This window comes from Faecalibacterium intestinale (assembly GCF_040096575.1).
Taxonomy (GTDB): Bacteria; Bacillota; Clostridia; order Oscillospirales; family Ruminococcaceae; genus Faecalibacterium; species Faecalibacterium intestinale.
In genome coordinates this window covers 1-50,121 of sequence record NZ_JBBMEN010000020.1, presented here as the reverse complement: position 1 = coordinate 50,121, position 50,121 = coordinate 1, and the positions used below count along the sequence as shown (strand labels likewise).

Genomic DNA, 50,121 nt, shown 5'->3' with positions numbered 1-50,121 from the left:
CCAGTCGGCGCTAGCGCTTTAACGCTTTTTTCGCTTCTCCATTTATAGCCCCTCAGTCGCTGCGCGACAGCTCCCCCCGGGGGAGCAGGCACGCCCGCAAGCTTTGCGGTTTAGTCGCAAACTTTCCCGCCATGCCAAAGGCTCCCTCCCCGAGGGAGCTGGCAAAACCGTCAGGTTTTGACTGAGGGAGTTCAGCCCCAAGGTAATTTGCATTTTAAATCATTGATTAGAGGAAACCCGAAAGTATATGAACCACTTAGGAGATTATGATGTCATTGTCATCGGCGCTGGCCATGCGGGCATCGAAGCCGCCCACGCAGCTGCTGTACTGGGCGCAAAAACGGCTGTCTTTACCATGAGTCTGGACGCCATCGGCAATATGCCCTGCAACCCCAGCATCGGCGGCACCGCCAAGGGCACGCTGGTGCGGGAGGTGGACGCGCTGGGCGGCGTGATGGGTCTGGCGGCAGACGCTACCTATCTGCAAAGCCGGATGCTGAACAAGGGCAAAGGCCCCGCCGTGCACGCACTGCGGGTGCAGACTGACCGCCGCCGCTACAACGAATACATGAAGCACGCGCTGGAACAGACCCCGGGGCTTGCCATCCATCAGGCCGAGGTGGTGGCGCTGGAAGTGGAAAACGGCCATGTGAAGGGCGTTGTCACCCAGCTGCACGGCGAGTACACCGCCAAGTGCGTGGTGCTTGCCACCGGTACGAACCTCGGCGGCAAAATATTCGTAGGCGATGCGTGGTATGCTTCCGGCCCGGACGGGATGCACGCCGCCAACGCCCTGACCGACAGCCTGAAAGCCGCCGGTCTGCCGCTGCGCCGGTTCAAGACCGGCACGCCCGCCCGGGTGCACCGCCGCAGCATTGATTTTTCCAAGCTGGAATGCCAGCCCGGCGACCCGGACAGCGAATTGCAGCCCTTCAGTTTTCTGACCGATGCCCCCATGCACAACAAGGTGGAGTGTTGGATCGCCTACACGAACCCCGAGACGCATAAAATCATTCTGGACAACATCCAGCGCAGCCCGCTGTACGGCGGCATGATCGAGGGTGTCGGCCCGCGCTACTGCCCCTCCATCGAGGACAAGGTGGTGCGCTTCTCCGGCAAGGACCGCCACCCGCTGTTCGTAGAGCCCTGCGGCGAAAACACCGAGGAAATGTATTTGCAGGGTGCGTCCAGCAGCCTGCCGGAGGACGTGCAGAACGCTTTCTACCACAGCATCAAGGGCTTTGAGCATCTGGAGATCATGCGGCCCGCCTACGCCATCGAGTACGACTGCGTAGACCCCACCAGTCTGGAAGCCACGCTGGAAAGCAAGGTGGTGCGGGGTCTGTACGGGGCAGGGCAGTTCAACGGCACCTCCGGCTACGAGGAAGCCGCCGCGCAGGGTCTGCTGGCGGGTCTGAACGCCGCCCGCAACGCGCTGGGCTTAGAGCAGCTGGTGCTGCCCCGGCACACCAGCTATCTGGGCACACTGGTGGACGACCTTGTGACCAAGGGCGTCATGGACCCCTACCGCATGATGACCAGCCGCAGCGAGTACCGGCTGACCCTGCGGCAGGACAACGCCGACCAGCGCCTGACCCCCATCGGCAGGGAATACGGCCTTGTGCAGGATGACCGCTGGGCAAAGTACCAGCACACCCAGAACATTTTGGAAGCCGAGCGCCGCCGCCTGCACGAGACGCATCTGCGCACCGCAGACCTGCGCGCCGCCATGGAAGCCGCCGGTCTTGCCCCCGCCGCCGAGGGCGGCATTGCCGAGGAGCTGCTGCGCCGTCCCGAGATCAGCTACCCGCTGGTGGCGGGCATCATCGGCTGGGGAGAGGAGATCACCCCCATGCTGGCGGAGCGGCTGGAGACGGAGATCAAGTACGCCGGTTACATCGCCCGACAGGACAGGATGATCCGGGAGGTGGCACGCCACGAAAAGACCCTCATCCCGGAGGATTTTGAGTATGCCGCCCTGACCGGCCTGACGCTGGAAGCCCGGGAAAAGCTGGCCCGCATCCGTCCCCGCAATCTGGGGCAGGCGGGGCGCATCCCCGGCGTTTCACCCTCCGATGTGGCGCAGCTGAGCATTGCACTGGCAGGGAAACAACAAAAATAATACGAAATTGCGATAAAATAAACGATTGTGCTACCCCAACCACCCGACAGAAAGGACAACACCAATGATCGACAAACAGCGTCTGGAAGCAAAATGTTCCACATGGAACATCACCCTTACCGGCACCCAGCTGGATCAGCTGGACGCCTTTGCCCAGATCCTTGTAGACTACAACCAGAAGGTCAACCTGACCGCCATCACCGACCCGGAGGGCATCGAGGACAAACACTTCCTCGACAGCCTGCTGTTTGCCAGCCAGCCGGAGGTAGCCGGGCGCATGGTGGACGTGGGTGCCGGGGCAGGTTTTCCGGGCATCGTGACCAAGATCTTCAAACCGGAGCTGGAATTAACCCTGATGGAGCCCACCGGCAAGCGGGTGGATTTTTTGAAGTACGCCTGCGCCCAGCTGGGTCTGACCGGGGTGGAGTTTGCCAAGGAGCGCGCCGAGGAAGCTGCCCGCAAGGTGTGGCGGGAACAGTTCGATCTGGCTTCTGCCCGCGCCGTGGCAGCCCTGCCCATGCTGGCAGAATACTGCCTGCCGCTGGTGAAGGTGGGCGGCAACTTCCTTGCCATGAAGGGTGCATCCGGGGAAGAGGAGCTGACCGCTGCCCGGGGTGCTATCAAAAAGCTGGGCGGCGAGTACCGCGAGACCCGCACTTTGCACCTGCCCGGCGGCGACACCCGCACGCTGATTTTGTGCAAAAAGATTTCGCAAACTCCGACAGCATACCCCAGAAACGGCGGTAAAATTGCAAAAAGCCCGCTGAAATAACGCATAACTTGACGCAACCTGTAAGACCCTGCCGAACGAAATTTCTGGCGGGGTCTTTCTTTGTGTGCTACACTGAAGCTGAACAGGTTTTCCACGATTTCCCGGAGAAATGTGGAAAAACCGAAGGTTTATTTCACAGGAAAGGGGCAGCATCATGTTTGAACGCAAGAAACCGTCCGGGAAATTACTCTCTCTGCCCATCGACCAGATCCACCCGTCGCCCTTTCAGGCGCGGAAAAGCTTTGACGAGCAGGAGCTGACCGCGCTGGCGCAGAGCATCCGGGAGAACGGTCTGCTCCAGCCGGTCACGGTGCGCAGGGCGGCAGAGGGCTACGAGCTGGTGGCAGGGGAGCGGCGGCTGCGCGCCTGTCAGCTGGCAAAGATGACCACCATCCCCGCCATCCTGTGCAGCTACGCCGACGACCGCACCGCCGCGCTGGGTCTGCTGGAAAACATCCAGCGCGCCGACCTGAATCCCTTTGAGCAGGCGCAGGGGCTGCGGGATGTGATGGTGCTGTGGGACTGCACCCAAGCGGAAGCCGCCAAGCGCTTGGGCATGGCACAGCCCACCTTTGCCAACAAGCTGCGGCTGTTGCAGCTGACGGCAGACCAGCGGCAGTTCGTGCTGGACAACAACCTCACCGAGCGCCACGCCCGCGCGGTGCTGCGCCTGCCGGAGAACCGCCGCAGCGAAGCGCTGATCACCATCGCCAAGCGCCGCCTGAACGCCCGCCAGACCGACAGCTACATTGAGAAGCTGCTGAACAGCCCGCCCAAGGCCGGGCACCGCATCTCCATGGTGCGGGACGTGCGCATCTTTGTCAACACCATCGACCACGCCATCCGGCTGATGACCGACAACGGCGTGCCCGCCACCGCCCACCGGGAAGAGAAGGACGGCTACATCGAGTACACCGTCCGCATCCCCACCGCCGCCGCGGAAAAATGAATTGTTCCATGTGGAACAGGGGAGGGAACGAACTCCCTCAGTCAAAACCTGACGGTTTTGCCAGCTCCCTCGGGGAGGGAGCCTCTGGCGCTCCCGGAAGCTTTGCACTTCAGCCAGAAACTCTTCCGCCATGCCAAAGGCCCCATCTCAGAGGGGGCTGTCTGCGCAGCAGACTGGGGGAGTTTTGGCAGATACCCCCTCAGTCACGGCTTACGCCGTGCCAGCTCTCCCAAAGGGAGAGCCAAGCCGTAAAGTTTGGCACTAAAGTATTAGGTACAAAGAGGAAGCTTCCTGGCGTGCTCTTGGCTCCCCCTTTGGGGGAGCTGTCACCGCAGGTGACTGAGAGGGCGCACGCCGTTAACTCTGTCGCTAAAGTATCAATAGCAATGAGAAACCTTCCCGCCATGCCAAAGGCCCCATCTCCGAGGGGGCTGGCATCGCGCAGCGATGACTGGGGGAGTATTCTTCTCGCTTTTTCCACTTTCCCACCCTCAAAAGTTAAAAATCCAGCCGAAAAACGCTCCAGATGGTTCAAAAAACAATTTGGATGTGTTATACTAGAAGCCAAGGTGTCTGCCGGACGGGGAAACCGGCGGGCACGACTGCGTGTTCCACGTGGAACAAATCTTTCCCCGGGAGGAAGAAAAGCGCGTGGCAAAAATTGTAGCGATCGCAAACCAGAAGGGCGGAGTGGGCAAAACCACCACCGCCGTCAACCTTTCGTCCTGCGTAGCGGCACTGGGCAAAAAGGTGCTTATCGTAGACCTTGACCCGCAGGGCAACACCACCACCGGCTATGGCATCCCAAAGCGCAGCGTGGAAGCGGGCACTTATGAGGTGCTCATCGGCAGGGCAACGGCGGCGCAGGCCATCCGGCACACCGAGTACCGCACCGATGTCATCGGCTCCAACACCCGGCTGGCCGGTGCCAGCTTGGAAATGATCGACCTGCCCGGCCGCGAGGGGCGTCTGCGCAAGGCGCTGGCTGAGGTGCAGAAGGACTACGACTTCATCTTTATCGACTGCCCGCCCAGTCTGGATCTGCTCACCCTCAACGGCCTGAGCGCCTGCGACAGTGTGCTCATCCCGGTGCAGTGCGAATACTATGCGCTGGAAGGATTGTCGGAGCTCATCAGCACCCTCAAGACCATCCGCAAAAAGTATAACCCGTATCTGGATATCGAGGGCGTGGTGTTCACCATGTTCTCGCTGCGGTACAACCTGACCGTGCAGGTGGTGGAGCAGGTGCAGAAATACTTTGGCTCCAAGGTGTACAAGACCACCATCCCGCGCTCCATCCGCATTTCGGAGGCGCCCAGCTACGGCCAGCCCATCAATTTCTACGAGCCGAAGGGCAAGGGCAGCGAAGCCTACATGGACTTGGCAATCGAATTTGTCAAGCACAACCGCCCGCAGGAACCTAAAAAGTCCCGCGCAAAGGCTGCACCCGCCGCAGAGCCGGCGAAAAATGCTCTGGAAGATTAAAACAGGGGGAACAAGGTAAACAATGGCAAGAGGAAAAGGAGGGCTCGGACGCGGGCTGGACAGTCTGTTTGAGGACGCAGCACCGGTCTTTGAGTCAGAGCACGCAGCGGTGGAAACGTTGCCGCTGCGCGAGATCGAGCCGGACCCCGACCAGCCCCGCAAGACCTTTGAGCAGGAGACCCTCAGCGAACTGGCTGCCAGCATCGCCGAGCACGGCTTATTGCAGCCCATCGCGGTGCGTCCAAGACCCATGGGCGGTTACAGCATCGTGGCAGGCGAGCGCCGCTGGCGAGCCTCCCGCATGGCGGGTCTTACCGAGGTGCCGGTGGTCATCAAGGATGTGTCCGATGAGCAGGCCATGGAGCTGGCGCTGGTGGAGAATTTGCAGCGCGAGGATCTGGACCCGGTGGAAGAAGCTGCCGGCATCCGGGAGCTGATGACCCGCTGCGATCTGACACAGGAACAGGCCGCCCGCAAGCTGGGCAAGAGCCGCAGCGCGCTGGCAAACAGCCTGCGTCTGCTCAACTTACCGGAAACGGTGCTGGAACTGCTGAAGAGCGGCTTTATCAATACCGGTCACGCCAAGGTGGTGCTGGGTCTGCCCACACCGGAACTGCAGGCCGAAGCCGCGCAGATCATCGCGGACAACCAGCTGAACGTCCGTCAGGCCGAGACGCTTTGCAAAAAGATGGCAAAGCCCGCCAAGGAGCCCCGCGAACCCGCACCCCGCGGCACTTTGCCGGTGGAGGTGGAGGAGAGCCTGAAACAGGTGCTGGGCAGCGAGGTGAACGTGGCCTACCACGGCGGCAAGGGCAAGCTGACGGTGCATTTTTACTCCGACGAGCAGCTGCGCGCCTTTGCAAACCTGCTGGGACAGTACCAGATGGAAACCGAATAATCATGCGATCCAAGGCGGGAACTGCCGCCTTTGAACGGCAGCGGAAAGCCGCAAGTGCACCGCTGCAAGCCCAATAGAGTTAAGGAGAGTCAATCATGCTGGATATCAAATTTGTCCGCGAGAACCCGGACGCCGTTAAGGAAAACATCAAAAAGAAGTTTCAGGACGCCAAGCTGCCGCTGGTGGACGAGGTCATCGAAAAGGATGCCAAGTACCGTGCAGCCCTGAAGGAAGTGGAGGCCCTGAAGGCCGCCCGCAACAAGCTGAGCAAGGCCAACGGCCCGCTGTTCGGCCAGCTGAAGAAGTGCACCGACGAGGCACAGAAGGCTGAGCTGCAGGCACAGATCGACGCCAACAACGCCGCCGTCAAGGCGGACGCCGACAAGATGGCAGAGCTGGAGAAGGAAGAGGAGGAACTGTCTGCCCGCATTCAGGAGATCATGTACTCCATTCCCCAGATGATCGACCCCAGCGTGCCCATCGGCCCGGACGATACCTATAACGTGGAAGCTCAGCGCTTCGGCGAGCCTGTCGTGCCGGATTTCCCCATCCCGTACCACACCGAGATCATGGAGAGCTTTGACGGCATCGATATGGACGCCGCAGGCCGCGTGGCCGGTAACGGCTTCTACTACCTGCTGGGCAACATCGCACGCCTGCACGAGGCTGTGCTGGCCTACGCCCGCGACTTTATGATCAACAAGGGCTTCACCTACGTCATCCCGCCCTTCATGATGCACGGCAACGTGGTGCAGGGCGTCATGTCCTTCCCTGAGATGGACGCCATGATGTACAAGATCGAGGGTGAGGATCTGTACCTCATCGGCACCAGCGAGCACACCATGATCGGCCGCTTCATCGACCAGACGCTGGACGAGAGCAAGATGCCCCTGACCCTGACCTCTTACAGCCCCTGCTTCCGCAAGGAGAAGGGCGCACACGGCATCGAGGAGCGCGGCATCTACCGCATCCACCAGTTCGAGAAGCAGGAGATGATCGTGGTCTGCCGCCCCGAGGAGAGCGCCGACTGGTACGAGAAGCTGTGGCAGATGTCCGTGGAGCTGTTCCGCAGCATGGAGATCCCCGTGCGCCAGCTGAACTGCTGCTCCGGCGATCTGGCTGACCTGAAGGTCAAGAGCTGCGATATCGAAGCTTGGAGCCCCCGCCAGCAGAAGTACTTCGAGGTCTGCTCCTGCTCCAACCTGGGTGACGCACAGGCACGCCGCCTGCACATCCGCATCAAGGGCAAGGACGGCAAGACCTATCTGGCCCACACCCTGAACAACACCTGCGTGGCACCTCCGCGTATGCTGATCGCCTTCCTGGAGAACCACCTGCAGGCTGACGGCAGCGTGACCATCCCCGAAGTGCTGCAGCCGTACATGGGCGGGCTGAAGGTCATGGTCCCCACCAATAAGAAGAACTAAAACTGCACCGGGTTTTCCACATCCGGGCAGAAAAAGGTTGAAAAAAGCACCGCTTTCCGTACAGGGAAGCGGTGCTTTTTGTGTGGGAAAGCGGGTGCTTAACTCCCTCAGTCAAAACCTGACGGTTTTGCCAGCTCCCTCTGGGAGGGAGCCTCTGGCGCACCCGCAAACTTTGCACTTTAGCCGGAAACTTTGCCGCTATGCCAAAGGCCCCATCCTAGAGGGGGCTGTCGAGCGCAGCGAGACTGGGGGAGTTTTTCCCGCAAAATGACAAGAAATACAACATTTCAACGTATCTACGTTAATAAGATTGAAATCTCAAAAAACTGCAAAATTTTTTGAAAATATGTGTTGACAAAAAGGGCATCTATGGATATAATAATAAAGCACCGTTCAAGTGCAAGCTAAATATGTGGCGGTATAGCTCAGTTGGCTAGAGCATTCGGTTCATACCCGAAGTGTCACCGGTTCAAATCCAGTTACCGCTACCACGTTACAGAGTTTCGCTAAGATAAGGGGGACGGTCGTCCGCAGTAGTGGACGATGAAAGTCGGAGGTTTTAGCGAAGCTCTGTATTTGTAAGGCCCGTTGGTCAAGCGGTTAAGACACGGCCCTTTCACGGCTGTAACATGGGTTCGATTCCCGTACGGGTCATGAATAAAATCCCTGATCTTAGGATCAGGGATTTTTTCATGCAACCCGTACGAGGAATCGAAGGAACACGGCCGCCCGCAGGCGGCAAAAAAGAGCCCAGTGGGCTCTTTTTTAGTGTTCGGGTCCCACCCTGTAGGAATGTCTACCGTGGTAGCTGCCGCTAAGACCCGTACGGGAATCTTAGCTATATAATACAGGATATAGACTTTTTTCAAAAAATAAGATATACTTACGTTGAAAAGGTGGGATGTGTTATGCCGGAGATCAGTCTGTTTTGCGGGATACGGGTCACAATGTTCCCAAAGGTCTTGCAGGCTGTTGCGGGCGAGGACTTTACGGTGTACCTCTATTTCAACGATGGCTCTGTGCGTCTGTATGACGCAAAGCCGCTGCTTGCGCTGGGCGGGGTCTTTGCGCCCTTGCAGGATGAAGCTTTTTTCAAAAGCCGCCTGACCGTCCTGAACGACACCGCTGCATGGGATGTGACTGGTGACCGGGACCCCGGCAGCTGTGTGGACTTGGACCCCATCGAGCTGTACGAGACCTGTCCTGTGGTGGTAGACCCGCTGGAATCGGCATCCTGATCCGCAAAAATACGCAAAAACACGGGAAGATCTGCAGACCTTCCCGTGTTTTTATTTATTTATTCTGCTCCTGCACATACCGCAGGATATCCTCCGGCACCTCTGCCAGTGCATCGGCACCGGCGGCGGTCAGCTCAGCGCGGCCGCGGAAGCCCCACAGCGCGCCCATGGCGGGCAACTGGGCGTTGTGCCCGGTGAGGATGTCCACATCGCTGTCGCCCACAAAAAGGGTGGCGGCGGGGTCTGCGCCCAGCTCGGTCATCAGGGCGTACAGCCCGGTGGGGTCGGGCTTGGTGGGTACGCCCGGGCGGTTGCCCCGCACGGCGTCAAAGCGGCCGGTGCCAAAGTAGTGGGCAATGATGCCGCCGCACAGCGCATCGGCCTTGTTGGAGAATACCGCGCACTGGATACCCTCGGCCTTCAGTGCGTCCAGCAGCGCCGGGATGCCGGGGTAGGGCGCGGTCTTGTCCTCCTTGTGGGCATCGTACCGGGCGGTGAACTGCGCCAGCGTCGCCGCCAGCTGCGCCGGGGTGCGGGCGTCAGCGGGGGAGAACCGCTCCACCAGCTTGGGGATGCCGTTGCCCACCATCAGCTTGAACTGCTCCACCGTAAAGGTGGGCCAGCCGTTTTGTGCGCACACCCAGTTGCCGGCATCGGCAAGGTCGTCGATGGTGTTCAGCAGGGTGCCGTCCAGATCAAATAATACAGTCTTTATCATAAAATAGTCTCCGTTGCTCTGTGTTACAAAAATGCCCCGCCGACCGTAGGTTCAGCGGGGCATCGCAAGTATACTTCTATATTCCCAGAAAATCAAGAGCCGCCAGCGGCACACTGCGCACCGTGACCCTTTCTTTGCCGGGAAATACAAGGGTCAGGTTGGCACGCTGCACCGTCACCGCCCAAGGGGATTGCAGGGCGGTAAAGCCGGTGTCCGGGTGGAACACGCACAGCTGGTGCAGATGGAATTGGTGCTGCCGGCAGAGCAGCAGCTGTCCCTGCTGCTGCCATACGCCCTCCCGGTGCCAGCCCACGGCGGCAGCGCCCAGCAGCGCGGCAAACACCCCGGTGGGGATGAGCAGCGGCAGGGTAAGGGCAGGCAGGGTGGTGCGGGATACCGCCGTCAGCAGCAGGCAGAGCCCCAGCGGGATGCCCGCCGGCAAAAAGAACACCATGCTGCGGTCGGTGGTGTCGGCGCGGGTGTCCGGGGGCAGCTGCGCCATCTCCGGCAGCAGCTCCCGCAGCAGCGGAGTGCCCTCCCGCCAGACGAACAAAGGCAGCTCCGGGCGGCACGCCCCTGCCGAGACAAATACCGGGCAGTAATGCAGCGCCCATGTGGCGGGGGAGCGGCGCAGGTCGGCGTAGTTCAGCTGGCAGAGCCGCAGCCGCATCTCGTACCGGCGTACAAGCCCGCCCCGGCTGCCCAGCTGGGTATCGGTGCGCCAGACGGTATAATGCACCGCCTGCAAGGCGCTGCGCACCAGACTGATGCAGAATAGCGTACCCGCCAGCACCAGCAGCCACGCCGCGCCCAGCGGCAGCCAGCGGGCGGCAAACGCCGCCAGCTGGCCCAGCTGCGCAAGGGCAGCGGTCTGGGCATCCGGGGCATAACTCTGGGTCTGGTGAATGGCCAGCCACCATAAAAACAGGGTAGATAGGCCGTTGGCACCCAGCACCGTAAAGGCCAGCTTTTCGCCGCCCTTGGGCGCGTGCCACAGCGGCTCTGTCACCGGCAGCAGCACATCGGCAAGCTCCTCGGCCTGCTGCCGGGTAAGATATAGGGTAATGGTCTGTGTCTGCCCCACAGGGTACAGCACCACCCGGCAGGCACCGGTCAGGCGGTAGACCAGCGGCTGCTCCAGCACCAGCGCCGCCAGACCTTCGGCGCGCAGGGCGCGGTCCAGCCGCACGCCAAGCCGCCAGCTGACGTGCACTGTGCCCTCGGCATCCACCTGCCAGCGGCCGCCGTAGTACACCGCCCAGCACACGGCGCTGATAAACATCAGCAGCACAAGCTCCTGCCGCAGCGCCGCACGCAGGGCGTCCCAGTTGCGGTCAAAAAGCACCTGTACCAGCGGCAGAAGGTACACCAGCAAAGTCTTGCGCAGCAGATGCAGCGCCGCCAGCGGGTGGAAGTGCTTTTCCCGGTTCATACACTGCCCTCCATCAGAACCGCCGCCAGCGCAGTGGCCTGTGCGGCGGGGATGCCGGGCAGCACCAGCTGCAAGCCCGGGCTGCGCACAAGGAGCACGGTGCACCCTGCCGCCCACAGCAGCGGGGTGCGCAGCAGCTGCACCCCGGTGACCGCCCGGCGCGGGATGCGGTGCAGCACAGGGACAGCCACCCCGGACTGCACCGTGACGCTGTCTGCCGTCAGGGCGGCGACAAAGCTGCAGCAGCGCGCCCGGACAAGCGCCACCAGCGCCGCCCATACAGCGCAAAAGACTGCGCCCGCCCACACGCTCTGCCAGAAGGCAAAGGGCGCGCAGACCAGCCCGGGCACAGCTGCCCAGACGCAGAGCACCCGGCGGGCGCGGGGCGGCAGCACCAGGGCGGTGCGCAGCAGCTCCTGCTCGCTCATTTGTGGGAGGAAAGACCCCACGCATCCATCAGCAGATGCAGGGTGTCGTCCTGTGTCAGGCAGAGCAGCCGGTCCCACGGCAGCAGCACCGTGCTGCCGTGAGGGATGATGAACTCGGTATCCCGGGTGATGCTGACCAGAATGGCATCGCCGGGAATGGGGATCTCCTTGATCTCCTTGCCCGCAAACTGAAAGTCCTCCGGCAGCAAAATTTCATTCAGGCTGGCAGTGCCGCCGCCCAGGGACAGCAGCTGCCGGATGGTGTCGGTCTCGATCTCCCGCTCCAGAATGTGGCTCAGGTTGTCGGTGCCGCACACCACGGTGTCCACGCCCAGCGTGTGCAGGATGTCCCGGTTCTTGGGGTTGGAAGCGCGCGCCACGGTGCGGTTCACGCCGAACTCCCGCTTGGCGATCTGGCACGCCACCAGATTGGTCTCGTCGGTGTTGGTCACCGCCACAAAGGCGTCGCAGCTGGCCACATCGGCGGTGCGCAGGGTGTCAAAGCTCAGAGAGTCGCCGCAGATGACCGGGATATCCAGCGTGTCGGCAAGGGTACGGCACAGCGCCTCCTGCGGCTCGATGATGGTCACCTTATGGCGGTGGGACAGCAGGCTCTGGGCAAGATACATCCCCACCCGGCCGCCGCCGGCAATACAAACTTTCATATCGTTACCTCATTCTACGGTCTGTAAAGCGAAAAACAGGCTGTTTTACTTGGAAAGTGCCCGGAACACCGCCTGCTCGGTCAGCACGGTGGGGCAGATGGTCTCCAGCTCGTAAGCCTTGTGGTATAAAATTTGCAGATGCGGGTCGGACACCCGGCAGATGACTTTATCCCGGCGGAAGATGTTCTTCGCCAGCTGTGCGGCCATCAGGTTTACCGAGTCCTCCTCGGTCACCGCCGCCACGGCGTCGCAGTTCTCCACGCCGCCCCGGCGCAGGGTGTCCGGGTCGGTGGGGTCGCCCACAAGGGCGGTGCCGTGAAAGGTATAATCGTCAAAGGCATCCAGACGCTTGAGCTGCTCAGGGTCCTTTTCCACCACCGAGATATCATGGCCGATGCGTTCCAGATCGCGGATCAGCGCCGCACCTACCTGATCGCAGCCGATCACCAGTATGTTCATGAAGGTTCACCTCGTTGTTCTCAGAGCTTTCTGCGCCGGGCGCAGAAAGCGGACAGACTTCTTATTTTTATAGTATAGCACATTTCCCGGGGCAGATAAATACAGCGCCCGGGGGAAAATTTCTATAATCTGTATGCACAGCGGCTCATAGTATGGTATACTGGAACTGCTTTTGAAAAAACTACGCACCCAGCGGGGTGCTGCAGGAGGGATTTATTACGTTTTTCGAGATCATCAAAGCGATCCTGATGGGTATCGTGGAGGGCATTACCGAGTGGCTGCCCATCTCCTCCACCGGTCACATGATCCTTGTGGAGCAGGTCGTCAAGTTCAATGCCAGTGAAGAATTCATGTCCATGTTCCGGGTGGTCATCCAGCTGGGTGCCATTCTGGCCGTGGTGGTGCTGTTCTGGAATAAGCTGTGGCCCTTCGGGCTGCGGCAGGGCAAGGTCATCTCCAAGCCCAGCGTGTGGAACCTGTGGTTCAAGGTGGTAGCCGCCACCCTGCCGGTGCTGGTCATCAGCCCGCTGGACGACTGGATGGAGGAGCACTTCTATAACTACATCACCGTAGCCGCCATGCTGATCTTGTACGGCGTGCTCTTCCTTGTGGTGGAGAACCGCCGCACCACGCCCCGGGTCACAAAGCTGGAACAGATCAGCTATCGGGACGCTTTGCTCATCGGCGTGTGGCAGTGCCTTGCCATCATCCCCGGCACCTCCCGTTCCGGTGCTACCATCGTGGGCGGTCTGCTGCTGGGGCTCTCCCGCGCCTGCGTGGCAGAGTTCACCTTCTATCTGGCCATCCCGGTCATGGCGGGTGCATCCCTGCTCAAGGTGATCAAGTTCGCGGTTTCCGGCGTATCCATCACCGGCACCGAGATCGCTGTGCTGCTGGTGGGCTGTGTTGTGGCCTTTGTGGTCAGCCTTGCGGCCATCCGTTTCCTGATGGACTATGTCAAGCGCCACGACTTCAAGTTCTTCGGCATCTACCGCATCGTGCTGGGTGCTATCGTGCTGGCTGTGGCAGCCATCACCGCGCTGGCATAAGAGAAAATCTTATAATGATAACAGGGGCTGTTGCTTGCGCAACAGCCCCTGTTTTGATAGGAAAGCTCACTCTTCCGCTTTTTTTACCTTTACGCGCCACTTGTGGGACATATACTCCGAGCGCAGCTTGTTGGTGACAAAGGTCTGGCTGCTGTACAGGCCGTGGTGGCCGGAGAGCATAAAGCAGATACCGCAGCCCAGCGCGATGAGCTCCAGCCCGGCGCCGCTGAACAGCTCAAAGCCCAGCAGGATGGAGGGGATCAGGACGTTGGTGGCACCGCAGAAGATGGACACCAGCCCCACCGCCGCCGCAAACCCGGCGGGCAGACCCAGCAGCGGGCCGACCACGCAGCCGAAGGTAGCGCCCACAAAAAAGCTGGGCACCACCTCGCCGCCCTTGAACCCGCAGGCAAGGGTCAGCGCGGTGAGGAAGATCTTGCACAGAAAATCCCACGGCAGCGCCTGTCCCTGCTCCACGGCGGCGGTGATGACGCTCATGCCCGCGCCGTTATACCGCCCCACGCCGAAGAGATAGGAAAAGCCGATGACCAGCACGCCGCCCGCAAAGACCCGCACCCACGGGTTCGGGAGAAGCTTTGGTACGGTATGCTCCATGAAGTGGAGGGTGTAGCAGAACAGGCGGGAAACGGCAGCGCAGGCCACACCCAGCAGGATGACCAGCAGGGCGGTGCGGACGTTCAGCTCCGGTGCGGTGAGGGCAAAGTGGGTGGGCGCGATGCCAAAGACCAGCGAGCAGCCGTAGGCGAGGAGGGCAGAGGTAAAGGCCGGGACAAAGGCAGCGGTAAAGGTCAGGCCCACATCCTCCACCATCATGGCAAAGCAGGCCGCCGCCAGCGGGGTGCCGAACAGGGCAGAGAAGAACGCAGCCATGCCGCTGATGGTGGCGGTGCGGCGGTCGTGGTCCTTGAGCCGCAGCAGGGTGCCAAGGTTCCAGCCGATGCTGCCGCCCATCTGCAACGCAGCGCCCTCGCGGCCGGCAGAGCCGCCGCACAGGTGGGTGAGCACCGTGCCCAGAAAGATAGCGGGCACCAGCAGGATGCTGACCGGCTCGCCGCTCTGCACGGCGCGGAGAACGTTGTTGGTGCCCACACCCTCGCACTTTGTTACCTTATAAAGGGCATTGATGAGCAGACCTGCCACAGGCAAAAGGAACAGCAGCCAGGGCTGCGCGGCGCGCAGCTCGGTGGCGTGCTCGACCGCAAGGTGGAACAAGGTGCCCAGAAATCCACAGAGCAGACCCATGGGAACTGCCAGAAAGAACCATTGCAGTGCCACCCGCAGGGCGGCTTTCGCTTCGTGCCAGAATGTATCAAAATCGTTCATAGACATAACTCCTATATCTTGACGTCCGTTCCGTTTTTTGGAACCGATATTTTTTGGAACCGATATAAGATAACACCGCAGGGCAGGGCTGTCAACCCCAAAATGGGCAGAGCTACGGGAATCAATTTTCCGACTGAAGGCTTCCCCCGGTCGGGGGAAGCTGTCACCGCAGGTGACTGATGAGGGCGCAGGCAAGCAGCAGCTTACGGGAAATTACCCCTCATCCGGCGCTGCGCGCCACCTTCCCCCCAAGGGGTGAAGGCTTTTGTCCCTCCGGGCAAAGCTGCAATAATTGATTCCTATGGCTCTGTTCTTTTTCCTGTTTACACCGCTCGCCCGGGTGTGCTATACTGAACAAAAGAGAGACTGCGCGGCAGACGCCGCCGGAAAGATATGGGAGGAAAAACACCATGGAAGCATCCAAAGTTTACTATACGGATTTCCGCTGTCCGGTGGGCACCAGCCTGCTGGAAAAGCTGCGCCGGGTGTGCATTGCCGCCGGCATTAAGGACATCGACATGGACGGCCGGTTCGTGGCCATCAAGATGCACTTCGGCGAGCTGGGCAATCTGGCTTTTCTGCGCCCCAACTACGCCAAGGTGGTGGCAGACCTGTGCAAGGAGCAGGGCGGTATGCCTTTCCTGACCGACTGCAACACCCTGTACCCGGGCAGCCGCAAGAATGCGTTGGAGCACCTGAGCTGCGCCCAGCTGAACGGCTTCTGGCCCATGACCACCGGCTGTCAGGTGATCATTGGTGACGGTCTGCGCGGCACGGACGAGGTGGAAGTGCCGGTGCCGAACGGCGAATACTGCAAGACCGCCAAGATCGGCCGTGCCATCATGGACGCGGACGTGTTCATCAGCCTGACCCACTTCAAGGGCCACGAGTCCACCGGCTTTGGCGGTGCGCTCAAGAATATCGGCATGGGCTGCGGCTCCCGCGCGGGCAAGATGGAGCAGCACGCTGCCGGCAAGCCCGCCGTGCAGGAGGGGCTGTGCCGCGGCTGCCACCGCTGCGCCAAGGAGTGCGGCTCGGACGCCATTACTTACAATGCCGAAAACAAGGCGGTCATTGATTACGACAAGTGCAAGGGCTGCGGCCGCTGCATCGGCGCCTGCAGCTTTGACGCCATCTATTCTCCCAACGACTGCGCCAACGAGCTGCTGGACCGCAAAATGGCCGAGTACGCCGCCGCAGTCTGCCACGACCGCCCCTGCTTCCACGTTTCTCTGGTGCAGGACATCAGCCCCAACTGCGACTGCCACGGCGAGAACGATGCACCCATCCTGCCGGATATCGGCATCTTTGCGTCCTTCGACCCGGTGGCGCTGGACCAGGCCTGCGTGGACGCCTGCCTGAACGCCGCCCCGCTGCCCAACAGCCAGCTGGGCGCAAACCTTGCAAAGCCGGGCTGGAACTGCTACCACGACAACTTCAAGGACTCCAACCCCAATATCGAGTGGAAGGCCACCCTTGAGCAGGCCGAGAAGGTGGGCATGGGCACCCGCCAGTATGTGCTGAAAAAGGTATAAAAATCAGAAACAGAAGGGATGCTGCACATGGTCAGCATCCTCGCCCTCTCAGCCATCGCTTCGCGATGCCAGCTCCCCCAAAGTGGGAGCCCTTGGCAGTCCACGCAGACTTCATCTTTCTGCCAAGGCCTCTCCCTTTGGGAGAGGTGTCACCGTAGGTGACGGAGAGGGCGAGCCCGCTAAAGAAAAAGCATCTGCAACAAAATCGCTGATTCTGAAATTCAGAAGCGATGGTTGCAGATGCTTTTTTGTTTTATTAAGCTTCGCCGTTCGTCTCCGGCACGATATCGTCCAGCACAGCTTGCAGCGCCTGCCAGTTTTTCAGGGTGCAGCCGGGCAGGGTGTCAGCGTCCAGCCCTGCATCCGCGATGCGGCCGGTCATGCTGTCCTTATCGCTGAGCAGGTCCAGCGCGGCGTCCTTGATCAGCGGCCATGCTTCGGCAAAGCCCTCCTGCTGGTTGTCGGTCAGGCCGTCGTACCAGCTGTAAAAGGCTTCCTGAATGGCTTCCGGGGAGCGGCTGGACATCCGCGCGTCCTCGGCCCAGTGCAGCAGCGATGCCGCCGCGATGACCGATTTCAAAGAGCAGCCGGATACGCCGGGCCCCCAGCCCAGACAGGGCGCAAAGGCGTTGGAGGTGCCGGTGATGGAGAACACCGAGTTCTCGTCGAAATTGCCGGGGTTCAGCTCTCCGGTGTTGGCTTCTGTGGTGGAGGAAGGCAGCTCACTGCAGCCGGAAGCGGATGCGCTGTCCGAGGCGGGCGCAGCGCTGGATGCGGGGCTGCTTGCAGAGCCGCCGCAGGCTGCCAGCAGACAGCCCAGGAAAGCGGCGCACAGCAGCAGCGCAAGGGAGCGGATATATTTCGATGTCATAAGAAAAACCTCCGTAACTGGTGCCCCGGCAAGCCGCCGGAGCAAAGCGGGATCTACACCCTAAGTATACGTTCTGCGCACGGCGTTGTCAATCGTTCTGCGCAGGACGAATTTCAAGCAGCACCTGTGCAGGATATACAAAAATGCAGCTTGAATTTCGGGCAGTTCAACGCATTGACATTCTCCGCGCTGGCTCGTATAATCAAAGACAGACAAGTGAATTTATCAGTGCGTGTAACTGTTCGATCAGGCATGAGCATCAGAGGGAAGGCGGCAACGGCATCCCTTTGGTTCTTGTGCCCTTTTCTTTTTCACAAGAGCTGCGGCATGGAAGCGGAGGAGTGCGGCGATGCAGGCTGTAAAGGTATTCAATAACAATGCGGTGTCGGTGGTCATGCCGGACGGCAGGGAAGCCATTCTCGTGGGCAACGGGCTTGGGTTTGGCCGCCGCCCGGGAGACATGATCGACAAAAACCGCGTTTCCAAGGTGTACTATGTGCAGAACGAGCTGCAGACCAAGTTCCTCAAGATGCTGGATAACGTTACCCCGCAGGTGATGCAGGCCGCCGAGCGCATCTCGCTGGCGGCAGAGGAGCAGGGCATCCTGCTCAGCAGCAAAAGCACCATCTCGCTGGTGGACCACATCAGTTTTGCGCTGGAACGTGTGGAAAAGGGCACCTTTCTGCCCAACCTCATGCTTTCGGAGACCCGGATGCTGTACCCGAAGGAGTACGCAGTGGGGCAAAGGGCGCTGGAACTTGTCCGGCAGTTCTGCGGCGTACAGCTGCCGGAGGACGAAGCGGGCTACATTGCCCTGCATCTGGTAGCCGGTGCGGCGGACGGCGCGCTGGCCTACGATACCGTAAAATTCGTCAAGGCGGTCAAGGAGATCATCTGCGATACCTATCACTGCACCTTTGAGGAAGAAAGCCTTGAGACCACCCGCCTGACCGTGCACCTCAAGTTTCTGGCGGCGCGCATCCTGCGGCACACTCCTTGGCAGGACGCCGGGCTGGAATCCATGTACGCGGTGCTTTTGCAGCGCGACAGCCGCAACGAGGTGTGTTTACAGCGCATCAATGCCTATCTGCGGCAGGAATTTGATTACGAGCTGGATCATCAGGAGCAGGTCTATCTGCTCATCCACCTGACCAAGATCGTAGGATAAAACGCTTCAACAGGGCGTCCGGAAGCCCTGCGGAATAGAAATCATCCCCCAAAACAGTCAAGTCAAAAAGTGAGGAGTATTACACGATGAAAGAAAAAGTCATGAATGGCTTGGAAAAGTTCTCCAAAGCCATGCTCTCACCGCTGTCGTATATCTCGGCAGCAGGCCTGATCCTTGTGCTGGGCGCTTTGCTTACCAGCACAAGCCTTAGTGCGATGATCCCCGTTCTGCAGTGGACCCCCATCAAGCTGCTGGGACAGCTGATCTACAACTGCATCATGGTCATCATCAACAACCTCAGCCTGATGTTCTGCGTGGGCATCGCAGCGGCGCTTGCCAAAAAGAACAAGCAGCAGGCTGCCATCATCGGCCTGATGAGCTATTTTATGTATCTGACCGCCGGCAACGTCACCCTGACCCAGCTGGGTATGCTGGCCGAGGCTGACCCGCTGGTGGGTCTGTACGGCACCGGTCAGTCCACCGTGTTCGGCATCCAGACGGTGGATATGGGCGTGTTCGGCGGCATCCTGCTGGGTCTTGTCTGCGGCTGGGTGTACAACCGCACCTGTGAAAAGCAGTTCAAGGGCATCATCACCCAGATCTACTCCGGCAACCGCTGGTCCTTTACCTGCATGGTGGTCTTTTCCATCCTGTTCGGCTTTGGCTCCTGCTTCTTCTGGCCGCCGGTGCAGAGCGTCATCAGCGCACTGACCGATCTGATCGCAACCTCCGGCAACTTCGGCCTGTTCCTGTACGGCTTCTTGGAGCGCTTCCTCATCCCCACCGGCCTGCACCACCTCATCTACACCCCCTTCCAGTTCTCTGCACTGGGCAACAGCCTGACCGTGGGCGATGCCACCTACACCGGCTCTTACATCGTCATGATGATGGAGTACAGCATGGGTCTGCCCTTCTCGGACGGCATCGTGTGGATGTACACCGGCTTCACCAAGACCTTCGGCTACTTTGGCATCGTGGCGGCCTTCATCTTCTGCGCCCGCAAGGAGAACCGCAAAAAGACCGCTGCCGTTCTGGTGCCGCTGGCCTTTACCGCTTCTCTGGCTTCCATCACCGAGCCGCTGGACTTTATGTTCTGCTTCTCTGCTCCCATCCTGTGGGTGGCACACGCCTGCATCTCCGGCCTGTTCATCGTGCTGCTGCACATCTTCCATGTCACCGGCTTTACCACCAACCTCCTCGGCTCGGTGCTGATGAACCTTTCTGCCGGTGCAGATAAGACCAACTATCCCACCCTGTACCTGCTGGCGCTGTGCCAGATCGCAGTGTACTTTGTGGTGTTCACCCTGCTGATCAAGGCCTTCAACCTGCACACCCCCGGCCGGGAAGAGGTGAGCACCGAGACCGCGGGGAGCGATGCACCCGCCAAGAAGGCAAGCGTGAAGAACGCCGCCGAGGTACAGTGCGTCATCGACGGTCTGGGCGGCAAGGAGAACATCCTGTCGGTGGACAACTGCTTCACCCGCCTGCGGGTAAACATCAAGGACCCCGCAAAGCTGGACGAAGCTGCCATCAACAAACTGCCGAACAGCGGCATCGTGAAAAAGGGTACCGATATCCAGATCGTTTACGGTCTGCAGGTAGCCGATATCAAGCGTGCTGTGGAAGCACAGCTGGAAAACCAGTAAACCGCTTTTCCGCGCCCCGGCGGACTGCGCCGGGCTAACCTGAAAATACAAAAAAGGAGCGTTTAACTATGGTCATTACCATTGCTGGCGGCGGTAGCACTTTTACCGCCGGTATCGTCAAATCCATCGCCCTGCGCCGGGAAGAACTGGAAGTGGACGAGATCCGTCTGTTCGACATCAACAAGGAGCGGCAGGACAAGGTTGCCGTTGTGGTGGACTGGGTCCTGCACAAGGAGCTGAATACCGACATCAAGCTGGTGGTCACCACCGATGTGCAGCAGGCTTACACGGATACCTCTTTTGTGTTTGCCCAGATGCGCGTGGGCGGCTACGCCATGCGGGAGCAGGACGAAAAGATCCCTCTGCGCCACGGCTGCGTGGGACAGGAGACCTGCGGCTGCGGCGGCATGGCCTACGGAATGCGCACCATCTTCCCCATGATCAAGCTGATCGACGACGTGGAAAAGTATGCCAAGAAGGACTACTGGATCCTGAACTACTCCAACCCCGCCGCCATCGTATCCGAAGCCTGCCGCAAGCTGCGCCCGAAGGCACGGATCATCAACATCTGCGATATGCCCATCGCCATCATTGACGTGGTGGCAGCTGCCATGGGCATCCAGAACAAGAAGGAGATCGTCTACGATTACTTTGGCCTGAACCACTTCGGCTGGTTCACCTCCATCCAGTACCACGGCGAGGACCTGATGCCCAAGCTGCGCGCCTACATCAAGGAGAACAAGATCCTTCTGCCGGAAAGCTACCTCAAGGGCATGGGCGCGCTGACTTCCTCCAGCAGCCAGAACCGCCACACCAAGGGCAGCTGGTACTATGTGTGGAAGGGCGAGTACGAGATCATGGAAAACTTCCCGGAGTACCTGCCCAACACCTACCTGAACTACTATCTGCAGGCCAAGGAGTTCGTGGAGCACTCGGACCCGAACCACACCCGCGCCAACGAGGTGGAGGAGACCCGCGAAAAGAACCTGTTCGACGGCATCGACCACTACCTCAAGACCGGCGAAGTGGACGCCAACACCTTCTATGCCGGCAGCCACGGCGACTGGATCGCAGATCTGTCCGCTGCGCTGAAGAACGACACCAAGGCACGCTTCCTCATCATCACCGAGAACCGCGGCGCTATCCCCAATATGCCCTATGACGCAATGGTGGAGCTGCCCGCCTACATCGGCAAAAACGGCCCGGAGGTCATTGCCCGGGACAACATCCCGCTGTTCCAGCAGGGCTTGATGATGCAGCAGCTCAACAGCGAAAAGCTGCTGGTAGAGGGCTGCGTGGAAGGCAGCTACGAGAAGGTGCTGCAGGCCTTCACCCTGAACAAGACTGTGCCCAGCATGAGCGTTGCCAAGGCCATTCTGGACGATATGATCGAAGCCAACAAGGGCTACTGGCCGGAGCTGCACTGAGCAGCCGACCTTACAGCCGCCGCAGGTATTGCCGCCTGCGGCGGCTTTTTTATGCGCATTGACCTTTGCACAGCAAGGGCTTATAATGAGAAAAAACCAGTAAAAGCGAAAGGAAGCACACCCATGCAAAACCAAGTCCCTGTATCCCAAAACCGCCCGGTCACCGGGCGCTTTGCGCCCAGCCCCAGCGGACGGCTGCATCTGGGCAATCTGGCGTGCAGCCTGCTGGCATGGCTCAGCGCAAAAAGTCAGGGCGGGCGCATCGTGCTGCGCATCGAGGATCTGGACGCCGAGCGCTGCCCCCGCGTCTACGCCGACTTGCTGGAGCAGGATCTTGCGTGGCTGGGGCTTACATGGGACGAGGGTGGCAGCACCGGCGGCGCACACGCGCCCTATTACCAGAGCGAATGCGGGGACATCTATACCCAAAGCTACCGCAAACTGGAGCAGAGGGGGCTGGTGTACCCCTGCTTCTGCTCCCGCTCCCAGCTGCACGCCGCCAGCGCACCCCACACCTCGGACGGCAACGTCATCTACCCGGGCACCTGCCGGGGGCTGACGCCGGAGGAAATTGCGGAAAAGCGCAAAAAGAAAGCCCCTGCCTACCGCCTGATGGTGCCAGATGAGGAGATCACCTTTACGGACGGCTGCATGGGCACCCATACGGAAAACCTGCTGCGGGACTGCGGCGATTTCTACCTGCGCCGGGCAGACGGCGTGTTTGCCTATCAGCTGGCAGTGGTGGTGGACGATGCCCGCATGGGCGTCACCGAGGTGGTGCGCGGGGCAGACCTGCTGTCCTCCACGGCGCGGCAGCTGTACCTGTACCGTCTGCTGGGTCTGCAGCCGCCCCGCTTTGCCCACTGCCCGCTGCTGCTGGCAGCGGACGGGCGGCGGCTGTCCAAGCGGGACGGCGACCAGAGCCTTGAAAATCTGCGGGCAAAATATACCGCCCCGGAGATCATCGGTAAGCTTGCCTATGCCTACGGCTTGCAGCCGGAGCCCGCGCCCCGCACCCCGGAAAGCCTTGTGCCGGACTTTGCGTGGACAAAAGTCCCAAAGCAGGATATCTGCCTGCCCGAGGGGCTGTTTTGACGATTTTGAATGGCCGCCGCGTGCACTTTGGCCATGTTCAGCGGAAAAATTATTATTATAATTTGTGGCTCAGAAACGCCTGCGGGCGTTTCTGAGCCACTTTTTCAGCGTGAAAAAAGGCTTCCAAAAAGTCCGCAGACTTTTTGGAAGCCAAAATAAAAACGATAATTCCGCTGATTATGCCCAGAGCAGCGCGGAGGGCATTTCAAATCGTCCCACGCTGCCGAAAAAAGAGTTTTATGCTCTCCGCACCTGCGGCAGCTGGCTGCGCTCGAGGGCGGTAAAGGCGCTGTCCAGCGCCAGTGCCAGCAGCGCACCCAAGGCCACATCGATGCAGCTGTGCTGCTTGAGCAGCACGGTGGAGCAGACGATGGAAATGCACAGCACAGCGGCTGCGGGACGCATCCAGCGGCGGCGCGGTGCATCAAAGATATGGCTGCGGTAGTACGCCAGCAGCAGCGTTACCGAGTTGAACACATGGATGGAAGGGCAGACGTTGGTGGCGGTGTCGGTGCGGTACAAAAAGCGCACCACCCGCGCAAAGATGTCGCTGCCCGGCACCCAGTAGGGGCGCAGGTCCAGCGCTGTGGGCAGCACGGCGTAGCACGCCAGTGCAATGGTCATGCCGGAGAACAGCGGCAGGCACAGCCGCCAGAAGTCCTCACGCGGGGCTTTCCACAGCAGATAGAACAGGGTGAAGGGGATCCATACGAACCATGCAAAGTAGGGGATCACCGCATATTTGCAGAAAGGGATCAGATCGTCCAGACGGCAGTGCACCAGAATGCTGCGCAGGGGGACGTTTGACTCCAGATAGTGAAAAACGGAAAGATAAAATATAGAATACAGCGCCATGAACCCGACCGGGTGGCGCGCAAGCCAGCTGCGTTTCATAGAATAGCCTCCTTTTGCAGAAGAGCAGAACTCGATAGCATTGAGAAATTATACGCCCGAACGATGAAGATTGCAAGAACGAAAGGTGAAAACTTTGTCAAGTGCTGAAAAAATAATTTGTGAAACCTGTAAAAAATACCAGCAATCTTCTGTTGATAATACGAATCAGAGCGGCGGTTTCCTGCAAAAAGAAAAATCCACCCCTTCGCCGGTCTTTCACAGACCGGGAAAGGGGTGGATGTCAAAAACTTATGGCATACGGGCAGCGTCCTCGCCCTCTCAGTCATCGCTACGCGATGCCAGCTCCCCCAAAGTGGGAGCCCTTGGCAGTCCACGCAAAGTTCATCTCTTTGCCAAGGCCTCTCCCTTTGGGAGAGGTGGATGCGACCAGCGGGAGCAGACGGAGAGGGCGAGCCCGCTGGCAATTTCATGGAGCTTATATCACACTCTGCTCCAGCCAGCTGCCGCGGCGGAAGCGCAGATAGAAGCACAGCGAGCGGAACACCCAGTCCAGATACATACCCATCCAGATGCTCAGCAGCCCGCCGCCGAAGCACAGCACTGCCAGATAGCAGAAGCCCACCCGGAACGTCCACATGGACACGATGCTCACGGTCATGGTAAAGCGGGCGTCACCGGCGGCGCGCAGGATGTTGGGCAGGGTAAAGCTGGACGGCCACACGAACAGGGAAACGATGTTGAACCACACCATGATGTCCAGCGCCATGGCCTGTGCCTCCGGCGAGAGGTTGAATAGAGACACCGCGAACCGGTTGGCGAAGAAGAACGCCGACAGGTTCATCACCCACGCGCCGCAGTAGGCGGTCAGCATCAGGCGGCGGGAGTAGTACACCGCCTGTTCCTTTTCGCCTGCGCCCAGACACTGGCCTACCACGGTCAGGGCAGCCATGCCTACGGCGTTGGCGGGGATGTTCAAAAAGGTGGTGGTGGTATTTGCCACCGCATTTGCGGCAATGGCTGCCGTGCCAAGGGTGGAGGTCAGGCTGGAGACCGACAGCTTGCCGATCTGGAACATCCCGTTCTCGATGCCGGCAGGGATGCCCACCCGCAGGATGCGCCGGATCAGCCCGCCGTTCGGTGCCATCGCCCGCAGGCTGTCCACCCGCAGGGCGCAGTCCGGCTTTTGCAGCAGATACAGCACCACCGCGCAGGCAATGGCGCGGGACACAAGGCTTGCCAGCGCCGCGCCCATGACCCCCATGCCGAAGCCGTAGATCAGCACCGCGTTGCCGCCGATGTTCACCACGTTCATCACCAAGCTGGACAGCATACTGATCTTGCTGTTGCCCTGCGCCCGGAACAGCGCCGCACCGGCGTTGTACAGGCCGATGAAGGGGTAGCTCAGCGCCGAAAGCAGAAAGTAGGTCTCGGCGTAGTGCATCACGTCCGCATCAATGGAGCCGAAGATGCCCCGCAGGATGGCGTGCCGCCCGCCGATGACCACCGCCGCCACCAGCACACTGAAGCTGGACAGCACGAATAAAATCTGTGCCGCCGCCGCCTTGGCGTTTTTTGGCTCCTGATGGCCGATGTACTGGCTGGTGACCACCGCACCGCCGGTGGCCAGTGCGCTCATGATCTGGATCATCAGGGTGTTGAAGCTGTCCACAAGGCTCACGCCGGACACAGCGGCTTCGCCCACCGAGGATACCATCAAAGTATCTGCCAGACCAATGGTCACGCTTAATGCCTGCTCCGCGATCAGCGGCAGCAGCAGCGCCACCAGCGCCTGCCGTGGAAACAGGGGAGTGGATGTGAATTTGGACGATTTCATGCTGTCCTCCGTTGCAAATGAAAAAAAGCTCGAATACCTCTATCATACAGCGGATGCGGTCGAAATGCAAGTGATGTATACAAGAATTTCCCTGCTCAGGCAAATTCTTTGCTGGGCACGGCAGGGTAGCCGTAGTAAACAACGTAGTCAAAGGGCACTGCCGGGTCAGCATTCCACTTGCCGGTGCAGCTGCGCACACTGGCGGCAAGGCTTGCCGGGGTAGGCGGAGTGCCGGGGTCTACCTTGTCGGTGCACACGGTGTTCCACACCGCCGCGCCAAAGGCGGCGCAGTTGTGCCATGCCGACCACTTGTCCGCCTTGGCAAGGGCGGCGTTCACAGCTGCCAGCTGCTCCGCGTTCATGGACAGCTGCAGACAGGTCAGGTTGACATAAAAATCCGGGAGATAGTGCGTATTATAGCTTTCGACGTTGTACCACAGCCCGGCGTGCTCCCGGTTGTTGCCCCGGGTGCCCATGGTAATGCTGGTGCCCGGCGCAATGGAAAGCCCGCCCACCGCAAGGTCGGCGTCAGTGTTGTTGGTCACCGCAAGAAACACATGACCGTCAATGTTGACGGGCGTATCCTTTTCCACATAGGTGGTGTAGAGCCGCAGCACCGCCACGGCATCCTCGGCAGGGGCGGTACCGGCGGCGTCTGCCGGGGTCTGCACCGCGCAGGGGGCAAAGCGGTAGGCTGTGCCGTGCTGGGCAAGGAAGGCGTAAGCGTTCCACAGCGAGGTCTCGGTGCCGGTGCGGGCGGTCAGGGTGCGGGGCTCCTTGGCTGTGGGCTGGGCAGCGGGCGCATCCTCGGCATAGGCGGTAAGGCTTATGCACAGCGCAAGGCCGAGGACAAGCAGCAGGCGGGAAAGCTTTTTCATGGGGGATTCCTCCGTATCAGCAATATTTTCTATAAGCTTAAAGCATTCTCTCGGTCAGGTCAAGCCGTTTGTTGCCCTTTACCCCCGGACGCAGTTGTGTTAAAATAAGGTTGCAGCCCGCCCCGCTGTGCAGTAGAGGGGCGCTGTTTTGGTGAATGATAAGAAGGTAAAGACCCATAAGGGGGTAAACTATGCAGCAAACTGCGCACAAGGTCGTTGTCATCGGGCACCGCAACCCGGACACCGACTCCATCTGCTCTGCCATTGCCTATGCAGAGCTGAAAAACAAGACCAGTGATCTGGTCTGTGAAGCCCGGCGTGCGGGCAAGATGAATCAGGAAACAGAATTCGTGCTGAAAAAGTTCGGGGTCACGCCGCCCCGGATGTGCACCGATGTCAACCCTAAAATTCGGGACGTGGATTACCGGCAGATCCCCGGCATCCCCGGCTCTACCAGCCTGCGCAAGGCGTGGGAGATCATGCGCGACCAGAAGATCGACACCCTTGCCGTGACCAGCGAGGAGGACGAACTGCAGGGCGTCATCACGGTGAAGGATATCGCCACCGCCAACATGGACCTGTTCGACACCGGCATCCTTGCCAAGAGCCGCACCAGCTACCGCAATATTCTGGAAACGCTGGGCGCTACCATGGTGGTGGGCAGCGAGGACGCAGTGTGCACCACCGGTCACATCCGCATTGGCACCGCCACCCCAGAAATGCTGGAAAGCAGCATGGAAAAGGGCGATATCGTCATCCTGACCAACCGCTACGAAAGCCAGCTCTGCGCCATCGAGAAGGAAGCTTCTCTCATCATCATCTGCAACGGCGCAAAGGTAGGCCGCACCATCCAGCATATTGCCGCCGAGACCGGCGTAGCCATCATGAGCGCCCCCTGCGATACCTATGCGGCGGCAAAGCTCATCAGTCAGTGTGCACCCATCTCCTATTACATGACCCGGGACAATATCATTAAATTCACCCTCGTCAGCCCGGTGGCAGACGTCACCCGCGTGATGGCAAAGGTGCGCCACCGGTATTTCCCCATTCTGGACGCAGACGGTAAGTACTGCGGCATGATCAGCCGCCGCAACATCATCAACCTGCGCAAGCGCCGCATCATTCTGGTGGACCACAACGAAGCCACACAGGCGGTGGAGGGTTTTGATCAGGCCGAGATCCTGGAGATCATCGACCACCACCGCATCGGCAGTCTGGAGACCAGCGGCCCGGTGTACTTCCGCAACCAGCCGGTGGGCTGCACCGCCACCATCGTCACCCAGATGTACGATGAAAACGGCGTGACCATCCCGCAAAAGACAGCTGGTCTGCTGCTGGCCGCCATCCTGTCGGATACGCTGGTATTCCGCAGCCCCACCTGCACCCCCATCGACGTGAACGCCGCCAACCGTCTGGCGAAAATTGCCGGGGTGGACATCAACGAGTTTGCCAACGAAATGTTTGAAGCCGGCGAAAAGCTGGACGGCAAGACCGCCGAAGAGGTCTTTTTGCAGGACTTCAAGGTGTTCATGTGCGGCGATATCCGCTTTGGCGTGGCGCAGGGCAGCTATATGACCCGTAAGAACCTGACCGCCGCCGAGGCGCTGCTGAAGCCGTATCTCGAGGAAGCACGCAACAAGCAGAACGTGGAAGATATCTATATGCTGCTGACCGACGTGCCCAAGGAGGAGAGCGTGGTCATCTGCAACGGACGCTACGCCGCCGAGGTGCTGTCCGACGGCTTTGAGACCCAGCCCGCCGCCGATGCCAGCTGGACGCTGCCGGGCGTGGTGAGCCGCAAAAAGCAGTTCATCCCCGCCCTGATGACCGCTTATCAGGAGCTTTGAGGGAAAGGAAAGCTTCCTCGCCCTCTCAGTCTCGCTTTGCTCGACAGATTCCCCTTTTTGTCGCTTACGCAACATCTTCCCCCGGTGCGGGGGAAGTCTTTCCTCAAAGGGGGAGCCCTTGGCAAAACCGCAAACGTTGCATGGACTGCCAAAGCCTCTCACTCTGGGAGAGGTGGCATTGCGGAGCAATGACGGAGAGGGCGAGCCCGGTAAAGGTTTAAATGCTATGTTCGACTTTTTAAACAAAAAGGACCGCACCCCGCCCGCACTGCCACAAGGCACGGAGCGGCGGCGCTACATCATCACCGGGCAGGTGCAGGGGGTAGGCTTCCGCTACCGTGCGCGGTACGCCGCACAGACCCTCGGCCTGACCGGCTGGGTGCAGAACGAGGATGACGGCAGCGTGACGCTGGAAGTGCAGGGCGACCCGGACAAATTTCTCACCCTGTTCGCCATGATCCAGAAAAGCGACTATATCCAGATCACCGGCATCCGCCAAAAGGACATCCCGCCCGACCCGTGGGAGCGCGGGTTCTCGGTAAAGGGGTATTAAAAAAGACGATTTGAAATGCGCGCCGCGTGTGCTGTGCGCATAAGCAGCGGAAAAATTATTCTAAATTTGCAATGCCGGAAGATCTGTGGATCTTCCGGCATTGCCTTTTCACGGGGAGGGGCGACCAAAGGGCGTGACTGAGCGGGTACAAGGCGCAAAAAGCCCCGGAGGGCGATTGCTCTCCGGGGAAAGATGTTGATATTATCAGGTCTTGGGGTAGTTGAGGTTCTTGACCTGAATTGCGATTGCAGCATAGCTGCCCTTTTCATTGGTTCTGACAACGACAGCAGCCTTTGCCCACTCGGTGTCGAGCTTCACGTTGCTGTTGGTAGCATCGATTTTGCCAAGCTTCTCAGTAATCAAATTGACAAAGCCGGCCACGAGACCTGCAGTCTTATAGTCTGCCGACAGGGTAACAGTCACATACTGCTCTGCAGGATTGACGCCCTTGACATCAAAATCAACAAGGAGAATGCCAAATGCACTGGTTTCAGCCTTGATTCGAGCATCCAGCAGTTCTGCAGTTTCTTTGTAGAGCTTGCTGTCATTCTTGACCTTGCCATCGTTATCGCACAGCTTTACAGCTTCGGTCTTTGTACCGAGCTGCTTCCGGATCGCTTCTTCCTTCTGTGTGTCTGCGCTGCCGCCACCGCCGGAACAGGCAGTAAACATCAGCATGGCCATTGCGCCTGCAAGCAGCAGAGCGACGATCTTTGAAAGTTTCTTCATAAGGGTATCCCTCCAATCAGCTTTTTGTGGTTATGTTTCTTTTTTCGGAAAGACTTTGCGCAACCGTTGTCGTCTTTCTGCCCTGATTATATCCGACCGGTGACGGTTTTGTCAATCGGAAATATAGCTAAACTTCCTGAAACAGTTTCGTGAAAAAGGATGAAAACAGGTCGGGTTTGTTGCAGTTCTGGTATATTTTCAGGCTGATTTTGTCGACAACTTTTCAAACGCCCTTGTCCCCGCCCCGGCGGCGTGGCTTTGCCGGGCACGGAAATACTTAAATTTGGACATATGTTGTGTCAAACCTCTATTTTGCCTTTTTACACATTTTCACCACGTTTTAGTGGTAAAATCATGTCCAGATTGAAACGAACTCGGAGGAAGTACCCATGCAACACTGTCCCGCCCGCGCGGCACAGCGGCTGGCGGCGGCAGTTCTGGCGCTGGTTTTGCTGCTGTGTGCCTTTTTGCCCCGTGCCCACGCCGCTGAGCTGAAGGAGAAAAACGGCATCCGGCTGCTCAGCTTTGACACCAGCCACATCCTTTCCATCGGCAACCAGACCTCCGGCAAGTGCAGCTTGTACGCACTGCGCTACGCCCGCACCATTCTGGACGGCAAGGTCTGCTCCGGCAGCGGGATGTGGTCAAACGGTGCGGTGTGGTCCGCTGCGGGCTACACGGGGTACGCCGGCACCCGCGCCGAGTGCCTGAAAAAGCTGTACAACGAGCTTGCCGCCGGGCGTCCGGTGATCGTGCACCTGAAAAATACTACGGTCAGCGGGGTAAAGCGCCACGCAAACCGCACCTCTACTTATGAATACCACCTGACCTCCTCCGGCTGGGACGCGGTGAACTACCCCCACATTGCCACCAGCAGCACCTACGGCCACTGGGTGTGCGTGGCGGGCATCTCGCCCACCGCCGACCCGGAAAACCTGACCGAGAGCGATTTCTACGCCCTCGACCCCGCCCGGGTCACCGCCAATGGCCGCCTTGCGGTCACCCGCCTGCTGGACGATACCCTATGGGTGGAAAATTCTCCCCTCAAAGTGCTGGGGTGAAATACGCTCCCAAAGCCCGCCTGCCCGGCGGGCTTTTTTGCGTGCAAAATACCCCCTCAGTCTCGCTGCGCTCGCCAGCTCCCCCAAGGGGACGCCTTTCGTGGTGGTGGGAAACTTTGCGGCAACGCCTAAAGCCGTCCCCTTGGGGAAGGTGGCATCGCCGTAGGCGATGACGGAAGGGGTTCCTCCCGGCGCGCATTCCAAATCGTCCCGCCCTGCCCGGCGGGCTTTTTTGCGCCTTTTTGTGACAAACCCCGCCTGCTGTGGTACAATAAAAGGGTATCGAACCAAGACAGAAAGGACGTTTCCATGCAGCTGTTTGAACTGGTCAGCCCACGGCTGTTCCGCCCGCTGGCGGGGCCCAACCGGGCGTTTTATGCAGAGCTTTTGCTGCTGCTCTGGGAAGAGTGCCGCCATACGGCAGATTACAGCATTTCCCGCGCCGAAGCCGTCTCCCGTGCCGAGGATTATTTTGCCGCGCTGGCAAAGCCGCTGGCGCTGGACGCCGACGGCGCGGGCGATGAGGAGGAGCAGCCTACCCGCGACCCCCACACGCTGGCGGTGGGCTTTCTGCTGCGTCTGCGCCGCACCGGCTGGCTGGAAGAGCAGCCCGGCAGTTATGAGAGCGAGCCCACCCTTGCCTTTATGCCGGAGGTCACCCCGCTGCTGGATGCGCTGGAAGAGATCCTGAACCCCCGGGTGGTCACCTACACCGGCAAGCTGTATAAGGCGTGGCAGCTGCTGGGCAGCATCGGGCAGGAAAAAAGCCCCTACGAGAACGTGCTGCGGGAGGTGGCGGCAGACCTTGAGACTTTGAACAAGTCTCTGCGCGCCCTCAACGCTTCCATCGGGCATTACATCGACCGCCTGACCCATAACCGCACCCCGCAGGAGGTGCTGGAACTGTTCGATCAGTACGAGGAAAAGGTGGTGGCGGCGGCGTACCATCGCTTTAAAACCAGCGATAACCTGTTCAATTACCGCGCTTATCTGGAAGAAGAGCTGGACGACTGCGAGCAGAACCAGCTGCCGCGCTTAGCGCTGGATTACGCCCGGGTGGAGCGCTGCGCCCCCGGCGAAGCTGCACCCCGGGTGCGTGCCCTCATCCAGCAGCAGCGGGACGCGCTGGAAGAGATGAGCACCCTGATGAAGGAGATCGACGCCAGCCATATCCGCTACCGCAAGCGGGCGGTGCAGCGGGCACAGTTTTTGCTGCTGAGCGACCGCTCGGCGCAGGGCAGCGTCACCGCCCTGCTGCGCCGCTATGCGGAGGACATCCGCAGCCCGGAGCAGCTGTTCGAGCCGGACGACGGCCCGGTGGCAGCGCGGCTGCACCTGTACCCGGCGGCAGTGTTCGGCGCAAAGCCGCTGTATCCCCCCGCCGCGCCCCGCACCGAAGCGCCCCTTGCCCCGGTGCGCACCGAACCTCTTGACCCCGACCGGCTGCGGCAGGAGCAGCAGCTGCTGCTGGATTACGCCCGCCTTGCCGTCACCGAGGAAAACGTGGCACTGCTGGCGCAGCAGGCGCTGGCTGCCCGCGGGCAGGTGAACGCTTCCACCCTTGTGGAGGAATACCCGAACGATTTTACAGGCATCATCGGCCTGCACACCTATTCCCAGTCGCCGCACCGGGAGTATGATATCACCCTGACCGGAAACTGGGTGGAGCGCGGCGGCTTCCGGTTTCAGGATTTTGTCCTGACCCGCCGCAAGGAGGTAAACACGGATGGCAACCATTGATCTGCTGGAAGAGACCGCAAACTATCTGCTCAACCACTGCTTTGTGCTGGGCTGTGTAGAGGAACAGCGGGCAAAATATCTGTATATTCAGGATCACCTCAACGAGGTGCGCGCGGTGTTCAAACCCTTGGGCTACGCGGTGCTTTTGTACCCCGCGCCCATGCAGGCGGCGGCGCTGGTCAACGAGCACGAGGGCAGTCAGGCACGGCTGCTCAAGTACGAGAGCATTTTGCTGCTGGTGCTGCGGCTTTTGTACCTGCAAAAGCGGGAAAGCCTTGCCGCCAGCGCGGACGAGGTGCTGGTGACCGTAGAAGAGGTGCAGGCAGAGCTGCAAAAGATGAACCTGCCCCGCAAGCTGGATCAGCAAACGCTGGAAAAGCTCATGCGCACCCTGCGCCGGTACAATCTGGCGCGTTCGGTGGGACGGCTCTCCGGGCTGGACAGCCGCATTGAGGTGTTCCCCACGGTGCTGCTGGCGCTGCCGGATGCCGACCTTGCGGATGCCGCCGCCGAGAGCGCCCGCACCCGCACCGAGCTTGGCCTGTACGAGCGCCCGGAGGGCGCAGACATGGAAGCAGGGGAGGGTGAAGCATGATCGAACTCAAGCGCCTGAAACTCATCAACTGGCACAACTTTGAAAATACCACCTTCGACTGCGCCCGCCTGACCTATATGATCGGCGTGAACGCCGTGGGCAAGACCACCATTCTGGACGCCATCCGCTACTGCCTGACCACGAACCGCAACTTCAATGCGCTGGGCAATAAGAAAAGCGGCCGCACCCTGCAAGGCTCTGTCCACGCCAAGCAGCGCGGCGAAAACGCCTACCGCCGCCCGGGGCATACCGTGGCGTATATCGGGGCGGAGTTCTGGGACAGCGTAAAGCACACCAGCTTTGTCATCGCGGTGCGGGTGGAGTCCGAGGGCCCCATGCAGGAGCTGCACCCCGGCGACCAGACGTGGTATATCTCCGAGGACGGCATCACGCTGGAACAGCTGCCCTTTATCGACCCGCGCACCGGTGCGCCCAGCGCCAAGGAGGACTTCAAGCCCGCCGAAGGGCGGCTCTCCTACACCCGCAGCCCCAGCGAAGCGCGGGACAGAATATGCCGCGCACTGGGCATCGGACGCGCAGCCAGCCCGCTGGGCAAAAAGTTCAACGAGGTGTTCCAGATGGGCACCAGCATGGACGAGATCCCGAACTTCCGGGAGTTTCTGTACCAGTACATCCTGCCCCAGCCGGAGCTGGACTTGGAAGCCTTGCAGGGTGACCGCTTGGAGCTGGAAAACCTGCACGCTGTTCTGGCGGAAGCCCAGACCCGCGCCGATGCGCTGGACGAGATCGTCCGTTTCGGCCGCGAAGCCACCGAAAAACAGACCGAAGCCCTTGTGAACCGGGGCGCCGCCCTGCTGGCGCGGGCTGCTGCCGATGCCGGGGAAAAGGCTGTCTGGCAGGAGCGGGTGGACGCCGGACGCCGCCAGCAGGAAACGCTGCGCACCCGCTACGCTGAGGCAAAAACTGCCGAAGCGGAAGCCCGCCGCGCCTATCTGACCGCCCACAGCGCCGCCGGTGCCAGCGGCGAGGGCCGCGCACTGGATGCCCTCAGCGAGGAGCTGGCACACCGGCAGACCGCATTAGATGCCGCCGCCCGCCGCGCCGACACCGCCGAAAAAGCCGCCGAAAAGACCGGCAACCTGCTGGCAGTGCTGCGCCGCAGCGGCTTTGCCGCTGGGCAGAAGCTGGCAGACCTGACCCCCGACACCCTGCCCGCCCTGACCGACTGGCTGACCGCACAGGAAAAGCCGCTGGAAGAAGCCTATTTTGCCGCCCGGCAGCACACCGCCGCCCTGCAGCGGCAGCAGACCGAAAAGCGCGCCGAGCTGGATGCCGTGTCCGGCGGCAAGTGGGTGTACCCCCACGGCGACGCCGCCACCCGGGTGCGGGACGCCGTGAATGCCGAGCTGAAAAGCCGTGGCATGGAGCCGGATGCCCGCATCTTCTGCGAGCTGCTGAACGTGGAGGACGAGAGCTGGCAGGACTGCGTGGAAGCCTGTCTGGGCGACCGCCGGTTCGATATCCTTGTGCCGCCCGCCCACTACGCCGCCGCAAAGAGCGCTTTTGTGGCGCTGAAAGAGAAAGTCGGCCCCATCAGTCTGCTGGACACCCCGGGTCTGCGCAAGGCCAACCGCCGCGCCGACACTGCTCCCGCCGACAGTCTGGCGGCACAGGTCACCAGCGAAAACCCGCTGGCCGCGCAGTACGCCGACACCATCCTGCGCCGCATCGTCTGCTGCGACACCCCCGACACGCTGGAAAACTACCCCGACAGCGCCACCCGGGACCTTCTGCGTCACCATCCCTTCCGGTTGGAGCGTCTGCGCACCCCGCAGCGCTATATCGGCTTGGAAGCCCGCCGCGCCCGCGCCGGGGCACTGGCAGGGGAGATGAACGCCCTTGCCGAGGAGGTGCGCGCCGCCGCACAGGCAGAGCAGAACCTGAAAGCCGCATACAGCCAGTACCAGACCCTTTTGCGCGGCACCACGCTGGAAGAGCTTGCCGCTTTGTGGGACGCCCGCGCCGCCCTGACCGCCGCCCGCGCGGCGGTGGAGGAACAGGCCGCAAAGCTGGCTGAGTGCCGCGAGAACCCCCTGCTGCAGCAGTTGTACAAGGAGGAAGAGGTGCGCGAAGCCGCATGGGAAGTCGCCCGCACCGCCGTGGAACAGACCGGCGGCGACCTGCGCGTGTGCGAAAAACAGATCACTTCCTGCGAGACCGAGCAGCAAAAAGCGGTGGACACCGCCGAAAAGAGCGCACAGGCCGCAGAGAGTTTCTTTGCCGCCCACCCGCTGGTGGAGCCTCTCTCCCGCAGCCGTCAGCAGGCGCTGACCGGGCCGGATAAATCCCCCCGCGCCGCCGCGCAGGCCGCCGAAAAGGCACAGGCCAAGCTGGACGATGCGCTGACCGTCTACCTGAACAGCACCCTTGAACCGGCGCAGAGAGCCTACAACCAGCGCTATGTCTGTGATTATCCCTTGGGGCTTGCCGGGCTGGAACAGTACCGCGCCCAGCATGAGAGCCTTGTGCGCATCGACCTGGAGCGCTACGCCGCCCGGCTGGAGCAGGCGCAGCGGGACTGCAAGGACCGCTTCCGCAAGGATATCCTGTTCCGCATGAAGGACGATATCTTCAACGCCCGGCGGCAGTTCCGGGAGCTGAACAAGGTCATGGAGCAGCTGACCTACGGCGAGGAAGTCTACCGCTTTGAGCTGGAACCCAGCCGCGACCCGCAGCTGGCGGCGTTCTATCAGGTCATCGTGGATAAGGGCAACCAGCAGATGACCGAGGGCGACTCTCTGGATAACCTTGCCGCTACCGCCGACCCCGCCTACGAGCGTCAGGTGGATGAGCTGATGGAAAAGATCATGGCAGACGTGGACGAGAACACCCGCGCCCGACAGGAGGGACGCACCGCTGCCGGTGTCACCCTTTCGGACTATGTGGACTACCGCACCTATCTGGACTACGATATCAAGGTGACCAATCAGGTCACCGGGCAGCAGGCGTATCTTTCCCGCGTCAGCCGCGATTCCTCCGGCGGCGAGAATCAGGCACCCTTCTATGTGGCCATCTGCGCAAGCCTTTTGCAAATCTACCAGAAGAGCGAAAACAGCATCCGTCTGGTGCTGCTGGACGAGGCGTTCAGTAAAATGACCAGCGACCGCATCCGCCCCATGATGGAACTGTTCCGCCGCCTGCAATTGCAGGTGCTGCTCATCTCCACCGTGGAAAAGAGCACCGCCATCCAGCCCTACTGCGATATCACCTACTCCATCGTCCGCCACGGCGATGCCAACGCCATCGCGCCCTTTGTCCGCGTTGCAGCGGAATGAGGTGCATAGCAGAATAAACAAAAAAGAAGCACGCAGCCGCGTGCTTCTTTTTTGTTTTACGCCTTTCGGTAATGGAACGTCTTATCCTTTGTAAGGAACATCGCCACGGTCACCGCCAGCGCGGCAAGCTCGGCGGCGGTGACAGCCAGCCACACGCCGTCAATGCCCCACAGGGCGGGCAGCAGGAGCAGCGCGGCAAGCTGGAACAGCAGGGTGCGCAGAAAAGAGATGAGAGCACTCGTCACGCCGTCCCCCAGCGCGGTGAAGAAGGAGGACGCATACACGTTGAAGCCCATGATGAGAAAGCTCAGCGCATACAGCCGGAAGGCGCGGTTTGTCAGCGCCAGCAGCTGGGTATCGTAGCCCACAAAGATACGCGCCACAAAGGGGATAAGCACCATGGATACGGCGGTCATGCTCACAGCTACCACGGCGATAAGGCGCAGACTCTTTTGGTACAGGTTATGCACCTCGGCGTGGTTGCGGGCACCGTAATGGAAGCTGACGATGGGCGCGCTGCCCACGGCATAGCCCACGAACACCGCCACGAACAGGAAGGCAGCGTACATGATAACGCCGTAAGCCGCCACGCCGTTTTCGCCGGCAAGCCGCAGCAGCTGGAAGTTATACAGGATATTGACCAGCGACATGGAAAGGTTGGTCATCAGCTCAGAAGAACCGTTGATACAGGCATCCCACAGCACGCGGCCGTAAAACTGTGTTCTGCACAGGTGCAGGCGGCTGGTATTGCCGTGGTCGATAAAGTAGAACACCGGCAGCACGCCGCCCACCAATTGGCTGATGAGGGTGGCAACGGCAGCGCCCTCCACGCCCCAGTGCAGCATACCCACCATCACAACATCCAGCACCATGTTGGTGCAGCCTGCACCAACGGTGAACCAGAAGCCCAAAAGCGGCTTTTCGGCGGTGACGAAAAAGCTTTGGAACATATTTTGCAGCGCAAAGGGCGGCAGCGCCAGCATCAGGATGCGCCCGTAGCGCACGGCGTAGTCCAGCAGTTCTCCCTTTGCGCCCAGCAGCTCGGCGACCGGGCGCAGGAGCAGGATGCCCAGCACGGCCAGCACACTGACCGAGATGAGCGCTGCCAGCAGAAACATGGTAAAATAGCGGTCGGCTTTTTTGGGGCCGCCCTCGCCCAGCGTGATGCCAACGATGGCGCTGCCGCCGGTGCCCAGCATAAAGCCGACAGTGCCCAGCAGCTGCGGCAGCGGCATGATGAGGTTGACCGCCGCAAAGGCCGTCTTGCCCACAAAGTTGGAAACACACAGGCCGTCCACGATGCCGTAGATGGAGGTGAACAGCATGGTGCCGATGCAGGGCAGCACGAACCGCAGCAGGCGGGAATAGGTAAAGTGGTCGGAAAGCTGGATGCGTTGCTTAGACATGAACATTCCTTTCAATAGTTGTTGGGGGCAGGGAAAGCCTTACCCGAAGCTGTACTCCACCAGCTGGCAGTTTTTGATGCCCGCAGCGGCGTATTCCTCGTTGGTCATATCGTAAAAATAGGAGTGCACCACCCGGGCAATGCCGTTGTGCGCTACCAGCAGGTAGGTCTTGCCGGTGTCCGCCTTCAATTCGTCCAGCAGGTTGTAGATGCGCTGCGCCAGCTGCATCATGCTTTCGCCGCCCACATAGCGGTCGGCAAAGTGAGTCTTGGAAATGCGGAACTCCGCACCGTCCCGGGGCGTGCCCTCGTACTTGCCAAAGCACTGCTCCCGCAAGCGGGGCTCGCAGCGGGCGGGCAGACCGGTAGCGGCGGCAATGGCTTTTGCGGTGTCGGCGGCGCGGGAGAGGGGAGAGTACAGAATTTCGTCAATGTGCAGGCCGCTGTCCCGGACAAGCTCACCCAGCTGCCGTGCCTGCTGTTGCCCGCGGGCGGTCAGCGGGCTGTCGGTCATGCCGCAGATCTTATTTTCTACGTTCCATACCGTCTCGCCGTGGCGGGTGAAATAGATATTATGCATAAAATTACTCCTTACAGCTTGTGCAGGGTGCCGTCCGGCAGCAGACAGACGGTGTCCCCCTCGTCGATGCCCAGACGCGTCAGTTCTTTGTCCGGGTAGGGCAGGATGCGGGCAGCCCCGGCGGCATCGGTCAGGGTCACATCGCACAGCACCGGCTGCCCGGCGGGCAGCTCCTCGCAGCCGTACAGCTGCTCGTCAATGCGCAGCACGCGGTATTCCGGCATGGTACAGCCCCTCCTTTGTGTTTTTCCTTATTATATAGCACCCGGGGGCTTTGGTGCAAGGGGGAACGATTTGAAATGGCCACCGCGTGCGCTTTGGCCATGTTCAGCGGAAAAATTATTTTTAATTCGCAATTCTGGAAAATCTGCGGATTTTCCAGAATTGCCTTTTCACGGGAGGGGTCGTAACGGTAAGCAGCTGCCGTTCATCTTTACGACCCCTCTGGTGAAAAAGTGTTCCAGAAACGCCCGCAGGCGTTTCTGGAACACAAATATAAAAATCAAATTCCGCTGATTATGCGCAGAGCGAAGCGGAGCGCATTCTAAATCGTCAAATCGTCCCGCCGCCCGGCGGCTGAGGGCAAAAAAACTCCCCCGCTTGACAGCGGCGCGGAGAAATTGTTACAATACGATTACGACTGCAAACCATGCGGAGGGGTTCATGAATATTACGGAACTGCGGTATCTGGTAGCCATCATGAAATGGGGGTCGGTGTCGGCGGCGGCAAAGCAGCTGTACGCGGCGCAGCCCAATGTCAGCAAGGCGCTGAAAAATCTGGAAGAGGAATACGGGGTGCGCATTTTCGAGCGCTCCTCCACGGGCATGATCCCCACCGAGCAGGGCAAGCGGTTCATCGCGCAGGCGCAGCGGGTGCTGCAGCAGGTGGATGAGCTGAAGCAGGAGGCGCACCAGCAGCGCAGCTGCGCCGAGCTGCGGGTGGTGCTGACCCATGCCACCTACGCTTCCTATGCGGCGGTGGATTTTTTGCAGCAGGCAGCCCGCAGCGAGCAGCTGCGGGCACATATCCGGGAGAGTGGTGCCATTGAAGCCTTGGACTTTGTGCTGCGGCAGGGCTACCACATGGCGCTGCTGCGCTATGCCGCCGAGGACGAGGACTACTACCTGCGCTACTGTCAGCGCCACGGCCTGCGGCAGGAGCCCATCATGGAGTTTTCCTATCTGCTGCTCACCAGTCAGGACAGCCCGCTGGCGCGGCGTCAGGTGCAGAACCTTGACGAACTGAACGATTACATCGAGGTGCTGCACGGCGACACCCATCTGCCCGAGGACGAGAGCACCGCTTCCCGCTGGGAGGTGAACCCCAACCGCCGCATCCATGTGTACGAGCGGTGCAGCCAGTTCTCCATTTTGCAGAATCTGCCCACGGCCTATATGTGGTCGTCTCCCATGCCGCAGCGCGCGCTGGAGCAGTACCATCTGGCGCTGCACGGCTGCCCGGCACAGAAGCAGCAGATGCGGGACGTGCTGGTGTACCCGGAGCGGGAACCCCTGCAGCCGGAGGAGCAGCTGTTTGTGCAGCTGCTGCACAAGCAGGCGGATGCCACCACCAAGGACAGCGGGTGGAAGAAGATTTGAAATGCGCACCGTGTGTGCATATTCAGCGGAAGAATTATTTTATCGCAATTCTCAAAAATAGTGCCTATTAAAACGGCATATTTGCGATATGCAGTTTGCGGATGTTGCTTGTGCATTAAAAACGCAAACTGCTATAAATTTTGGGGTACAGAAACGCCTGCGGGCGTTTCTGTACCCCTTTTTCACGGGAGGGGTCGTAAAGGCAAACGGCAGCTGCCGCGCTTGTTTCCTGCGGAAACAGTCGCGCGGCGGGGAGCGCCCTCGCCCTCTCAGTCACCTTCGGTGACAGCTCTCCCAAAGGGAGAGCCCTTGGCATGGCGGTATAGGTTCCGGTTGAACTGCAAAGTGTGCGGTTTCGCCAGAGCCTCTCCCTTTGGGAGAGGTGGCATTGCGTCAGCAATGACGGAGAGGGCGAGCCCGCTGCCGGGGGGTGCTTTTCGTCCCAAATTCCACGTTTTGGGGAGAAAATCGCAAACGATTAAGCAAAGTGCACAAAAAGGCGGCGCAAAGTTTGGCGGGGGCGGGCTTGACCGTTCCCGGGAGGAAGTTTTTGAGAAACAGAACGACGAATTAAAACGTACTATCGCCACAAAATAAAAGCTTGCGTAAACAAATAAAATAAGCGGCCATATACTTTTTGATATGGGAACCATACCTAAAAAATATTAACACAATTATGAAAAAGGTGTTAACATGAAGCCAGAGATCGGTCATAGCCGCAGTATGGCATAAGCTGTCGGCGGCTGAAATTCAAAAGGAGGTTTCTGGTATGATTAGTTTCTTACTGTGTCTGGCGCTCCTGATCGTAGGCTACTTTGTCTATGGTAAGATCGTGGACAACACGTTCGGACCGGACGACCGCGAAACTCCTGCTGTGCGCATCAACGATGGCGTTGACTACGTTGTGATGCCCCAGTGGAAGCTGTTCCTCGTCCAGCTGCTGAACATTGCAGGTCTGGGCCCCATCTTTGGTGCACTGCAGGGTGCTCTGTGGGGTCCCGTGGTGTTCCTGTGGATCACCTTCGGCACCATCTTTGCCGGCGGCGTACATGACTACTTCTCCGGCATGATGAGCGAGCGCAACGACGGCGCTTCCATCGCTGAGGTCACCGGCCGCTATCTGGGCCCCGTGATGCAGAACATCATGCGTGTGTTCTCTGTGGTGCTGCTGATCATGGTCGGTACCGTGTTCGCTGTCGGCCCCGCAGGTCTGATCGTTACCCTGTGCAAGAACGGCGGTATGTCCGGTGTGATGACCACCACTCTGTTCTGGCTGATCATCATTCTGGTGTACTACTTCATCGCAACCTTTATCTCCATTGATGCCATCATCGGTAAGATCTACCCCCTGTTCGGCATCTGCCTGATCATCATGGCTGTGGGCGTTATCTTTGGTATCTTTACCAACCCCGCCTACACCATCCCCGAGATCTGGGCAAACTTCAGCAATATGCACCCCTCTAACACTCCTATCTGGAGCTTCATGTTCATCACCGTTGCCTGTGGTGCTATCTCCGGTTTCCACTCCACCCAGTCGCCTTTGATGGCTCGCTGCATGAAGAGTGAGAAGCAGGGTCACTTCGTATTCTACGGTGCAATGGTCAGCGAGGGCATCATCGCTCTGATCTGGGCTGCTGCCGGCTGCGCACTGTACACCATCACCGACGGCAAGATGGTCGGTCTGGCCGAGGCTCTGGCTGCCGGTCAGTCTGCCGCTATCTACGACGTCTGCCTCAAGACCATGGGTAAGGTTGGCGTGGCACTGGCTATGATCGGTGTCGTTATCTGCCCCATCACCTCCGGTGATACCGCCTTCCGTTCCGCTCGTCTGACTCTGGCCGACTGGCTCAAGATCGATCAGGACAGCTACGCAAACCGCCTGAAGCTGTGTGTCCCCGTGCTGGGCGTTGGTGCTTTCCTTGGCATCGGCAACGCACTGGGCTTCATCAACTACACCGTCATCTGGCGTTACTTCAGCTGGACCAACCAGACGCTGGCTATGATCGTCCTGTGGGCTGCTTCCATGTACCTGTTCAAGGAGAAGAAGAACTTCTGGATCACCGCCGTGCCTGCTACCTTTATGAGCGCTGTGTCCTGCACCTACTTCGTGCTGGCTCCCGAGTGCCTGGGCAAGATGATCAACACCTATGCGGACGGCAAGCTGGTGGCTTACAACACCGCCGTTGCTTACCCCATCGGCATCGTCTTTGCCATCGCAATGCTGGCTCTGTTCCTCCATGCTACCAAGAAGCACGCTGCTTCTAAGGCATAAGGAACTGACGGCTCCATATTTCCGTAAGTAACCTGCGCCCGCCGCTGCCTGACCGTACAGCGGCGGGCGCTGTTTTTTAAAAATCAAGGCTTGCAATTGCCCCCGTCCCGTGGGAAAATAGGGGCGTAGAATTTAAAGCAAAGAAGGGAACTACCCATGATTTTCAAACCCGCACAGCTGGGCATGGCAAAGCTTGACCCGCAGGAGCTGGAGGCAGACAAAAAAGCCTGCCGGAAGATCGGCCCCTGCGGTGTGGGCAAAAAGGCGCTGTACCTGAACAGCTTTTACATCGACCGCCGCTATTATCTGCCTTACGGCAGCATCACCCGGGTGTTCAAGCGGGTGGCTATGAGCTCCGGCGGTTTTTCCGGCAAGGGCGTGTTTGCCTCCATGGCGTATCTTGTGGTGGAGTACGACGGCGGCAAGCAGAAGCAGTGCAACTTCAAGGACGAGCGGGACGTGGATGCCCTGCTGGCAGTGCTTGCCAAGGAGCAGCCGCAGCTGCATCTGCTGAGCGCCGCCGGAGAGCAGGCGCTGGAGAAAAAGGCTGCAGAAAAGGCCGCCCGCAAGCTGCCGGAGCTTTCCGAGGACGCACAGCACAGCCTTACCGTGCTGCGCCGGGCAAAGGAGTATCTGGACGCAAAGCCGGAGCTTTCTGCGGAGCTGAGCGCTGCCCAGCGCCGCAAGCGTGCGCAGCTGCAAAGCAAACCGGTGTACCGCTATGTGGCGCTGGCCATCTTTGTGCTGGGTGTTGCGGCTGCGGTCTACGGTCTGTATTCCGTGTTCAGCCACACCGGCAGCTACGGTGTGTACTTTGCGCTGTTCGGCTTTGCCGCCATCTTCCTGTTTTCCAGCTACAATATGCTGCCCACCGCCCACAATAACAACAATGCCATCATGAAGCGTGCGGACAAGGCGGAAGCCGCCATGGCAGAGTATGTGAAGCACTACCCCCACGGGGCTTTCCCGGTGAAAAGCTGGTACGCCCACCCCATCGTGCTCAAGCGGATGATGGACGCTATCGAGGAAGGCAACGCCGTCACCGTGCCGGAAGCACTGGATGCGGTGAAGGCGCGCCTGAAGAGCCTGAACGCGGACGTGCAGGTGGAGCAGGAGGAATACGACGAGGTGGTGGTCATCAAGGCCCTGTTCCTCAACCACGATTATCAGTAAAACCTTGTGATGACACAAAGCCGGACAGTCCGTAGACTGTCCGGCTTTGTGCTTTTTCACGGGAAACTTTTCCGTTATACCAAAAGGCGCCCCCTTGAGGGCCGACTTTCCCCGCGCCGGGGGAAGATGTCACCGCAGGTGACAAAAGGGGGAATCTGGCGCATTAGCGCCTGAGGGGGTTTAAATCAGCGTCTCCATCAGCAGCGGGTCGTGGGGATGGGCGTACTTCTGCTTGGCAATCTCGATAAAGGACTGCACCTCCAGCCGGGGCGCGTGGCGCATGGCGGCGATCTCCACCGTCACCGGGGGAAAATCCAGCAGCGGCACCTTGACGATGCCCGGGATCACCGCCGTGGACAGGCAGGGCACGATGGACATGGCAGTACCCATCTGGATCATGATCAGCGCGCCCTCAAAGCTGGGAGAGATCTTGCTGCAATCCACCCCCACCTGCGCCAGCTGCTCCAGCGAGGGTCCCTGACAGGCGGACAGAAAGTTGTCGAACGCACCGGAGGATACCACGCTCTGTCCTTTCAGGTCGGCCAGATGCAGCGCCCGCCGGTCGGCAAGGGGAGAGTTGGGGTTCATCAGCACATGATACCCCAGCGAGAACAGGGGCGTAAAGGAGATATCCCGGTCGCGGGAGTGCTCGGTGGCGTAGAAAAAGCCGATGTCCAGCTGCCCGGAGCGCAGCTGTTCCAGCGGGCGGCGGTTGTCCTGCGGCACAACGTCCACGCAGGCGTTGGGGAACTGGTGCTGAAACTCGGCAAGAATGCTGGAAAAAGTGCCGTAGTCGAACAGCTGCCGCAGACCCACCGTCAGGCGGGAGCGGTCGGCTTCCTGAATATCCTGCGCCTTTTTCAGCGCCTGCCTGCCAAAGCTGGTCATCTGCACCATGTCCAGATAAAAGGACTGCCCGGCGGCGGTCAGCTTGGTGCGGCGGGTGGTGCGCTCAAACAGGTGCAGCCCGGTCTCCTTTTCCAGCGCGTTGATCTGGTAGGTGATGGCGGGCTGGGTGGTGAACAGCCGCTCGGCGGCGGCGCTGAAATTCAGCTCCTCCGCTACGGCAATAAAGCACTCCAACTGGTAAATCGTCATAGAACGGCGCGCCTCCTTGGGTAAAAAAGATGGTCATCTTTATTATACAGGATTGCTGACAGACCGTAAAGAGAAAGTAATTTATAAAGAGATTTGATAAATGAGGATGCAAATTTGTATTTCACACTGGAACGAAACTTTGCTATAATCGTATCAATGTTCAAAATGCACGAAGGAACAGGAAAAACGCAAAAAAGAAGAGAAAAGAAAAAGAAAGGCGAACCTTATGGCTAAGATCTCTCGTCGCAACTTTATGCGCGGTGCCGCTGTGGGCACCATGGGCGCAGCTGCTGCCGGTCTGCTGACCGCCTGCGGCAACTCCGCTTCCAGCACCACCAGTGCTCCCGCTTCCTCCGCAGCTTCCTCTGCTGCTTCCTCCGCTGTGACCAAGCCCTCCTCCCCGGTAGACGGCAAGTACGTCACCAAGGCTATGGGTCACGAAAGCTGGGTGCACGTAGCTACCACCTTCTTTGACGGCAAGATCACTGCCTGTGAGGTGCTGTCTCACGAGGAGACCATCGGCATCGGCAACTATGCCTGCTCCCGCATCCCTGCCGCCATCGTCGAGCACCAGAGCGTCAACGTGCCCAACCTGCGCGGCTCCTCCATCACCTCCATGGCTGTCAAGGCAGCTGTGAAGGAGGCCATCGAGCTGGCCGGCTATAACGTGGACGACTTCTCCAAGGAAGTCACCATTGCAGCTTCCAACGAGGTCATCGAGGAAGAGGCCGATGTCGTCATCATGGGTGCCGGCACCTCCGGTCTGACCTGCGCCTGCCGCCTGCTGGAGGCCGGCTACAGCGTCATTCTGGTGGAGAAGCGCGATATCCCCGGCGGCTCCATGTCCATGACCTACGGCGGCGTTGCCACCGCAGGCTCCAAGCTGCAGTACAACTACGATGTGGACGGCAGCTTCCGCAGCTCCGCCATGGGCACGCTGGAGGGCATGATGAACTTCTGGCAGACCATGGAGAAGTACCACCGCACCGAGTTCTTCAACGGTGAAATGCCCTACATGACCAAGCAGTACACCGTCGCCGGCGATCTGGTGGACTGGATGGCAGGCATCGGCATCGGCTTCAACACCATGGGCAACTACGAAAGCGCTACCCAGTACGGCGCTTCCACCCCGTATCTGGCACCCGGCTGCTACGAGGGCGGCGCAGGCTACGCTATGATGTTCATGGCACAGCGCGTGGAAAAGTACGAGAAGGGCAAGATCATCTACTCCACCAGCGTCACCGACCTGATCAAGGACGAGAGCGGCCGTGTTGTGGGCTTCCACGCCAAGGGCGAGAACGGCGCAAGCTACACCCTGCGCGGCAAGGCTGTCTGCCTTGCTTCCGGCGGCTTTGCCAAGAACCCCGAAATGCTGAAGAAGTACAGCCCCGACTACGCCGACTTCTTCTTCAACTGCGCTTCCAGCATGACCGGCGAGGGCATCCAGATGGGTATCGACGCCGGCGGCTATGTGGAGTGCGAAAACCGCGCTCTGCCCGCCTTCCTGTCCAGCTACAAGAGCAAGTTCGAGCTGGCCTTCATCCACCAGTCTGCCCCCGGCATCATGGTCAACATCAAGGGCGACAACATCGGCAACATCGTCTCCGATAACCACTACACCATGGCCAAGGCAAAGCTGAACAAGGACAACGGTGATACCTTCTACTATGTGTTCGACGAGTCCTCTGCCGTCAAGCTGCGCGACAGCGAGTCCTACGGCTTCAACGGCTACGTTGCCATGTTCGAGAAGGGCGAGGCTGTGCACTACGACAGCGTGGAGAAGGCTTCCGAGGAGCTGAACCTGCCCAATCTGGCAGACGCCATCGAGGCAAACAACGCCGCCGCTCTGGCTGGCGAGCCCGATGAGTTCGGCCGCCGCAACTGCCCCTACATCGAGACCCGCGACGGTCTGTGGGCCATCCGTGTTGACCCCACCTTCTACCTGACCACCGCAGGTCTGGCCATCGACACCGATTGCCACGTCCTGACCGAGGACAAGAAGGCCATCCCCGGCCTGTACGCTGCCGGCGACGTCTGCGGCTCCATCGAGGAGAAGGACGCCAAGCAGTACGGCATGGGCTTCGACGCCGCTCTGACCTACGGCTACATCATGGGCGAGACCCTGAAAAAGGAGATCTGAGCTGCGCTCTGATCCCCTGACAAAAGCATAAACAAAGGGCTGCTGCACAAACCGTGCAGCAGCCCTTTTGCGTGCAGGAGCGAGAGTTTGCGCCCTGTTCAGAAACGACACAGTGTCGTGCAAAGTGCCCTTGACATCCCTGCCGAAACTGGGTATACTTGAAATGGAAAAGGTGCTGACTGCAATGGCCAGCTCCCAACCGGTTCAGTTAATCATAAGAATGACCGCCACGGTTTGGTAGACAGGGGCGGTCATTTCTTATTGTTGTGGATCTCCTGAAAGATCGCCCATGAGATCGTAAACGTGACCCCGACTGTCCCTCCGATCAGGATGAACAGTTGAAAGACGTTGTCCATCGTCATGCAGCATCCCCCCTTTCGCGTTTGCGTCCGGGGGAACAAAACAATAAGGTTTCACAGCCCCCGGAAGCTTGCCGGAGGAAGCTAGACCACCTTTATGCAATCAGCACCAGTTCACCGCCCTTGGGCGGTGTTTTTATTGTAGCATATTTTTGCAGGCAATACAATCAAGAGCTTCAGCTCAGTCCGCTGAAAACTACAAAAAGCTTGCCCGCAGCGCGACTGCTTCCGCAGGAAACAAGCGCGGCAAATGCAGTTTGCCTTTATGTCCCCTCCCGTGAAAAAAGGGATACCGGAGCGTCCGCAGACGCTCCGGTATCCCGAAATTAAAAATCATTCTTCCGCTGAATATGCGCAAAGCACACGCGGCGCGCATTCCAAATCGCTCTCTTACACCGCCGCGGGCTTGCGGAAGATGGCCATTGCACGCTTGTAGCACTTGGCGAAATAGGCGATCTCTGCCAGCGCGGTCAGTATCCAGCTGCACGGGTACAGCAGGTACAGCGCCGGGATGGTGTGGAAGTGGGCAAAGATGGTGTACACCCAGATCACCCGGAACACGCAGGAGCCCAGCACCACGATGACGGTGGGCACCACCGTCTTGCCCAGCCCGCGGGAGGCGGCGATGGTGCAGTCCATAAAGGCGGAGACGCAGTAGGCAAAGGCCATCACAGCCACCCGCTTCATGCCGGCGTCGATAACGGCGGCTTCGGTGGTGAACAGCGCTAAGAAGGCCGGCCCGCAGAAGAACAGCGCCGCGCCCAGCACAAGCCCCACGCCGAAGGAGTAGCCCAGACTGATGAAGTAGCTCTTCTTCACCCGGTCAGGCCGTCCCGCGCCGTAGTTCTGGCTCATAAAGCTGGCGCAGGCCATGTAGAAGGCCGCCATGCAATCATAAATCAGGCCGTCTGCATTGGCGGCGGCGCTGTTGCCCTTGACCATCAAAGAGTCAAAGGAGTTGACACCCGCCTGAATGAACAGGTTGGCAATGGCAAAAATAGCGTTCTGCAGCCCGGCGGGCACACCCAGCGCAAGGATGCTCTTGGCTTGCACCGGGTCCAGCTGCAATTTGTGCGGGTCCAGCGCGTAGCAGTCCTGCACCCGGGTCAGCGCCCGCAGGATCAGAAATGCCGAAACGCATTGGCTGATGGCACTGGCCAGCGCCACGCCTACCACGCTCAGATCGCACACGATAACAAAGAACAGGTTCAGCAGAATGTTCAGCGCACCGGCAATAGAAAGGTAGAGCAGCGGCTTTTTGGTGTCGCCGATGGAGCTGAACACCGCGTTGCCGAAGTTGTACAGCGCCAGCGCCGGCATACCCAGAAAATACACCCGCAGATACAAGATCGCGCCGGGCAGCAGATCCTCCTTGGTGTTCAGCAGCCGCAGCATGGCGGGGGAGCCCAGCAGACCGATGAGCAGCAACGCCACACCGGCAATGGCGCTGATGATGGCCGCCGAGTGGACGGTCTTTTCCACGTCCTTGGGATGGCGCGCGCCGTAAAAACGCGCCACCAGCACATTGATGCCGTTGCTCAGACCGATGAGAAAGCCGGTGAACAGGGTCACCAGCGTGCTGGTGGAGCCCACAGCGCCCAGCGCCGTGGAACCGGCAAAGCGCCCCACCACCGCCACGTCCGACATATTGAACAGCACCTGCAGCAGGTTGGAAAGCGCCAGCGGCAGACTGACCAGAAAGATCTGCTTGGCCAGAGGGCCTTCCGTCAGCGTATTCGTTTGAGAACTCATACTCTTTATTTCCTTTATCCTATACACTCCTAAACCGTACCCGCGCACACCGGGGCACAGCCTCTATTATAAGGCACTGTGCTGCTTTTGCAAGATGGATTCGATAAAATAAATAAAAAGGACTGCTGCACAAAACCTGTGCAGCAGTCCTTGGTGCGACCGGGAGGATTCGAACCTCTGGCCTTCCGGGTCGGAGCCGAACGCTCTATCCAGCTGAGCTACGATCGCAAATGCCGTACCCCTTTGGTGGGTACAACACAGTATAACACATCAGAATGCAAAATGCAAACGAAAATCGTCAACCCTTCCGGTTTCGCAGCCAGATGCGGTGCAGGCCGTCGGTGATCAGGGTCTCGCGGTAGTGGATGGGGGTGCGGCAGGCCTCCCGGATGGAGCGGGGCAGGTCGCCGGTGGCGTAAAAGGCGGTCTGTGCACCCAATTCGGCGCAGAAGCGGTCGGCCAGACCGTCCAGCAGGCTGGCCGTGCCCAGCACAAAGCCATTCTGTAAACAGGCCGCGGTGCTCTTGCCCAGCACCGAGTCCGAAGCGCGGGCTGCAGGGTCGATCTGGGGCAGCTGCGCGGTCTTTTGCACCAGCGCATTCATGGAAAGCTGCGGCCCGGGCAGGATCACGCCGCCCACAAGCTCCTGCTTGGCGTTCACTGCCATCAGGGAGATGGCCGTGTCTGCCGAGATGACCACCAGCGGCCCGGGGCACTCTGCCAGCGCCGCCACCGCGCCGCACAGCAGCTCTGCGCCCAGCTGCGCGGGGTTGTCCAGCCGCAGTTTGATGCCACTTTTCAGCCCCGGTCCCACGGTCAGGATACGCGCCTTGCATAAAAGCTGTAAAGCCGCCAGCACCCGCCCGCTGAGCATGGGCACCACACTGCCCAGAATGCCGCCCTCGATCTGCGCCGGGGATGCCTCGTACAGCTGTAACAGATTCACCAGCCGGATGGCGTATTCCTCCACCGTGGCAGCGGGGTCGGAGTGCAGCCGCCCGCAGAAGATAAGGGTATCTTGTTCGTAGCCGCCCACGGTGATGTGGGTGTTGCCGATATTGACGGTGAGGATCATGGGTCAGGGCTCCTTTCGCAGCGCTCTATAATGTATATAATATATAATAGCGCACCCGCCGCCGATACGCAAGGCTTTTGGTGGGGGGGGTGTGGAGAGGACGCCGCCGGAAAAACTCCCCCAGTCATCGCTGCGCGATGCCAGCCCCCTCAAGGATGGGGCCCTTGGCATAACAGTACAGTTTCCGGTGTAAGCGTAAAGTTTCCGGTTATGCCAGAGGCTCCCTCTCCGAGGGAGCTGGCAAAGCCGTCAGGCTTTGACTGAGGGAGTTAAGCCCCCGCGCAAAGAAATTGGAAAAAACTTGTCAAAAAGTGTTGACAAGCGCCCCGGGGTGTGGTATTATACTTGAGCGCCAAGCGCTGAGACAAAAGAATGACTTCTGAAAGCTCAGCAGGAAGCCCTTGAAAAGAACCAATAGACGCTGAAAAACACCAGTTGACACTGAGATGTACGAAGCGCTCCAAGTTCAGAAAAGTTCAAAAGCTTCTCAAAAAAGTGCTTGACAAAAAACCGCTTCTGTGGTAAAATAATCAAGTCGTCAGCCGCAAGGCT

40 protein-coding genes and 3 tRNA genes are annotated in these 50,121 nt (G+C 59.8%); 25 read left to right on the top strand and 18 right to left on the bottom strand.

Annotation, left to right across the window (positions count from 1 at the left end):
• Nucleotides 1–247 precede the first annotated feature (247 nt).
• From mnmG to WMO20_RS11585, 9 genes are all read left to right on the top strand, one after another.
• Nucleotides 248–2,122, top strand: coding sequence for a tRNA uridine-5-carboxymethylaminomethyl(34) synthesis enzyme MnmG (gene mnmG / locus WMO20_RS11625; RefSeq protein ID WP_112091468.1), 1,875 nt, complete (start codon nucleotides 248–250; stop codon nucleotides 2,120–2,122).
• A 64-nt stretch (nucleotides 2,123–2,186) separates the two neighbouring features.
• Nucleotides 2,187–2,894: a 16S rRNA (guanine(527)-N(7))-methyltransferase RsmG gene (gene rsmG / locus WMO20_RS11620; RefSeq protein WP_349186940.1), complete on the top strand. Its 708-nt coding sequence runs from the start codon at nucleotides 2,187–2,189 to the stop codon at nucleotides 2,892–2,894.
• A gap of 154 nt (nucleotides 2,895–3,048) precedes the next feature.
• Nucleotides 3,049–3,843 (top strand): ParB/RepB/Spo0J family partition protein, encoded by a 795-nt coding sequence (locus WMO20_RS11615; protein WP_349186939.1) that lies wholly within the window; start codon nucleotides 3,049–3,051, stop codon nucleotides 3,841–3,843.
• A 651-nt stretch (nucleotides 3,844–4,494) separates the two neighbouring features.
• On the top strand, nucleotides 4,495–5,328 hold the full coding sequence (locus WMO20_RS11610) for a ParA family protein (RefSeq protein WP_170126605.1): 834 nt from the start codon (nucleotides 4,495–4,497) through the stop codon (nucleotides 5,326–5,328).
• Nucleotides 5,329–5,350: 22 nt separating this feature from the next.
• Nucleotides 5,351–6,226 carry a ParB/RepB/Spo0J family partition protein gene (locus WMO20_RS11605; protein ID WP_316540236.1) on the top strand — a complete coding sequence of 292 codons (876 nt, stop codon included), beginning with the start codon at nucleotides 5,351–5,353 and terminating at the stop codon, nucleotides 6,224–6,226.
• Between the two features lie 95 nt (nucleotides 6,227–6,321).
• A complete protein-coding gene (gene serS / locus WMO20_RS11600; RefSeq protein WP_055186395.1) occupies nucleotides 6,322–7,653 on the top strand; it encodes a serine--tRNA ligase in 1,332 nt (443 codons plus the stop codon).
• A 414-nt stretch (nucleotides 7,654–8,067) separates the two neighbouring features.
• Nucleotides 8,068–8,144, top strand: a tRNA-Met gene (locus tag WMO20_RS11595).
• Nucleotides 8,145–8,235: 91 nt separating this feature from the next.
• Nucleotides 8,236–8,307: transfer RNA gene (locus WMO20_RS11590), tRNA-Glu, on the top strand.
• A gap of 293 nt (nucleotides 8,308–8,600) precedes the next feature.
• Complete coding sequence (locus WMO20_RS11585) at nucleotides 8,601–8,891, top strand: DUF2442 domain-containing protein (RefSeq protein WP_349186938.1); 291 nt, start codon at nucleotides 8,601–8,603, stop codon at nucleotides 8,889–8,891.
• A gap of 55 nt (nucleotides 8,892–8,946) precedes the next feature.
• Here the strand turns inward: WMO20_RS11585 and WMO20_RS11580 are convergent, their stop codons facing one another.
• From WMO20_RS11580 to WMO20_RS11560, 5 genes are all read right to left on the bottom strand, one after another.
• Nucleotides 8,947–9,609, bottom strand: coding sequence for an HAD family hydrolase (locus WMO20_RS11580; protein WP_349186937.1), 663 nt, complete (start codon nucleotides 9,607–9,609; stop codon nucleotides 8,947–8,949).
• A gap of 76 nt (nucleotides 9,610–9,685) precedes the next feature.
• Nucleotides 9,686–11,041, bottom strand: coding sequence for a YdbT family protein (locus WMO20_RS11575; RefSeq protein WP_349186936.1), 1,356 nt, complete (start codon nucleotides 11,039–11,041; stop codon nucleotides 9,686–9,688).
• On the bottom strand, nucleotides 11,038–11,469 hold the full coding sequence (locus WMO20_RS11570; protein WP_349186935.1) for a PH domain-containing protein: 432 nt from the start codon (nucleotides 11,467–11,469) through the stop codon (nucleotides 11,038–11,040). The genes WMO20_RS11575 and WMO20_RS11570 overlap by 4 nt, the downstream gene beginning before the upstream one ends.
• Nucleotides 11,466–12,134, bottom strand: coding sequence for a potassium channel family protein (locus tag WMO20_RS11565; RefSeq protein ID WP_055186401.1), 669 nt, complete (start codon nucleotides 12,132–12,134; stop codon nucleotides 11,466–11,468). Before WMO20_RS11565 ends, WMO20_RS11570 begins: the two co-directional genes overlap by 4 nt.
• 45 nt (nucleotides 12,135–12,179) lie before the next feature.
• A complete protein-coding gene (locus WMO20_RS11560; protein ID WP_005924324.1) occupies nucleotides 12,180–12,593 on the bottom strand; it encodes a potassium channel family protein in 414 nt (137 codons plus the stop codon).
• A gap of 197 nt (nucleotides 12,594–12,790) precedes the next feature.
• Here WMO20_RS11560 and WMO20_RS11555 point away from each other — a divergent pair, with 197 nt between their 5' ends.
• Nucleotides 12,791–13,642 carry an undecaprenyl-diphosphate phosphatase gene (locus WMO20_RS11555; RefSeq protein WP_207642880.1) on the top strand — a complete coding sequence of 284 codons (852 nt, stop codon included), beginning with the start codon at nucleotides 12,791–12,793 and terminating at the stop codon, nucleotides 13,640–13,642.
• Between the two features lie 66 nt (nucleotides 13,643–13,708).
• Here the strand turns inward: WMO20_RS11555 and WMO20_RS11550 are convergent, their stop codons facing one another.
• The gene (locus WMO20_RS11550; protein WP_349186934.1) at nucleotides 13,709–14,986 is read right to left on the bottom strand and encodes a chloride channel protein; all 1,278 of its coding nucleotides are present in this window, start codon (nucleotides 14,984–14,986) and stop codon (nucleotides 13,709–13,711) included.
• 410 nt (nucleotides 14,987–15,396) lie between these two features.
• Between WMO20_RS11550 and WMO20_RS11545 the strand changes: the two genes are divergently transcribed.
• Nucleotides 15,397–16,521 (top strand): DUF362 domain-containing protein, encoded by a 1,125-nt coding sequence (locus WMO20_RS11545; RefSeq protein WP_349186933.1) that lies wholly within the window; start codon nucleotides 15,397–15,399, stop codon nucleotides 16,519–16,521.
• A gap of 256 nt (nucleotides 16,522–16,777) precedes the next feature.
• Here WMO20_RS11545 and WMO20_RS11540 read toward each other — a convergent pair whose 3' ends face one another.
• A complete protein-coding gene (locus WMO20_RS11540) occupies nucleotides 16,778–17,392 on the bottom strand; it encodes a hypothetical protein (protein WP_349186932.1) in 615 nt (204 codons plus the stop codon).
• 349 nt (nucleotides 17,393–17,741) lie between these two features.
• On the opposite strand from WMO20_RS11540, the gene WMO20_RS11535 reads away from it, so the two are divergent.
• The 4 genes from WMO20_RS11535 (at nucleotide 17,742) to gluQRS (ending at nucleotide 22,728) form a co-directional block, all read left to right on the top strand.
• Nucleotides 17,742–18,560: a PRD domain-containing protein gene (locus WMO20_RS11535; protein WP_349186931.1), complete on the top strand. Its 819-nt coding sequence runs from the start codon at nucleotides 17,742–17,744 to the stop codon at nucleotides 18,558–18,560.
• Nucleotides 18,561–18,646: 86 nt separating this feature from the next.
• Nucleotides 18,647–20,206, top strand: coding sequence for a PTS transporter subunit EIIC (locus WMO20_RS11530; RefSeq protein ID WP_349186930.1), 1,560 nt, complete (start codon nucleotides 18,647–18,649; stop codon nucleotides 20,204–20,206).
• Nucleotides 20,207–20,274: 68 nt separating this feature from the next.
• Nucleotides 20,275–21,633: a 6-phospho-alpha-glucosidase gene (locus tag WMO20_RS11525; RefSeq protein ID WP_005924354.1), complete on the top strand. Its 1,359-nt coding sequence runs from the start codon at nucleotides 20,275–20,277 to the stop codon at nucleotides 21,631–21,633.
• 123 nt (nucleotides 21,634–21,756) lie between these two features.
• Nucleotides 21,757–22,728: a tRNA glutamyl-Q(34) synthetase GluQRS gene (gene gluQRS, locus WMO20_RS11520; protein WP_117929190.1), complete on the top strand. Its 972-nt coding sequence runs from the start codon at nucleotides 21,757–21,759 to the stop codon at nucleotides 22,726–22,728.
• 237 nt (nucleotides 22,729–22,965) lie between these two features.
• Here gluQRS and WMO20_RS11515 read toward each other — a convergent pair whose 3' ends face one another.
• The 3 genes from WMO20_RS11515 to WMO20_RS11505 form a co-directional block, all read right to left on the bottom strand.
• Nucleotides 22,966–23,622, bottom strand: coding sequence for a phosphatase PAP2 family protein (locus tag WMO20_RS11515; RefSeq protein WP_154265622.1), 657 nt, complete (start codon nucleotides 23,620–23,622; stop codon nucleotides 22,966–22,968).
• A 436-nt stretch (nucleotides 23,623–24,058) separates the two neighbouring features.
• Nucleotides 24,059–25,417: an MATE family efflux transporter gene (locus tag WMO20_RS11510; RefSeq protein ID WP_154265623.1), complete on the bottom strand. Its 1,359-nt coding sequence runs from the start codon at nucleotides 25,415–25,417 to the stop codon at nucleotides 24,059–24,061.
• A gap of 95 nt (nucleotides 25,418–25,512) precedes the next feature.
• A complete protein-coding gene (locus WMO20_RS11505) occupies nucleotides 25,513–26,295 on the bottom strand; it encodes a hypothetical protein (protein ID WP_112091483.1) in 783 nt (260 codons plus the stop codon).
• Between the two features lie 191 nt (nucleotides 26,296–26,486).
• Between WMO20_RS11505 and WMO20_RS11500 the strand changes: the two genes are divergently transcribed.
• Together WMO20_RS11500 and WMO20_RS11495 are read left to right on the top strand one after the other, a co-directional pair.
• Nucleotides 26,487–28,142 carry a putative manganese-dependent inorganic diphosphatase gene (locus tag WMO20_RS11500; RefSeq protein WP_349186928.1) on the top strand — a complete coding sequence of 552 codons (1,656 nt, stop codon included), beginning with the start codon at nucleotides 26,487–26,489 and terminating at the stop codon, nucleotides 28,140–28,142.
• A gap of 226 nt (nucleotides 28,143–28,368) precedes the next feature.
• Complete coding sequence (locus tag WMO20_RS11495; RefSeq protein ID WP_349186927.1) at nucleotides 28,369–28,695, top strand: acylphosphatase; 327 nt, start codon at nucleotides 28,369–28,371, stop codon at nucleotides 28,693–28,695.
• Between the two features lie 204 nt (nucleotides 28,696–28,899).
• Here the strand turns inward: WMO20_RS11495 and WMO20_RS11490 are convergent, their stop codons facing one another.
• Nucleotides 28,900–29,424, bottom strand: coding sequence for a hypothetical protein (locus tag WMO20_RS11490; protein WP_349186926.1), 525 nt, complete (start codon nucleotides 29,422–29,424; stop codon nucleotides 28,900–28,902).
• 389 nt (nucleotides 29,425–29,813) lie between these two features.
• Here WMO20_RS11490 and WMO20_RS11485 point away from each other — a divergent pair, with 389 nt between their 5' ends.
• The 4 genes from WMO20_RS11485 (at nucleotide 29,814) to WMO20_RS11470 (ending at nucleotide 36,116) form a co-directional block, all read left to right on the top strand.
• Entirely contained in the window at nucleotides 29,814–30,485 is a 672-nt protein-coding gene (locus tag WMO20_RS11485) for a hypothetical protein (RefSeq protein WP_112091487.1), read from the top strand.
• A gap of 309 nt (nucleotides 30,486–30,794) precedes the next feature.
• On the top strand, nucleotides 30,795–32,225 hold the full coding sequence (locus WMO20_RS11480) for a Wadjet anti-phage system protein JetA family protein (protein ID WP_349186925.1): 1,431 nt from the start codon (nucleotides 30,795–30,797) through the stop codon (nucleotides 32,223–32,225).
• On the top strand, nucleotides 32,212–32,820 hold the full coding sequence (locus tag WMO20_RS11475; RefSeq protein WP_349186924.1) for a DUF4194 domain-containing protein: 609 nt from the start codon (nucleotides 32,212–32,214) through the stop codon (nucleotides 32,818–32,820). Before WMO20_RS11480 ends, WMO20_RS11475 begins: the two co-directional genes overlap by 14 nt.
• Entirely contained in the window at nucleotides 32,817–36,116 is a 3,300-nt protein-coding gene (locus WMO20_RS11470) for an ATP-binding protein (protein WP_349186923.1), read from the top strand. Before WMO20_RS11475 ends, WMO20_RS11470 begins: the two co-directional genes overlap by 4 nt.
• Nucleotides 36,117–36,172: 56 nt before the next feature.
• Here WMO20_RS11470 and WMO20_RS11465 read toward each other — a convergent pair whose 3' ends face one another.
• Genes WMO20_RS11465 through WMO20_RS11455 form a run of 3 tightly spaced genes read right to left on the bottom strand, consistent with a single transcriptional unit; the run spans nucleotide 36,173 to nucleotide 38,325 of the window.
• The gene (locus tag WMO20_RS11465; RefSeq protein ID WP_349186922.1) at nucleotides 36,173–37,522 is read right to left on the bottom strand and encodes an MATE family efflux transporter; all 1,350 of its coding nucleotides are present in this window, start codon (nucleotides 37,520–37,522) and stop codon (nucleotides 36,173–36,175) included.
• Nucleotides 37,523–37,561: 39 nt separating this feature from the next.
• Complete coding sequence (locus tag WMO20_RS11460) at nucleotides 37,562–38,101, bottom strand: histidine phosphatase family protein (RefSeq protein WP_349186921.1); 540 nt, start codon at nucleotides 38,099–38,101, stop codon at nucleotides 37,562–37,564.
• A gap of 11 nt (nucleotides 38,102–38,112) precedes the next feature.
• Nucleotides 38,113–38,325 carry a hypothetical protein gene (locus WMO20_RS11455; RefSeq protein ID WP_112091492.1) on the bottom strand — a complete coding sequence of 71 codons (213 nt, stop codon included), beginning with the start codon at nucleotides 38,323–38,325 and terminating at the stop codon, nucleotides 38,113–38,115.
• A gap of 439 nt (nucleotides 38,326–38,764) precedes the next feature.
• Here WMO20_RS11455 and WMO20_RS11450 point away from each other — a divergent pair, with 439 nt between their 5' ends.
• The 3 genes from WMO20_RS11450 to WMO20_RS11440 all read left to right on the top strand — a co-directional run bounded on the left by WMO20_RS11450 (nucleotide 38,765) and on the right by WMO20_RS11440 (nucleotide 43,145).
• On the top strand, nucleotides 38,765–39,700 hold the full coding sequence (locus tag WMO20_RS11450) for a LysR family transcriptional regulator (RefSeq protein WP_349186919.1): 936 nt from the start codon (nucleotides 38,765–38,767) through the stop codon (nucleotides 39,698–39,700).
• Between the two features lie 769 nt (nucleotides 39,701–40,469).
• Complete coding sequence (locus WMO20_RS11445; protein WP_349186918.1) at nucleotides 40,470–41,972, top strand: carbon starvation CstA family protein; 1,503 nt, start codon at nucleotides 40,470–40,472, stop codon at nucleotides 41,970–41,972.
• 156 nt (nucleotides 41,973–42,128) lie between these two features.
• Nucleotides 42,129–43,145, top strand: coding sequence for an ATPase P (locus WMO20_RS11440; RefSeq protein WP_349186917.1), 1,017 nt, complete (start codon nucleotides 42,129–42,131; stop codon nucleotides 43,143–43,145).
• 180 nt (nucleotides 43,146–43,325) lie between these two features.
• On the opposite strand, the gene WMO20_RS11435 is transcribed toward WMO20_RS11440, so the two are convergent.
• The gene (locus WMO20_RS11435) at nucleotides 43,326–44,243 is read right to left on the bottom strand and encodes a LysR family transcriptional regulator (protein WP_242983252.1); all 918 of its coding nucleotides are present in this window, start codon (nucleotides 44,241–44,243) and stop codon (nucleotides 43,326–43,328) included.
• Nucleotides 44,244–44,469: 226 nt separating this feature from the next.
• Between WMO20_RS11435 and WMO20_RS11430 the strand changes: the two genes are divergently transcribed.
• A complete protein-coding gene (locus WMO20_RS11430) occupies nucleotides 44,470–46,383 on the top strand; it encodes an FAD-dependent oxidoreductase (RefSeq protein ID WP_112091497.1) in 1,914 nt (637 codons plus the stop codon).
• Nucleotides 46,384–47,132: 749 nt separating this feature from the next.
• Here WMO20_RS11430 and WMO20_RS11425 read toward each other — a convergent pair.
• From WMO20_RS11425 to WMO20_RS11415, 3 genes are all read right to left on the bottom strand, one after another.
• On the bottom strand, nucleotides 47,133–48,494 hold the full coding sequence (locus tag WMO20_RS11425; protein ID WP_349186916.1) for an MATE family efflux transporter: 1,362 nt from the start codon (nucleotides 48,492–48,494) through the stop codon (nucleotides 47,133–47,135).
• 151 nt (nucleotides 48,495–48,645) lie between these two features.
• Nucleotides 48,646–48,722: transfer RNA gene (locus WMO20_RS11420), tRNA-Arg, on the bottom strand.
• A gap of 70 nt (nucleotides 48,723–48,792) precedes the next feature.
• Nucleotides 48,793–49,569: a type III pantothenate kinase gene (locus WMO20_RS11415; RefSeq protein ID WP_349186915.1), complete on the bottom strand. Its 777-nt coding sequence runs from the start codon at nucleotides 49,567–49,569 to the stop codon at nucleotides 48,793–48,795.
• Nucleotides 49,570–50,121: the final 552 nt, after the last annotated feature.

Excerpts from the sequence above, each read along its gene's own strand:
- mnmG (WP_112091468.1), top strand. The coding sequence starts at position 248 with ATGAACCACTTAGGAGATTATGATGTCATTGTCATCGGCGCTGGCCAT.
- rsmG (WP_349186940.1), top strand. The coding sequence starts at position 2,187 with ATGATCGACAAACAGCGTCTGGAAGCAAAATGTTCCACATGGAACATC.
- WMO20_RS11615 (WP_349186939.1), top strand. The coding sequence starts at position 3,049 with ATGTTTGAACGCAAGAAACCGTCCGGGAAATTACTCTCTCTGCCCATC.
- WMO20_RS11605 (WP_316540236.1), top strand. The coding sequence starts at position 5,351 with ATGGCAAGAGGAAAAGGAGGGCTCGGACGCGGGCTGGACAGTCTGTTT.
- serS (WP_055186395.1), top strand. The coding sequence starts at position 6,322 with ATGCTGGATATCAAATTTGTCCGCGAGAACCCGGACGCCGTTAAGGAA.
- WMO20_RS11585 (WP_349186938.1), top strand. The coding sequence starts at position 8,601 with ATGTTCCCAAAGGTCTTGCAGGCTGTTGCGGGCGAGGACTTTACGGTG.
- WMO20_RS11580 (WP_349186937.1), bottom strand. The coding sequence starts at position 9,609 with ATGATAAAGACTGTATTATTTGATCTGGACGGCACCCTGCTGAACACC.
- WMO20_RS11575 (WP_349186936.1), bottom strand. The coding sequence starts at position 11,041 with ATGAACCGGGAAAAGCACTTCCACCCGCTGGCGGCGCTGCATCTGCTG.
- WMO20_RS11570 (WP_349186935.1), bottom strand. The coding sequence starts at position 11,469 with ATGAGCGAGCAGGAGCTGCTGCGCACCGCCCTGGTGCTGCCGCCCCGC.
- WMO20_RS11565 (WP_055186401.1), bottom strand. The coding sequence starts at position 12,134 with ATGAAAGTTTGTATTGCCGGCGGCGGCCGGGTGGGGATGTATCTTGCC.
- WMO20_RS11560 (WP_005924324.1), bottom strand. The coding sequence starts at position 12,593 with ATGAACATACTGGTGATCGGCTGCGATCAGGTAGGTGCGGCGCTGATC.
- WMO20_RS11550 (WP_349186934.1), bottom strand. The coding sequence starts at position 14,986 with ATGAACGATTTTGATACATTCTGGCACGAAGCGAAAGCCGCCCTGCGG.
- WMO20_RS11545 (WP_349186933.1), top strand. The coding sequence starts at position 15,397 with ATGGAAGCATCCAAAGTTTACTATACGGATTTCCGCTGTCCGGTGGGC.
- WMO20_RS11540 (WP_349186932.1), bottom strand. The coding sequence starts at position 17,392 with ATGACATCGAAATATATCCGCTCCCTTGCGCTGCTGCTGTGCGCCGCT.
- WMO20_RS11535 (WP_349186931.1), top strand. The coding sequence starts at position 17,742 with ATGCAGGCTGTAAAGGTATTCAATAACAATGCGGTGTCGGTGGTCATG.
- WMO20_RS11530 (WP_349186930.1), top strand. The coding sequence starts at position 18,647 with ATGAAAGAAAAAGTCATGAATGGCTTGGAAAAGTTCTCCAAAGCCATG.
- WMO20_RS11525 (WP_005924354.1), top strand. The coding sequence starts at position 20,275 with ATGGTCATTACCATTGCTGGCGGCGGTAGCACTTTTACCGCCGGTATC.
- gluQRS (WP_117929190.1), top strand. The coding sequence starts at position 21,757 with ATGCAAAACCAAGTCCCTGTATCCCAAAACCGCCCGGTCACCGGGCGC.
- WMO20_RS11515 (WP_154265622.1), bottom strand. The coding sequence starts at position 23,622 with ATGAAACGCAGCTGGCTTGCGCGCCACCCGGTCGGGTTCATGGCGCTG.
- WMO20_RS11510 (WP_154265623.1), bottom strand. The coding sequence starts at position 25,417 with ATGAAATCGTCCAAATTCACATCCACTCCCCTGTTTCCACGGCAGGCG.
- WMO20_RS11505 (WP_112091483.1), bottom strand. The coding sequence starts at position 26,295 with ATGAAAAAGCTTTCCCGCCTGCTGCTTGTCCTCGGCCTTGCGCTGTGC.
- WMO20_RS11500 (WP_349186928.1), top strand. The coding sequence starts at position 26,487 with ATGCAGCAAACTGCGCACAAGGTCGTTGTCATCGGGCACCGCAACCCG.
- WMO20_RS11495 (WP_349186927.1), top strand. The coding sequence starts at position 28,369 with ATGTTCGACTTTTTAAACAAAAAGGACCGCACCCCGCCCGCACTGCCA.
- WMO20_RS11490 (WP_349186926.1), bottom strand. The coding sequence starts at position 29,424 with ATGAAGAAACTTTCAAAGATCGTCGCTCTGCTGCTTGCAGGCGCAATG.
- WMO20_RS11485 (WP_112091487.1), top strand. The coding sequence starts at position 29,814 with ATGCAACACTGTCCCGCCCGCGCGGCACAGCGGCTGGCGGCGGCAGTT.
- WMO20_RS11480 (WP_349186925.1), top strand. The coding sequence starts at position 30,795 with ATGCAGCTGTTTGAACTGGTCAGCCCACGGCTGTTCCGCCCGCTGGCG.
- WMO20_RS11475 (WP_349186924.1), top strand. The coding sequence starts at position 32,212 with ATGGCAACCATTGATCTGCTGGAAGAGACCGCAAACTATCTGCTCAAC.
- WMO20_RS11470 (WP_349186923.1), top strand. The coding sequence starts at position 32,817 with ATGATCGAACTCAAGCGCCTGAAACTCATCAACTGGCACAACTTTGAA.
- WMO20_RS11465 (WP_349186922.1), bottom strand. The coding sequence starts at position 37,522 with ATGTCTAAGCAACGCATCCAGCTTTCCGACCACTTTACCTATTCCCGC.
- WMO20_RS11460 (WP_349186921.1), bottom strand. The coding sequence starts at position 38,101 with ATGCATAATATCTATTTCACCCGCCACGGCGAGACGGTATGGAACGTA.
- WMO20_RS11455 (WP_112091492.1), bottom strand. The coding sequence starts at position 38,325 with ATGCCGGAATACCGCGTGCTGCGCATTGACGAGCAGCTGTACGGCTGC.
- WMO20_RS11450 (WP_349186919.1), top strand. The coding sequence starts at position 38,765 with ATGAATATTACGGAACTGCGGTATCTGGTAGCCATCATGAAATGGGGG.
- WMO20_RS11445 (WP_349186918.1), top strand. The coding sequence starts at position 40,470 with ATGATTAGTTTCTTACTGTGTCTGGCGCTCCTGATCGTAGGCTACTTT.
- WMO20_RS11440 (WP_349186917.1), top strand. The coding sequence starts at position 42,129 with ATGATTTTCAAACCCGCACAGCTGGGCATGGCAAAGCTTGACCCGCAG.
- WMO20_RS11435 (WP_242983252.1), bottom strand. The coding sequence starts at position 44,243 with ATGACGATTTACCAGTTGGAGTGCTTTATTGCCGTAGCGGAGGAGCTG.
- WMO20_RS11430 (WP_112091497.1), top strand. The coding sequence starts at position 44,470 with ATGGCTAAGATCTCTCGTCGCAACTTTATGCGCGGTGCCGCTGTGGGC.
- WMO20_RS11425 (WP_349186916.1), bottom strand. The coding sequence starts at position 48,494 with ATGAGTTCTCAAACGAATACGCTGACGGAAGGCCCTCTGGCCAAGCAG.
- WMO20_RS11415 (WP_349186915.1), bottom strand. The coding sequence starts at position 49,569 with ATGATCCTCACCGTCAATATCGGCAACACCCACATCACCGTGGGCGGC.